Raw genomic sequence first — 57,671 nt, 5'->3', positions numbered from 1 at the left:
AGAGGCCGCAGCTCTCGGCGGGCTGACCACGGTGCCTCCGGCCTCCGATGATCTGCCGGTAAATATTTCGTTGCTGATGATGGAGGAGCGTCCTGGCTACATCCGCATGAACGTCGCACTAGTTAATGCCAGCACCGATGGCCGCTTCAAAGATTTCTTCCTAGAGAACGGCAGATTAGTTGTGTCGGCGGACAAGGTATTCAACTTCTCCTTCGGTACCGCAGCCCGCTCCCTAGCCTGGCAACAACAATACCGGCTCAAGAGTGAGCCACCATCCTTTCGCTCGCCGACCTATGCGCCAATTCGCTCGGTGCTGGTCAAAACCGGATTCGTCGAGAAGTACTTCGCCAACTACCTAGTTTCGGAAAGCACCTTGCGTGAAGGCTTCAAGGCGCAGTTGCTGGGTAACGGTCGCAAAATGCTGCTGACCAGCGTTGACCGTAAGGTGCCGAACCAGGTCGGGATTCAGGTATCCGGCCAGGTTTCGAATACCACCATCACCCGTGAGGTACCATTGGCAAGCGCCTTGAGTGACCTGATCAACCAGAATGCTGATATCGCTAGCTTCCAGACTATCGGCCTGGAGGGGTTTCGACAGAACGGTTACCACCCGGACCGTGACGGGCTTTTCGTTAATATCCATGAGCTGGAACGTTCAGTCGGTTTTGCCAGTCGTCAGTACTTGTTGGAAATGCCCCAGGGCAACGGTTACCTATCCGCGACGCCCTTTGGGGTGATGAACGTTGACGACAACAAGGTCAGCAGCAGCCACTTGAGCAAGGCGCAGACCGACACACTGTATCAATACAACGCCGCATTTTTCGAGAAGCTGGAACAACTGCGTGACGGTGGTACGAAGGCCAGTCGTCTGTTCAAAGGCAGCGAAGATCGCAAGGCGTTCGAGCAGCAGCTGGTGCGTTTGCTCGAACGTAACCACATCACCCCCGCAGGGGTGTTGGCACCGGAGTACTTCCGTAACAACATGCGCGATATCAAGGGTAATAACCTAAACAAAGCACTGTGGGAACAGGCGTTCGCCGCTTCGGTCTGGCGAAGCAGCGATAATGACCCGCTGCTGTTCGGGCTGGCGACGAGACTGGTGAAGAACCCGGCTGTGGTTAAGGTCTTGCAAAATGGCTATGTGCAAAGTGACATTGCCCAGGCTAGGGGGCTATTGGCACCGTTGTACGAACAATGGCGCATTCGGGCCATCGAAGTGGAAATCCAGCGGGTTGCCAGCGCCAATGCGGCACAGCATCCAAGCAATCCGAAAGTACAGGTTTTCGATCAGGCTGCGGTTGATCGATCGCTGGACGACAAACTGCTCACTCTGTTACTGACTGGTTCCCAGGGACTTGAGAGCGCCGATGCGCAACTGCGTCCGGCGGTTGAGGCGGTGCTGTTGAGCAATGAGGGCAGGAGCTTACGCAAACAGGTCTTGTTCCATGCTTTGCGTCCAGTAGCCGATAGCTTTTCCAAGGCCGCGGTCCCGGTCAATCCTCACGCTGCGCTGGGTGACGGCAAGGTCATGATTAATAACCGGCTGAATCAGCCCGATCCGTATCTGATCCTCAATACCAGCTCTGAGGAGCAGACGTATCACGAGGATTCGTACCTGATCAAGGACGATAAATACCGCAGCTACAACCAGTTCCGTCCGGACCCGAAGAATGACGCTACACGCTACATGAATGACCTGGACACCCCGTTCGTGGGGGGAATTTCCGGGACCACCCAGACCGTCAGTAATGCCTTACCGGAATTATTCGGTGGCGCGTTGAGCGTCAAGCAATATTGGCAATTCCAGATGGCCAATGCGGCCTTCATGATCCGTAACGGCTATCACTCGTTCTTCGAAACCCTCTATGTCGCTGCGCGTTACGAACCAGAGGGTGCGGACAGTATCGGCAAGGACATGTTGCAGATGTTCGACAAGTACCGCGCCGAAGGCAGCAAGAGAGAGTTATGGGGTGAACTGTATGACGGAGTGATGGCGCGGGTCTTACCGATCATTAATCAGGGCTTGCCAGCGGCTGACGAATTCCATCCACCGCGTTTTACCTACATGGGTCCAAAACCGGCGCTGCTGGGGCAGGCGGTGAAGGATCTCGAACTCAAGGCCGGGCTGGTGTCTGTAGGTGATGGATTTGAGCCCCGACAAGGCAGTGCTGACATCCATCAGTTTGCCACTGATCCTGCACTGTTCGCCAAAACCCACACCATCAGTGCTGAGGTGCTGGTCAGGTCGGGGCACCTCCCGGCAAAGGGGAGTGCCCAGTTGGTGAAGGTCAGGTCAGGCTTATACGAGATCGAGTACACTAAACAAAATGCTAATAGCATATCTTCAAGTAGCGTGTCGGCGTACTTCCTCGGCTACAATGGCCTGAACCAGGCCAATGCGGTACCCGCTTATGTGGACATTCCTAAGCATGTGGCCGCAGGGAGCTTTCTGTTCACCGGGACACTATCGGGCGGCTCGCTAGTGGTGACCAGCCTCGATGACAATACCTACCGGGTCTACCACGATGGCCGGTTCAACAGCTCGCTGCTGTATGACAACGTGGTGATGGCGGTCGACTACAAAGATTACCAGATATCCGATACCGCTGGGGGTTTTGCCGCAGCGTACATGCAGTACGTCAATGGTGAGTGGCAACTGGTGTTCCAGCGACAGGAATATCAACGAGATGGACAGATGGTTTGGCCGAAACTGCGCGGTGATGTGGAGCCGCTCTCAATCCAAATCGCCGGCAGTCAGGTGGTGGAGCGTAACCAAGCCGAATTCGCCACTTACCGCGAGCAGGTTCACCAACAACTGAAGACGGTGGCGACGCAGTTTGGGGTGTCGGTCGAAGGAGTTACCGATGGCATCTACACCGAGGGGGAGTTTTCTCCTGAGCATCCGGCGATTGCCGCATGGACCCGGTTGCGTGAAGCGGTTCAGGCCAAGGTCAAAGCCAACATGGACCCGGTGGCAGATAAACTCTACCAGCTCCAGCAAGCACGACGTACCTCAAGTGATACGGCCTTGATCGACCAGCAGATCAAGCAACTCAATCTTACACAGGACTACTACAGGGCGCAGTATGATCCAATATTGCGTGAAGCCAGTTCTGTCGAAAAGACCTGGCTCTGGCAGCAGATCAAGGCCAAAGATGGCAGCGTTGCGGTGGTACAGATTGATGATACGGCCATTCAAGGCGAGGAGCGTACCAGCAGCGTGGGAGAACGTTACGCGGCCTCCGAGGTCTATCAGCGCGGGGCACAGGGTACCGGGTTCAATGATGGTTTGCGTAACTTCCGTGAGATCAAGCTCCCCGGGGTGGATGACAAAATGTCGGTCTTGGAGATGAAGCGACGGTTTCTTGAGGGAAAACTCACCTACGAGCAACGGGAAGCCTTGAGCGCTCGCATCGCCGAAATCAGCCAAGCCGAGTACATTGACAAGGTACTGCGACAGACCGCAATGTTCAGTGAGGACTTCCATGATGCCGGCAGTGTCTTCAACCGCTTAGTACCACAGGACTTTTATCTGTCGCTGGTCGGTGACCGAACCGGTGGCCGTTGCTACCCTTTGGTCAGGACCATGGCTGTGGCATTGGCGGGTGGTGGGGAGGCCGGCATCAACAGCTTAGTACAAAAGCTGTTCTTCGCTTCCGCCGACCCGCAGGCGGGCAGCTCCACGCTGCTCAAGAACAGCCTGATCAGTCTGCACTACAATGTCGAAGCCGTTCAGGCTTCCACGGAGCTGGGCCAGTTCAATTTGTCCGAGGTGGTGTCGCGACTGGCCGCAACAACCGGCACTTCGATGTTTGCACTCAATACCCAGAATCACTCGATGATGGTAGGGAGCACTGTTACGGCCGAAGGCCGTCGCTACTACTTCTATGACCCGAATGTTGGGATCTTTGCTTTCGACAACACCAAGAGTCTGTCCAGAGCTATGGAGCAGCACTTGGTAGTGCGCGGGCTGGCCGCGCACTATGGCTCGTTCGGCAGCAAGTCAGTGCCGGCCTTCAACTTGATTGAGATCGATACCCGCAAGATGGCAGAGGTACCTGTAGGCAATGGCCTGAACGTGGCCGACCTGACCCGGTTCGAGGAATTGGCTAGTGTTATCGGGCAACGGCGGCAGGTCGAACAGGTGGTGAGTGTACAAGAGTGGGTCATGGAAGACTTGCGACTGAGCCCTGCACTGAAGACCTTTGATGCCGAGCAATGGGGTGCACGGTTCGAAGTCGCCAGTGCCCGGCTGGCGCAAGAGCACCAACTGGACAGCCGCTGGCTACCGATTATCGCTACGACGGAAGACCAGGGGGAAGGTCGCTACCGGGTCCAGTTCATTAACCGTGACCAACCCGAGCAGACCCGTTGGTTGATCACCAGCGATAGCACCTTTGTCGAATTCCGGCGCTTCATTGATGAGCACATGGCTGTACTGAACGAGCACTTTACCCTAGAGCATGGCCGGATGCGGCTCCGCGGTGGAGTTGGCGAGGCTGCTCCGGTGGATGGGTTGAACGCTGGGTTTGCGGTTCAGACGCTGATCCAGTGGTTTGCCGACAAGAACCGCCACGATGCGGCAAGCGGAGTGATTTCGCCTGATCTGGCCACCGCGCTCAAGGTCCATAGCTACCTCAACTTGGTCCAGATGGCTCACGGTGGCGTACAGGATATAGCTAAGGTTACCGCGTTGGTGCGTACGGCGCTGCGCGGTGAAGTGGTGGCCGCCGAAACCTCGTTAAAGGACTTTGCTTCGAATCTGGGCCACACTGTCAATGAAGGTGCCGGTGTGTTGTTTGGAGGAGCTATGGTCGGTTTGGATGCTTATGAACTGGCCCACGCTGAGAACGATGTGCAGAAGGCGGTGTTCGGTACCCAGTTAGCGTTCGACTCGGCGAGCTTCGTCACTGGCGCAGCCGGGGTGGGGGCTGGGTTGGTCGGTGCTTCAACGGTCGGGGCGGTACTCGGTGGGGCCAGCGTAATCCTTGGTGGGCTCGCGGTGGGCTTTACGGCACTGGCTCAAGCCTTTGGTGCGGTCGCTGAGGATGCCAAGGCGGTAGGCCGTTACTTTGATACGGTCGACAAGGCGTACAAAGGCAACGGCTATCGTTATGACAACAAGAACAAGGTGCTGGTGCCTCTTGCCGGGGCGGTGATCAAGAGCCTTGACTTGCGCAAGCACCAGATCAGCTTCGACAGCCAGTACATCTACCGCACCCATTCGGGTTCTACCGGTTCGGGGGAAATCAATTACTTCTTCTGGGTCGGTGACTTTCCGCGAATGGTCCATGACCGTGGTCAGGCGATTGAAGTGCGTAGCGGTATTGGTTACAAGGATATCTCCCGGCCTCTTGAACACAGCGACAGCAATGTCGTGATCCTGCCGGGTACACCTAAGTCCTACATCAGCTACGAATACATGTTACTTCCCGGTGCTACCACACGCCATGATGCTGGCTTCGACGTGATCCGCAGGCTTGAGGAAGACAAACGATTCGACTACGACTTCTATATCTTTCCGGGTGAGGAGACAATCCGCAGGATTCATCATGAGTACGTCGACACCCCAATCGAGGTGGTGCTCGATCAGCGCAACCGGCAGCTGGTGGTGCCCGAGCTACCCAAAGAGCTGCACAGCTTTTTACGCTACGAGATCAAGGGAGCGGGTGGCGAGTACCTGATTGGCCTTAACGAAGGCACCCAAGTTAAGCTCACGAGCGATAGCGCCAGTGCATTGTCGCGCTGGATCATTGATAGCAGTCAACTCGCCAGTGACAGCATCAGCGTGTCGAAGAACCAACTGGTGGTTGGCGGGGTGGTAGTCGAACTTGACCCGACCCAGAACGGGCAGGTATTGGTGGTCAACGGCAAGGGCGAGGTACGAGAAGTTGACTTTGCCGGCCTGACAACTCAGGTGGTAAGCGAAGATGCGGGCAAGTGGCAGGTGCCCGGCCAGCAAATCGAGCAGCACCTGAGTGATCTGGCCAAAGCGCATCAGTTGCACGGGCAGTACGTAGTGGTGGAGAACTACAGCCACAACGGACGAGATGTTGGTCGAGCGTTCTATGATGTGGGCAAGGAGCGGATGTTGTTCACCAACACCACCCACGAGCAGACCAGACATGCCCAACTGGGTGCGGTGATGGGTGACCATGCCTATTTCTACGACGCCGACAATGCGGCAGCGTGGCGGGTAGACATCGCCACCGGACAGGTCGACGCGCAATTTGAGCCTTGGTTTAATCAAAATGCGGGCCAGATCAGTCGGCTATGGCAGGAGGGAGATGCGGTCTACCTGGCACGCCGTTATCGACTAAAAGAGAAGGAGGCTGAATTAGAGAAGGAAGCTGAACTGTGCTATAGGATCCTCAATGATCGAATGGAGTTGGTCAGTGCGGTGGGTGATGATGCGCTGATCCAGCTTTTAGCACGTACCAGCCAGCATAGTGATGTGCTTAAGGCTATACTCCAGGGCTACGAGAGCAAAAGTATACAGCGTGAGACGCCGATGTATACGTTGGGCACACGGCTGCTCCAGCCGACCAGTGCGGCGCTGGTCACGGTGTTCGGCGTGGATGCGGCTGGCGTGGCGCACCGTTACTGGATACGTACCGGCGATGGGACGCTAATCAAGCCGAATCTGGCACCACCGGCAGATCAGACCCCGCACTTTAAAGAGAACGAACAAACCCGCAGTGCCTGGCCGATCCCGGCCGACTTGGTGTTAGCGGGGAGCATGCCGCAGCCCGGCGGTAAAGAGGTGTTTTTCTTCTACAGTAAAGAGCAAAAGGTTCTGTTCCGACAGGAAGGTCCCGGGCAGGCTGTTCTCGACGCTAGCCATCCCACTGCATTGCGCATCAGTACTCCAGCGTTAGCCAACTTGGTCAACCTGAACGGTAGCCTGCTTGCCATCACCGAGGATGGGCGTGTGGCTCGGCTCGATGCACTGGGGCAGCTTAACTACGAAGCGGTTAATGAGCATTGGCTCAAGGGACGTACCCACTGGTGGCAGGACCTGGCTAGCGTCGCCGACGGCAGAGCTACTTTGGCGGTGTTCGGAATCAAGGGTACCGACGGCAAGAGCCTGCTGCCAGTGTGGTACCACAAGGGTCAGGTAATAGTGGCCTCGGCTCCTCTGCAAGACAAACGTTTGCAGTTCTTGGGTTTTGAAGTGGATGGCTCCGGTGCGCGGCTGTTCGAACCCGCCAGCGGCAAGTTGTATCGTCAGCCGCCTATGACTGCCGATGCGCTGGCTGCCGCGTTTGGTACCGACGAGGTGCTTGAAGTCTCGTCACAGCTTCCCGCCGCCGGTGAGCTGGCGTCTGGACTGCACCTCAAGGCGGTGGAGCAAGTCGATGTCGGGCTACGACTGACCACCGTCAAAGGTGAGATCCTATTGCAAACCAATGACGGCAAATTGCAGCTAGTTGCCGTCGACAAAGGCTGGCAGCAGGACAACTTCGCTCGTCTGCCACAGGCACTTGCTGAGGTTGCTGATAAGTGGCGAACCAAAGGTGTGCTGACCTTGCAAGGCGATGACACACAAGGTTGGTTCGATGTCGGCAGTGGTCAAGTGTTCTTCTACGGTAGCATCCAGGCTAAAGACAATCTGCGTTTCATCGGAATTGCTGCCGGGAAGAAGGGCGCGTATGTGTACAGCCCAACGGACCAGGCACTGTACCGGGTCAAGGATGATAGTGTGCAGAAGCTGAATCATTACACTAGTGTCGAGCGTATTGGTTCGTCGCTGTTGATTCGGGGCGGGGGTACGGGTGGTCGCCGGGACGACTTGACCCCACCGCTGATCACCGGTGTCGACAGTGTGGTGTTGCATGGCGGTGCTGATAACGATACCTACCGCCTCAGCCAAGAGATGTGGTCGCATTACCGCACGGTTATCATTGACAACGATGACCCGGGCCAGGCTCTGGACCGCTTGATCATGCCGATGGTTGATGCGGAAAAAATCCTCGTTAGTCGCCATGAGGATAACTTGATGCTGACTGACTCGGCCAATGGCACGACCTTGGTGGTGCGTAAGGTGTTCGGTAGCCAGGCGGTGACGCACCAGCATTTGCAAATCGAACTGGAAGGTTCTTCGTCGGTGATGGGAGTGGACCATCTGGTCAAGAACTTTATCCAGAAGAGTTACATTAATGGGGAGCTGGTAGAACTGTCTTGGGCCAGTAGACAGCCCGTCATCGAGCCTCATGTGATTCATTCCGTTGCCGCAGTCCCGGACACGGGAGGGCCGAGCCTAGCGAAGCTGAGCGGGGCTATGGCTTCGTTCCCTGATATCGGCGGTGCCCGCGAGCACCTGCCGCAAAACCGTCAGTCCGCGCCGGCGGCGCTGGTGCCACCGCTGTCTTGAGTTAGCCGGAGAAACTACAGGAGGGGCGCAAAGCCCTTCCTGTCTCCGGGCTCTGGTCGAATCATTCCTCTTGTAGTAGAAGCAGATCATGATCAAATCCACCAAAGGCTTACGGTCAAGTTATTGCAAGGTGGTGAATACATTCCTGATGTTTTCGGGTGTGAACAATCGGCCTGCTTAAGTGATCCTCCGGCAGGTATTGGCATTGCGTGGATATGTGTTGCATCAGGTCGGGCTGAAAGGTGTTACAAACGTGTTACTTGGAATAGTAAGATTGCGCATTTGCTGGAGTGTGAATTGATGTTGAGCTACAGAGAGAAGAATGTTAATAGGATAAAACAGAATATTCTCGCTGCTGGCTGAACCTGTCTTTTCTACATAAATTCCTTGTTACAAGATGAGGAATTTTTTTGAACTGAGGCAATCTCTTATAACTAACCCTATTCTGATTAATAATAAGAAAGCCGAGCAACCAATAAACAATATTGTGTTAATTGATTGATTTTAGTTTGGATGGGTTGACAGTTGCAATAGAACTTGTAAATATTTCGTTCTAACGAAAATAGAACATCTGATTTCTCAGATATCCTGAATCTAGAACCCCTTTAATTAACATCAAAATATTGCATGATTGAATAATGCCACGCGATGCATTTTTAGGTTCCATTATCGAACGTCCGTTGAGCGTTTTTATCTCTCAACCAACGCACTTTGAATGGTGCCCGGAGGCGGAATCGAACCACCGACACGAGGATTTTCAATCCTCTGCTCTACCGACTGAGCTATCCGGGCAACGGGGCGCATTAAACCGTATTCAGCCTAAGTCGTCAATGCCTTTCTGATAAAAAATGATAAAAGCGGATTGACTGCCTTCTTTTTGCTCGGAATTTGTGTGGTTGTTCATCTTAGGCTGATTTTTGTTAACTTAACGCACCATTTTTGCGACATAAGGCAATAGCTAAAACATCTTCTGCTAGCAGTTTTGCCGTAGTGATATCACCAATATCCCGTTTGAGTAGTAGCTTACTCAGGCAGCCTTCCAGAATCAGCTCCATCTGTTTAGCAACGAGTTCGCAATCTTCAATATCCAGTTGATGTAATAGCTCAGTAGTGTAACGAGAAGAACTCTGTTTTTGTAATTCAGCTAATTGATGGATAGGGTGGTCAGGTTCAGGGAATGCGCTACAGGCTGCGATAAATAGGCAGCCTGGGTAGCGTTTCTCTTTTACTTTTTCATCAAGGGCTGTGTAACGAGCTAGTAGCTTCTGTTCTGGTGTTATATTTTCATCCAGTAATATCTGTCGCTGCCAGACTTCAATCTGTTGGCCGTGATAACGTAGACAGTCATAAAGTAGAGCTTCCCGATCGGGCCAGAATTGCTTGAGATATTCGATATCCATGTTAAGCGAGCCAAAAAGTACCTCAGTTGTGATGGATAAGCCATGTTGCTCCAGTAAGTTTAAGGCATGACTAAGAACTTGTTCTCGTTGCATGGTGTTCTCCTTCTGAGTCATTTTGGCAGATGTTGCAAATGTTCATTAAAGCGGGTGGCATCCATAAAGCCATTTACCCGTGAATCGGGGATCTCTTTCCCCTGAGAATCAAAAAACAAAATAGTCGGCAATCCCCGAACGCTAAGTTTTTCTAAAAGCTGCTTCTGCTGCGGGCTGTTGTTCGTGACATTGGCCTGTAACAGTAAGGTATCACCCAGTTGTGACTGAACTTGTGGATCGCTGAAAGTATATTTTTCAAATTCTTTGCAAGCGGTACACCAGTCAGCATAGAAATCAAGCATAACGGTTTTATGGCTGTTTTGTGTCATTATCTGTTCTAATTCCTGCCAGTTATTTATCTGGCGGAAATTTAGGCTGTGTTGCGACTGTTGTGTGACCGTTGTACCCCAAAACCAATCCTGCAATGGGCGAGTAGCTATCAGCATCAGAATTAACAATATCAGTTGTATGACTCGTACCCAACCGTTTTGGCTTCTAATCGTCAGAACAAATCCCCATCCTAGAAAACTGACTGCCAGCAGGCTCCATAATCGTATTCCCCATGCATCACCGATAACCCTTTCCAGCAGGAAAACGGGTAGTGCAAGAATAATGAAGCCAAAAGCTTCTTTAACATACTGCATCCAAGGCCCACTGCGTGGCAGGAGTTTGTGGCCAAATAGGGTGACAGCAATGAGCGGTAATCCCATTCCTAAAGCGTAAAGATAAAGGGTTAGGCCACCTGCCACGGTATTACCACTTTGAGCAATGTAAAGCAGAATCGCACTTAAAGGGGCAGTAGTACAAGGTGAGCAAATTAATCCCGCTAACGCCCCCATAGCGAATACGCCGAAAAGTGAACCGTTTTTTTGCTGGTTACTCCAGTTGACTAAGCGTGTCTGAACAGCGGAAGGCAGTTGCAGAGAATAGAGGCCGAACATCGACAGTGCCAGCAGTATAAACAATACTGATAAGCCGATCAGTACATACGGATGTTGCAGTGCGGCCTGAAATTGTAGACCCGCCGCTGCTACAATCAATCCAAGTAGTGTATAGGTGACTGCCATGCCTTGAACATAGCTTAGCGCTAACCAAAATATCTGTTTTAGGCTTTTAGGGCGTTGGCTGCCAAGAATAATGCTGGAAATCAATGGATACATCGGTAGTACACAAGGTGTAAAGGCGATACCGATGCCAATCAAAATTGCCCAGAGTGGTGAGAAAGGCAAATGTTGTTGATCATTCGATGCACTTTCTGGCGTTTTGTGAACAGGTTCAGCAGATATGGCGTCAGTTGTTTTTGATGGAATAACTGCACTCAATGGGACAAGGCGGGTTTCAGGTGGATAGCAATATCCTGCGGCGGCACAGCCTTGATAAGTGACAACGATATTGGAATTGTTGTTCGCCTTTGTAACAGGAACATTGACGATGAGTTGTTGGAAATAAACTTCAGTTTCACCAAAGAACTCATCTCGATGAGCTGTACCTTGTGGCAACGTGATTTTACCCAGTGTGGCCTGTTGCGGCTCAATATGAAGTTGTTTGCGATAAAGGTAATAACCCGGTTTGATCTGCCAGTCTAACGTCAATTTGTCGCCTTTTTGCTGAAAATCAAACATGAATGCCTGATCTACTGGCAAATATGGGTTTTGCCCCGGCTGTTCAAACAGTGCGTTTGCTGCCGCCGGGGTAAGAAGGGGGCTGCAAAGCAGCAAAAATAGCATCAGAGTACGTTTAATCATAAAGATAATGATCGCTAATCGAATGAAACAGACTCAGCACTATAACCGAAGGCGGCCAGACCAGAAAGTGTTCTGGTTAAGATTAAAACAGTTATCGAAGGTTTTCAGAGAAAATATATCGTTTGGGAGAGGGGAGTCAGGGGCGGTATACGCCCCTGGATTAAGTGGTTATTGGCAGCCAGAATTAGAGGATCATACTGCCGAATAGGAAACCGAAGGCAACAGCTAGAGCAACCCCAATGGTGCCAGGGATAAAGAATGGATGATTAAATACAAAACGGCCGATACGGGTCGTGCCGGTGTCATCCATCTGAACTGCGGCAACCAAGGTTGGATAGGTAGGCAGAATAAACAACCCAGAAACCGCTGAGAAAGAGGCAATGGCGGTCAATGGTGTGACGTTAAGAGCCAAAGCCATCGGCATCAACGCTTTTGCGGTGGCTGCCTGAGAATAGAGTAGGGCGGAGCAGAAGAAGAAAATGATCGCTAGCAACCAAGGTTGAGAGTGGATTAAGTCTCCAGCGGTGCCTTTAATCCAATCCATGTTTGCCTGAACAAAAGTATCTCCTAGCCATGCAACACCTAGAATACAGATACATGCGCTCATACCCGCTTTAAAGGTACTGGAGTTCAGAATGGCGTCAGTATCAACTGAACAGAACATCGTCGTGATAGTCGCGACACTCAACATAATGATCAGGATGGCGTGAGTGGTGTTCATCAGGGGTTCTTCAACCAGACCGATGCTTGGGCTATTGACGATAGCATAAATAACAACACTGATAACACCGGACAGGAATAACAGAACGGAAGCTTTAGCCCTTGGTTTAATCTCAATTTGTTTGCTGCCACGCAGAGTTACCAGGTTGTCTTCCAGGCGCTTTAAGTAAACTGGGTCATCAGACAACTTGGAATTAAACGCCCAGGAGATGATGAAAGACATCAGAACGATAGCGGCGAAAGTGGATGGTAATAGCACCATTAACAGATGGATATAGCTAACACCGTGGCCTTCCATCAGAGAAGACATATAAACGACCGCCGCGGAAATTGGTGAGGCGGTGATGCCAATTTGGGCCGCTACAACCGCAGTGGAAAGTGGACGGCATGGCTTAATGCCTTGCTCTTTCGCAACTTCAGTAATAACAGGCAGTGCTGACAGAGAGATGTTACCTGTACCTGCAAACAGTGTCAGGAAATAGGTAACGATAGGTGCGAGTATCGTGATGTATTTTGGATTTTTACGCAGCAGTTTTTCAGTTTGCTGAACCAGATAATCCAGACCACCGGCAACTTGCATTGCAGAGATAGCGGCGATAACTGCCATAATGATGGAAATAACATCAAATGGGATATGCCCTGGTTTAACGCCAATTGCAGCCAGCACCAGAACGCCAAGACCACCGGCAAATCCAATGCCAATTCCCCCTAATCTTGCACCCAGGAAGATGGCCAGCAGAACGATAATCAATTCTACGGCTAACATAATAGTGACTCCTTGAAATAATTAAAAATTTGAAAATTTTAGGTTAATACTTTGTGCATGTAGGGAAGTAAAAAGGCACGCTATCCAGTTGGAGTTGCGTGCCTTGTTGCTAAGAGCTATTTTTTATTATATTCAACAACTTAATCGTCAAAACGTTTTGCCTTGTAAGATGGGCATTTTAGGTTCTCTACAGAGAAGATGTCATCCAATTGAGTTTCGGTCAGTAAGCCTCGTTCCAGCACGACTTCACGAACACTTTTACCGGTTTCAGCACAAATTTTACCAACAATGTCACCATTATGGTGACCGATGAATGGGTTCAGATATGTCACGATACCGATCGAGTTGAATACGAAATTTTCGCAAACTTCTTTGTTAGCCGTGATGCCATTAACGCATTTTTCTACCAGGTTGCGGCAAGCGTTGCTTAGCAGGGAGATAGATTCAAACATGGCCTGACCGATAGCAGGTTCCATTACATTGAGCTGTAACTGGCCTGCTTCGGACGCCATAGTAACACAAATATCGTTACCAATAACTTTGAAGCAAACCTGATTCACAACTTCTGGAATAACCGGGTTCACTTTTGCTGGCATAATAGAAGAGCCTGCCTGTAATTCTGGTAGGTTGATTTCATTCAGGCCAGCACGAGGGCCAGAAGAAAGCAAACGCAGGTCATTACAAATTTTAGACAGTTTGACAGCCAGGCGCTTCAGAGCACCGTGGACCATAACGTAAGCCCCACAGTCAGAAGTGGCTTCAATCAGGTCTTCGGCTGGTACGCAAGGTAAACCTGAAACTTCCGCCAGTTTTTCAACCGCCAATTTCTGATAACCTGGTGCTGTATTCAAGCGGGTACCGATAGCAGTAGCGCCAAGGTTAACTTCCAGCAGTAATTCAGAGGTTCGGTTGAGGTTTTTAACTTCTTCTTTCAACAGGATAGAGAATGCGTTGAATTCCTGCCCCAGTGTCATGGGAACAGCATCCTGTAATTGGGTACGACCCATTTTTAGAATGTCATTAAATTCTCTGGATTTTTTATCGAAACCCACAATTAACAGCTCAATAGACTCGATCAGTTTCAGGATGGAGTTATAAACCGCGATGCGGAAGCCAGTTGGGTAGGCGTCGTTAGTTGACTGGCTTTTATTCAGATGGTCATTGGGATTCAGGTACTCATATTCGCCTTTTTTATGGCCTAACAGTTCCAGACCAATGTTTGCCAGAACCTCATTGGTATTCATGTTGAGTGAAGTACCGGCACCGCCTTGAAACACATCGACCGGAAACTGATCCATGCATCTGCCGGTATAGAGCACTTCGTCACATGCTTTGATGATGATGTCAGCAATTTTTTTAGGAATAGTTTGTAGCTCTTTGTTAGCTAAGGCTGCGGCTTTTTTTACCATCACCATGCCACGGATGAATTCGGGTACATCATTAATGGTGTTGTTACTGATATGGAAGTTTTCAATCGCACGTAAGGTGTGAATACCATAATAGGCTTCAGCAGGGACTTCTCGTTTACCTAACAGGTCTTCTTCGATACGAATGTTGTTTGACATGAGAACCTTCTTATTAGATGACGTTTTTACTGTCTAATTATGCGTTCATTAAATCATTATGTTGCCAACTGCAATAGTTGTGATATGAACTTTTTATCACTGGATTGCCGGCGTGATCATATGCTGGTTAGCAATAAATGCCTTGAATCTGGATCACTTTATAGTGGTATTTGTTTAGTCTGATTTGATATATGTGATATTTATCACAATTTTGTGTCTAATTAGAAAGATTTTCAGTGGATTGAAAACGATAACTGTGACCCCAATTATATCTTTAATAAACTGAAAAAATATTAATTTGGTTGTCCCTTGGATTTTGTTGATATGATTTATTCAGGATACAACCTGTTCATCCAAATCAATTGAAGGAGCACCAAGTGCGTTGGTTGCCATTTATCCTGATATTTTTGCTTGTCTATATCGAGTCAGCCTTATTTGTGCGTGTTGCCTCTGAACTAGGTGTACTGTTAACTCTGTTACTGGTGTTGTTTACTTCTTGTATCGGTATCTCTCTGGTACGCAGTCAGGGCATAAAGAATTTTATCCAGATCCAGCAGAAGCTGATTAATGGGGAGAGTCCGGCTGCGGAAATGATAAAGAGCGTCTCTCTTTTACTGGCGGGTTTCCTGTTACTCCTCCCCGGTTTTTTTACGGATTTTCTTGGATTGCTGTTGTTATTGCCACCGGTTCAAAAAACATTAGTGATGAAACTGATGCCACATATCAATTTCTATCGTCCTCATAATAGCGGTGGGTTTAGACGGGATAGTAATACTTTTGAGGGGGAATACGAGCGTAAGCAGGATGACCCTTCCCGAACGTTGAAAGACCATAAACCCGATGACGACGAGCATAAGCCTCATTGATAAGCGGCCATTTTCTGAATGTTTGGTTTAATCATCGGTTTTTTTCTGTGGGCAAGAAAAAAGTAAAATATTTTTTTGCCTGCCCTTGAAGTATCATAAATAGGCCCCCATTTAATTTATTATGATACTGGTTTAATGAAAGCGTACTGGTATCAATCCTCTTACCTGATATGGACTTTCTTATAGGAGAGCTATCAATGAATATTCGTCCATTGCATGATCGTGTAATCGTCAAGCGTAAAGAAGTTGAATCAAAATCTGCTGGCGGTATTGTGCTGACTGGCACTGCTGCGGGTAAATCCACTCGTGGCGAAGTTTTGGCTGTGGGCAATGGCCGCATCCTTGAAAGCGGTGATGTAAAAGCACTGTGTGTGAAAGTTGGAGATATCGTTATTTTTAACGATGGTTACGGTGTTAAATCAGAGAAGATCGACAACGAAGAAGTGTTGATCATGTCTGAAAGCGACATTCTGGCAATTGTTGAAGCGTAATTGTTGCGCTTAGATCTTCTTAACTGAACGAATTTAAAGGAAAGAAACAATGGCAGCTAAAGACGTAAAATTTGGTAGCGATGCTCGCGTTAAGATGCTACGTGGTGTAAATATTCTTGCTGATGCAGTAAAAGTAACCTTGGGCCCTAAAGGCCGTAATGTTGTGCTGGATAAATCTTTCGGTGCTCCTGCAATCACTAAAGACGGCGTTTCCGTCGCTCGTGAAATTGAACTGGAAGACAAGTTCGAAAACATGGGTGCTCAGATGGTGAAAGAAGTTGCCTCTAAAGCGAATGATGCTGCGGGCGACGGCACAACAACAGCAACTGTATTGGCTCAGTCTATTGTTACTGAAGGTCTGAAAGCCGTAGCCGCTGGTATGAATCCAATGGATCTGAAACGCGGTATTGACAAAGCCGTGGTTGCAGCAGTGGCAGAACTGAAAAAACTGTCCGTACCTTGCTCAGATTCCATCTCTATTGCTCAGGTAGGTACTATCTCCGCGAATTCCGACGAAACTGTGGGTAAATTGATCGCAGAAGCGATGGATAAAGTCGGTAAAGAAGGTGTAATCACCGTTGAAGAAGGTACTGGCCTGGAAGACGAGCTGGATGTCGTTGAAGGTATGCAGTTTGACCGTGGTTACCTCTCTCCTTATTTCATCAACAAACCAGAAAACGGTTCTGTTGAATTAGAAAACCCATATATTCTTCTGGTAGATAAAAAAATCTCCAACATCCGTGAACTGTTGCCAGTTCTGGAAGGTGTAGCTAAGGCAAGCAAGCCTTTGCTGATTGTTGCGGAAGATGTTGAAGGTGAAGCACTGGCAACTCTGGTTGTTAATACCATGCGTGGCATCGTCAAAGTTGCTGCGGTCAAAGCGCCTGGCTTCGGTGATCGCCGTAAAGCAATGCTGCATGACATCGCTGTCTTGACTAACGGTAATGTTATTTCTGAAGAGATCGGCCTAGAGTTGGAAAAAGCAACGTTGGAAGATCTGGGTCAGGCAAAACGTATCGTTATCAACAAAGATACCACAACCATCATTGATGGCGTTGGTGAAGAAGATGCAATTAAAGGCCGTGTTTCTCAGATCAATCAGCAGATCAAAGAGTCCACTTCTGATTACGACCGTGAAAAACTGCAAGAGCGCGTAGCTAAACTGGCTGGTGGTGTTGCTGTTATCAAAGTTGGTGCTGCAACAGAAGTTGAAATGAAAGAAAAACGCGCTCGCGTTGACGATGCTCTGCATGCAACTCGCGCAGCAGTAGAAGAAGGCGTGGTAGCTGGTGGTGGTGTTGCACTGGTTCGCGTTGCAGCGGCTATTGTTGGTCTGAAAGGCGATAACGAAGATCAAAACGTAGGTATCCGTGTTGCAATGCGCGCGATGGAAGCTCCTCTACGTCAGATCGTTGACAACTCAGGTGAAGAGCCATCTGTTATCGCAAACAACGTGAAAGCAGGTGAAGGCAACTACGGTTATAACGCAACGACTGAACAGTATGGCGATATGATCGCAATGGGTATTTTGGATCCAACCAAAGTGACCCGTTCTGCACTGCAATTTGCAGCATCTATCGCTGGTCTGATGATCACCACTGAATGTATGATCACTGACCTGCCTAAAGATGATAAAGCTGATTTAGGTGCAGCAGGCGGTATGGGTGGCATGGGCGGTATGGGCGGTATGATGTAATAGCCGCATAGGTCGCTAGCCGAGCGGGTTACGTCCATCGTGGTCACCGATTAATATCATGGTGAATATTCCCACCCCGCTAAAATAGCATTTAAAAAAATCCGATATCCGGGCTGAGGTTCAAGCTTGGATATCGGTCTCCGGGTCTGATTTCAGATAGGGGTGAAAGCCTCCTGTATTTCCGTAATATTTATGAAAAACGTACGTTGAAGTGGTGTTGCTCCCAGTGATGTTGCCCCCAATATTGTGATGAAACGGCATCGTGTTTACCAAGTAATAAGTCCACTAGGATAGCTAAAGTACTTTCCCGTCAACTTTATTTTTGCTGATGTTTCAATGAACGATACAAGAGTCTGCTCTTGTTATAACGTTCTCTTCTCCTATTTCCTTCTGTAGTGCTGCTATACTCGTGATTAAAGTTTGTGCAATGCTGCACCTAAACCTGAACCATGTGAAACTGTGGTTTTACAAAGTGATTGCCCTCTTCATTAGCTTAAAAAGCGATTCAAGGTGTTAAGTAATTAAAGATGATTTGGCATAGGGGAAATTCTTAAGGAAAAAAATATTTCCTTAAACTTAGAAAAAATGAGCTTATTAGACTAAAATTCATTTATCCATAGGACTTTGGAAAATAATTCAAATATCTATGCACAAATTTAATCGATCCACCGAAATGGCTGTATTCGTTCAAGTAATTGAGTCGGAAGGTCTCTCTGCTGCTGCTCGTAAGCTCGATATGACGCCATCAGCAGTCAGTAAGCTTATTAATCGACTTGAGATGCGACTTGGTGTACGGCTGCTGAATAGAACGACACGTAAACTTCAGTTAACGGCTGAAGGCTCTGTTTTCTATGAACGTAGTGTCAGAATTTTGGAGGACATCATAGCCGCAGAACAAGAAGCAAATCAGGGAATCGCGTTACGTGGACGGATACGTGTGAATTGTCATGTTGCGTTTGGAAAACATTGCTTGATGCCTTTACTACCGGATTTCCTGCAACGTTATCCAGAGATCACACTCGACATCTCATTATGTGACTTGATAGTGGATTTACTTGATGATCGTAGTGATGTGGCGATTCGTACCGGTCCTCTGGACGATTCATGTTTCATGGTACGCAAGTTGGGGGCAAGTCGAATGGTTGTGGTAGGATCTCCTTCATACCTTGAAAGGATGGGGATACCCTCTATGCCTAGCGATCTAGGGCGCTACAATCGACTTGGTTTTGGCTTTACCCGTCATATGAAAGCTTGGCCTTTCATCGATTCGGAAGAGTGGGGGCAACAATTGCCTTCAGGGAACTTGCTACTTGGTGATGGAGAAACCATGCGTAAAGCTGCAATAGCAGGACTTGGCTTAGCACGATTAGCTCGTTTCCATGTGGATGCTGATATTCGGAGCGGTTTGTTGCTACCTGTACTTGAGAACTATAATCCTGGCGATAAGGAAGAAATATATGCAGTTTTTGTCGGCCAAGGTAGGCAACTCCCATCACGGGTACGGGTATTTCTGGACTATCTGACAGAGCGTATCCACATTGGTGATGGATGGTGATAGTCGGAAAATATGATGCCACGAAAGTGTTTGATGGCCCATTATCGTGGTGTCAATGGAGGTATTTCTATCCAAATGGGGCACGGTTTCTTGAATCCATGTTAAAAAAGTATCATTATTTACATACAACAAAATCCACATGAAATTTAACCCTATTAATATGTGGCGTTTTTATGGGATATAACGTCAAATAATTGCTCAATAAAAAATTGTCGTGAGATATTATCGAATCACAACTGTTGATAGATGTTCTAATAGTGTTTTGAGCGAGATGGTTTAAATTTAATATCATTCGCAACATGGGAATTGAATTTATCAGATGGAAAAATAAACATAAATATGCCAACAGGAAATATACCCTATGGATTTCAAGATGGATCGCGACGGTAAGGGAGTGAATCCCCGGGAGCATAGAGAACTATGTGACCGGGGTGAGAGAGTGCAGCCAACAAAGAGGCAACTTGAAAGATGACGGGTATAATAATATTTTTAGTGTTCTATCTGTTAGTCAATATCATGGATAAAAGGCTTTTTTGATAGATAATTTATGTATTGATTAATGAGTGATGTTTTTTTGAAGATAAAGCATTTATCAAACTTATTCATGTTATTTATTCGATTATTTTTCTCTATTTTCTTACTGCATTCACCTTGGCATAAAATATTTTTGACCTAAACACTTTATTGAAGGATGACTTTATAAATTATTTTTTGCGATATTGGTGTACAACAAGGTATATTGATGATTAATTGTCGAATTTCCAACAATGGGTGAGGAAAAACATGCGAATTAAAGTTTTGCTCAGTGCTTCAGTATTGTTACTATTGGCAGGGTGTACAACGACTAACCAATTAACTTCTGGTGGTTCACAGGTTCGATTTGTTGATACTAAGCCAGGCAGCGAGTGCCAGTTATTAGGTGAAGTAACCGGTACTCAAAGCAATTGGATGACTGGTGTAAGTAATGAAAGCAGCTCAATGCGTGGGGCAGCCAATGATTTACGCAATAAAGCCGCAGTCATGGGGGGAAATGTGATTTATGGAGTCACCAGTCCGAGTGAAAGTCTGTTATCGAGCTTTGCGCCACTGGACAGTAAGATGATCGGTCAAGTCTATAAATGCCAGTAATGGCATTCAGAATTTGAATGGTATGCCCGGCTGAAAAGTATCCGGGCATGAATTTTTTGTTAGTTTTGCCTTAATCCCAGATCAAGAGGTGTCTTACTCGGTTCTCCGCCGATTTCCCTTGCGAGACGTGGTACTAAATAACCTGAAATTTTTGTCAGCAATTCCCGGATAAGCCCCTTGGCTTCTTCATCATTGACCATAAAATGAGCGGCTCCTTGTACTTTATCCAGCACGTGAATGTAGTAAGGTAGAATACCTGCATCAAACAGAGCATTGCTCAGGTCAGCCAGAGTATCAGAATGATTATTGATACCGCGTAACAGCACACTTTGATTGAGTAACGTAATACCTGCTTGTTTCAGCAATATCATACTGTTCCGTAAGGATTGGTCGATCTCATTAGCATGATTGATATGTGTCACCATGATCACCTGTAATCTCGATTGTGCCAGTCGATCGCAAAGCGTTGTTGTGATCCGGGCAGGAATAACTACAGGCAGACGAGTGTGAATACGCAGTCGTTTAATATGAGAAATCTTTTCCAGATTGCTGATCAGCCAGTCAAGTTCATGATCTTTTGCCATTAAAGGATCGCCACCGGAGAAGATAATCTCATCAAGTTCAGGATGTTGCTGAATATAATCTAACGCTTGTTGCCAATTGCGTTTATTACCTTTGTTATCTTCGTATGGGAAATGACGTCGGAAGCAATAACGGCAGTTAATCGCGCATCCTCCTTTAACCAGCAACAGTGCGCGATTACGGTATTTATGTAATAGGCCGGGGACAGCACTGCGCTGTTCATCCAGAGGATCGGTAGAAAAACCCGGTGTAAGCGTGAATTCTTCTGGTGTCGTTATGACCTGAAGTAGCAGCGGATCATTAGGATCGCTTACTTGCATACGCGTAACAAAAGCTCTGGGTACCCGTAGTGGAAACAGGCGACGTGCGCCGCTCCCCTTGGTCAAGGTCGGGTGTTTATCTAAAGATAATAATTGTAATAATTCATCAGGATCGGTAATAACATCTGTAAGTTGTTTCAACCAGTCTTCTCTGATGATGATCTTTGGGGTTATAATGTGCGCCATTTTTTGGCTAAGCCATTTTGTTTAAAAGAGGATCTCCATGGCTACTTATAGTACCAATGAATTCCGTTCAGGTCTTAAAATCATGTTAGATGGCGAGCCGTGCGCTATTCTTGAAAGTGAATTCGTGAAGCCGGGTAAAGGTCAGGCGTTTGCCCGTGTCCGTATTCGTAAGCTGATTTCCGGTAAGCTGCTGGAAAAGACCTTCAAATCTACTGACTCTGTAGAATCTGCTGACGTGATGGATATGAACCTGGCTTACCTGTATAACGATGGTGAGTTTTGGCACTTTATGAATAACGAAACTTTCGAGCAGTTAGCGGCTGATGAAAAAGCAGTTGGCGATAATGCGAAATGGTTAGTAGAACAAGCTGAGTGTATCCTGACACTGTGGAATGGTCAGCCTATCTCTGTGACTCCACCAAACTTTGTTGAATTAGAAATTACTGATACTGATCCAGGTCTAAAAGGTGATACCGCAGGTACGGGTGGTAAACCAGCAACCTTGAACACTGGTGCTGTAGTTAAAGTACCTCTGTTTGTTCAAATTGGTGAAGTGATTAAAGTAGATACCCGTTCTGGTGAATACGTTTCTCGCGTAAAATAATTACCGACGGTATTTGATAAAAGCCGCAGTTCTGGAAGCAGGCTGTGGTTTTTCTTATACAGAGGGCATGGCTATTCATGTCTTTTGAGCTCACGATATTGTGTTATTGATACTGCCATTTTACACGACTATAATTTATCACTGTTTCTAATGGTTATCCGGGACGACCTGGATATACTGCCGTTTTCTGGGGACGACTCCACAACACTATTATGGGGCGTTGATATGTCCTGGTTTGTTCTTGTTATTGCTGGTTTATTCGAAGTCGTCTGGGCGGTTGGCCTGAAATATACTCATGGTTTCACCCGGTTGATACCGAGCCTTATTACAGCCAGTGCTGTGGCGCTCAGTATGGGATTGCTTGCTTATGCAATGAAAGGTTTACCAATAGGTACAGCTTATGCGGTCTGGACTGGAATAGGTGCAGTGGGTACCGCTATTTTTGGCATTATAGTGTTTGGTGAATCTGCAAGCTTTGCCAGGATTTTAAGTTTTGCTCTGATTATCGCCGGTATTATCGGTCTGAAATTGTCCAGTTAATATTGAACTGCACTCCAAAGGTTTCACATTTTGGCAGTGCAGCTTCTATACCTGTCATCTTTCAAGTTGCCTCTTTGTTGGCTGCACTCACTCACCCCGGTCACATAGTTCTCTATGCTCCCGGGGATTCGCTCCCTTGCCGTCGCGATGCACCTTGAAATCCATAGGGTAATATAGGATATTCTTTATCAAGAAATACCGACTTTTTGTAGTCGTTTCATGCCTCTTCTCCAGATGCCGCTGCATTGCAGAAATAGTGTTCAGCTCGTTGTTGTTCGACTACAGAGTAAAAACGCCGATGATAGCGACAAAACTCAGAATCGCTGCCAAGCCGTAGAAAATCCATTTACTCGCAGGGATATGAATTTTCAGGTCATGCATACCGTGGTGGATACGGTGTAAACCGCACCATAGTGGTAGAATAATCATCAGCAATAGGAACGCACGACCAATAAGGCTCTGACAGAAAGCCAGAATTCGTGCGTAGCTTAACGCTTCCGGCGCGACTTCCAATGGCAAAAGGATGGCGACGAGTAAAATAATGGCTGGAGCCACAATTGCGCCCCACATACCACCGGCACCAAATAATCCCCAAAAAATCGGCTCATCGGAACGTTTAGGTATTTGATTCATTAGATCCTCCTTGAGGTTAAAGTAAGGCTATACCTAAGATAATCATGGTGACGATAATAGTGACGGCCCATAGCAGTTTGATTACTGGCCCAGAACCCATCTTTTCGCCTTTTATCACGATGTTAGCTGCTTTCGGCGCTAGCTCAAACCAGGTTTTAGTATGCAGCAGAGCACCTAGCAGAGTGATGATATTAACCAGCAGGATGACGGGATTTTGCAGGAACGTGACAAATTCATGCCAGCTTTGGGTACCACCTTTTAGAGCGAATAGACCGTATATCAGTAAGATACTGAACCACATAGTCGTCACTGCGGTACTTTCACGCAGGATATAGAAGCGGTAAAAGCCCAGTTTCTGCCACCAGTTGGGAGCCATGCTGCGGATATAAGGTTTGCGTTTAGTCGTCATTACTTTCTTTCTCCCCTTATTGTGGTTTTAGTATGGCGATCATGAAGTCTTTCGCGCTTTCGATCTTGCCTTGTTGGATAGCTGCGGCTGGATCGACATGTTTCGGACAGACCTCAGAACAGTAACCAACGAATGTACAGCTCCATACCCCATTCTGGCTATTAAGTTGGGGCATACGCTTCTTCTTACCGTGGTCTCGGTTGTCGAGGTTGTAACGGTGAGCCAGCGTGATCGCCGCCGGGCCGATAAATTCAGGGTTCAGACCAAACTGAGGGCAAGCGGCATAACATAAGCCACAGTTGATACAGCCGGAAAATTGATGATATTTTGCCATCTGTGCTGGAGTTTGAATATTTGGGCCGTCAGAAGGTCTACGGTCATTCCCAATGATGTATGGTTTGATCGCTTCCAGGCTTTCAATGAAGTGGGTCATATCAACGACCAGGTCACGTTCAATCGGAAAGTTAGCCAGCGCTTCAACTTTCATTCCTTGAGGATAATCACGCAGGAAGGTTTTACAGGCCAGTTTCGGCACACGGTTAACCATCATGCCGCAAGAACCACAGATAGCCATACGGCAAGACCAGCGGTAAGAGAGATCGGGAGCGAGATTGTCTTTAATGTAACCTAGGGCATCAAGTAGAGAAGTCTGCTCATCATAAGGAATCTCATAGGTTATAAAATGGGGTTTATGGTCACTTTCCGGGTTATAGCGCATGACCTCCATTCTCAGGGTGTTCATATCAACCATTCTCCTGCTCCTTATACTTTTTCTCTTGTGCCGCGGCTTCACCGCCATATACACGTTTTGCGGGGATGGATTTGGTGATTTTCACATCACTGTATTCTAGGTGAGGAACATTTTCAGGGTCATAGAAAGCGAGCGTATGTTTTAGGCATTTTTCATCATCACGTTCGGTACAACCTTCATCCAGACGTTGATGAGCGCCACGGGACTCTTTACGGTTTATCGCAGAGTGAATCATACATTCAGCTACATCCAGGCTAAAGCCAAGCTCAATGGTATACAGTAGATCAGTGTTGAACACATTGCTGTTATCGGTGATTTTCACCCGTTTGAAGCGATCTTTTAGTTCAGCAATCTTATCGATCGTTTTTAGCATGAGTTCAGGGGTGCGATAGATACCGCAGCCTTCTTCCATCGAGATACCCATTTCATCACGGATCTTCGACCAACTTTCCGTCCCTTTTTGTTTCAGCAAGTTGTTCAAACGTGCGACTACATCACATGCCTGAGCATCCAATGTGCGGTCATTAACGGGTTTGGTTTGTTGAACATGTTTTACTGCTTCTTCACCCGCCAGACGGCCAAAGACCACCAATTCAGCCAGAGAATTGGAACCAAGGCGGTTTGCACCATGCAGGCCAATGGAAGAACATTCACCAACAGCGAACAGCCCTTTAATGCGAGTTTCACATTTCTGGTCAGTTTCGATACCACCCATAGTGTAATGTGCAGTAGGCCGGACCGGAATGGGCTCTTTAACGGGATCAACACCAACATATGCCTTTGCCAGTTCACAGATGAAGGGTAGGCGTTCAAGTAATTTCTTCTCCCCCAAATGGCGTAGATCGAGATAAACCACATTGCCACGTGGAGTTGAAATAGTACGACCGGCACGCCATTCATGCCAAAAAGCCTGAGAAACTTTGTCGCGGGGACCCAGTTCCATATATTTGTTTTCAGGTTTGCCTAATGGTGTCTCGGGGCCGAGGCCATAATCTTGTAAATAGCGGTAGCCATCTTTGTTGACCAGAATTCCGCCTTCACCACGACAACCTTCTGTCATTAGGATACCGGAACCCGGCAGTCCGGTTGGATGATACTGAACAAACTCCATATCACGCAGTGGTACGCCGTGACGGAATGCCATGCCCATACCATCACCGGTCACGATACCGCCGTTGGTATTGTAACGGTATACACGGCCTGCGCCACCAGTTGCCATAATAACGGCATTAGCCCTGATCTGAATTTTGGTGCCTTCCATCATATTCAGCGCAACTAGGCCGCGCGCTTGTCCTTCATCTACCAGAATATCGAGGACAAAATGCTCATCAAAGCGTTGAATTTGAGGATACTTAAGGGAGGTTTGGAATAGCGTGTGTAACATGTGGAAGCCAGTTTTATCCGCAGCGAACCAAGTGCGCTCTATCTTCATACCACCAAAACGACGCACGTTGACGGAACCATCTTCCTTACGGCTCCACGGACAGCCCCACTGTTCTAGTTGGATCATTTCTGTCGGGCAATGTTCGACGAAATATTCAACAACATCTTGCTCGCATAACCAGTCACCACCGGATACGGTATCGTTGAAATGGAAGTCATAGGAGTCGTGAGCTTGGGTGACTGCTGCTGATCCACCTTCCGCTGCCACAGTGTGGCTACGCATTGGGTAAACTTTTGAGATCAGAGCAATCTTCATCTGAGGATTAGCCTCAGCGGCGGCAATTGCGGCTCGTAGGCCTGCGCCTCCGGCTCCGATAATCGCGAGATCGGCATTAAAGATTTGCACTGTGCTTCTCCATTATTTGAGTGAAATTAATTAGTAAGCAAAATTGTCGTAACTTTCCTAAATGTTGTTGTTATTTTTCATATGCAAAATTCTGTAGGTAAAATCTGGTGATTTAACGGTCAAGGGAAGCTGTTTATTACTGTTTACATTGAATTAAGTATAGCGGGTTCTAAGTGAGGTAAATTTGATATGAAAGGGTATTTTGTCGGATTTGATCACTAAAACTTGATCTAAGACAGGAATTAGTGACTTTAATTTATCATTGACCGACAGAGCTATTACCTAGGGGGGAAATTGAGAGGATCACTTGTAGAGCTGACTATCAAGGCAATACAATATGAATTTGGCTTGAATGGTATTTTTTTATCGATATTAGAAATTATTTAAATGCAGCGAGATTTAAAAGTTTTATTTTAATTTGATAATGTTGTAGTTAATAATTTTAAATTATTTTTTTATTTTCTATGATTGTTTTTTAAATTAAATATAGAAATGACTTCTGTTTGTTTTATGAATATTATAATTGAAAATAAAATAATCATGATAAAATTAATTTAGACGCGTATTGCCGTTTTAAAGTGACCACATTAATTGCATAAATAATGATTTTTACTTGAGTTTTTTATGGTGGCCAAGTAAGACTGGCCACTATTATTTTTTCTTATTTTCACACTAATAATATCAGCTATTTAATATATCAGATAAAAACCTGTTACTTATTTCAAGATAATTAGGTAATAATGGAATTTAAGGCTATTTATAATGTTGAAGTTAATGATTTTAAATAATTTTTTATTTTATTTATAGTTTGTGGTTTTATAGTTTAAATGTGGGAGTTATTCATGCTTAATGAATATTATAATTAAACATTAAATAATTATATTATTCAAAACAGGTACCAAAATATATTTTGATATTTAATAATTATATCGGTTGTATATATTCATTGAAAATGCTTTATATTTACAGGAATAGTAAAATGTGGTGTTTAAATTGATGATCTATTAATAACATAGTTGACCAAAATGAATTATATATATACCCAATGGATTTCAAGATGCATCGCGATGGCAAGGGAGCGAATCCCCGGGAGCATAGATAACGATGTGACCGGGGTGAGTGAGCGCAGCCAACAAAGAGGCAACTTGAAGGATAACGGGTATATTTAAATAGGAGAATATTATGGGATTATCAAGTAGTCCTATTGCATTACAGGCAGATAATGGGTTCTATTTAAGTCGAATTGTTCGAGGAGGAGGTTTTGATTTTATTGAAGTTAATAAATCTATTATTGATATTTACACAAAATATTCTGCAACACAACTTAGCTCTAATAAGATAGCACTTCGTGCAAGCAATGGCCTCTATTTAAGTCGGATATCTCTGGCTGGTAGCGATTATATAGTAGCGACAAAATCAGATATTGATGTTTATTCTATTTTTACTTTAGAATATATCGATGATAATGTGATAGCTTTGTGTGCAGATAATGGAAAATATCTGAGTCGAATCAATATCGGGGGTATTTTTAACTATATTAAACCGGATAAATATGACTTGGATATATATTGCCAGTTTAAAGTTATAAAATTGTAATTGGACAATTGTGATCTTTGATGACATCTTATTATGGTGGTCAGTTTTACCTGACCACTATTTTTTTACTATTAAAATAGGATTAGTTACTTAATGCACCAGATAAAATGTTAATTATATTTCATAATAATTTTATTAATAATGTATTTTTAGTGTTACTGGTTATATTATAATTATCATCTGAAATTATTTTTCAGTTTACTTATAATATTTTACTTTTAATTTAAATATGATAATTGATTCAGGTTGTTTAATAATTATGAGTGATAATTGTCTATATCGCCCATAATAAAAAGAGAATATATTTTATTGTTTAACAGTAGTCGTATATATTCAGCAAGGGAGTGAATCCCCGGGAGCATAAATAACGATGTGACTGGGGTGAGTGAGTGCAACCAACAAAGAGGCAACTTGAAAGATAACGGGTATAAGACAAGCTAAGTTGTTCCGGGATGATCAGACGGTAATAATTTGTCTGATATGTGTGATGCAGGTAGACTGCACGTTTGGTTTTATTTTGGAGTCATTTACATGAGCGAAACAGCAAACTGGCAGCCAAGTGCAGCTATCGCCAACTTGTTGAAACGAGCGACTATTTTAGCAGAAATACGGCGCTTTTTCGCAGATCGTGGGGTATTGGAAGTTGAAACACCTGCGATGGGTCAGTTTACAGTGACTGATATCCAATTGTTTTCTTTTCAGACGGAGTTTGTTGGCCCAGGTGCCGCAGATGGTATGACTCTTTATCTGATGACAAGTCCGGAATATCACATGAAACGCTTGCTGGCAGCAGGAAGTGGCCCTATTTATCAACTTGGCCGCTGTTTCCGTAATGAAGAGGCGGGTCGTTATCATAATCCTGAATTTACCATGCTGGAATGGTATCGGCCTCACTATGATATGTATCGTTTGATGAATGAAGTTGATGATTTACTTCAGCAAATCCTCGACTGTGAAAGTGCAGAATCACTCTCTTATCAACAAGCTTTCTTGCGTTATTTGGATATTGATCCGCTATCAGCAGAGAAAGAAAAGCTGCGTGAAATCGCCGCCAAGTTGGATCTGAGTAATATTGCTGATATAGAAGAGGATCGGGATACTTTATTACAACTTTTATTTGCTGTTGGTGTTGAACCGCACATTGGTACTGAAAAACCAACTTTTATCTACCATTTTCCGGCTTCTCAGGCTTCTTTGGCGGAAATCAGCAAAGAAGATCATCGAGTTGCAGAGCGTTTTGAAGTCTATTTTAAAGGCGTCGAATTGGCAAATGGCTTCCGTGAGCTGACTGATAGTCATGAGCAGTGCCAGCGTTTTGAACGGGATAACCGTAAACGTGCAGCGTTGGGTTTACCTGTTCGACCGATTGATGAAAACCTGATTGGTGCCCTGAAACAAGGAATGCCTGAATGTGCCGGTGTGGCGCTTGGTGTCGATCGTTTGGTGATGTTGGCTTTAGGGGCTGAAAAACTCAGTGATGTTATGGCCTTTTCGATAACTAAGGCGTAATTATTAAGCAACAGGAACAGGGCGCTGATTGAGGCGCCCTGTTTGCATCTTATTTCTGTTGATGCTGTTTTTGCAGGAATTTCACACCCAAGTCAGGAAAATCGGTGAATACACCGTCTACGCCCGCTTGGTTATATATGATATCGAAAAGTTGATCGCCGCTGGTGGCGTATTTAGGCAGTTGATCAACTCGAATCGTGTATGGATGGACTTCCAGATTGTTGGTGTGAGCCTCTTTTACCAGATTAGTTAACTTAATATTGGTTGGTGTGGAATACTTCTCCACAAGCATATGGTAATCAGGGCCGATACCATCAGCGTATTGTGCCACTTCTTTCATAGCACCGGGTTTGAACATCCAGTCATAGCTGTAATTTGTCCATTTGCCGTCTGATTGTTTTTCATAAGTTTCATTCCAGTCGGTGTAGGCAATAAGTTGAACCAGTTTCAGATCCATGCCTAACTTAGGTTCCAGCTCGTTTTTGATGCGTTTAAGTTCGTTGGTATCAAAACATTGCAGATAAATTTTGTCGCTTTTCTTGGTGTAACCATACGCTTTTAGCACGGCTAGTACCTTAGTAGAAATATCTTTTCCTTCCTTCTGGTGGAACCACGGTGCTTTGATTTCAGGATAAATACCGATGTTTTTGCCGGTAGATTTATTTAATCCTTGCACAAATTCAATCTCTTCCTGAAAAGTATGGATTCGGAAATCAGATTTCCATATTGGGAAACGATTGGAGAAATTTTGTATTTGTCGATCGTTTTTAATATCGAAACCTTCTGTGAATTTTAATGACTTGATTTCGGACAAAGTAAAGTCGATGGCATAGTAGCGTCCATCTTGGCGAGCACGGTTAGGGAATTTATTGGCAACGTCAGTTACACGATCAAGGTAATGGTCATGTAAGACTATCAGTTCATCATCTTTAGTCATGACCAGATCTTGTTCCAGATAATCAGCACCTTCGGCATAAGCCATCGCTTTAGCCGGCAGAGTGTGTTCAGGTAAGTATCCACTTGCGCCCCGATGGGCGATAACAATTTTATCTGCTGCTTGCGCGATGCCTGACATCGATGAAGTTAAAATGATACCAATTATCATTGTCTTAATTGGAGTTTGCATGTGTGTTTCTCCGTTTTAGCGATGATATAAACTCTATCTCATTAAACTGTGAGTTTGGTTGTGTTAATAACACTTACTGACATAATCTCTTAGCTTAGAGATTAAAAAAAGCCGCAACGTATATAATGCTGCGGCTTAATTAATATTATCAGTGATATATCACAGTTTAATGACAGAGGTTAGCCATATTGGTGGGCTATTTCCTGTTTATGTTTTTTTTCGGTAATCATAACGATTAGCAATAGAATAACGGACAAGATACTACCACCAATCATTACCATAAAGCCGCTGTCCCAACCGAAAAAGTCAACGGTGTAGCCGATGATAGCACTTGCAGCAACAGAGCCACCTAAGTAACCAAATAAGCCGGTAAAGCCGGCGGCTGTACCCGCGGCTTTCTTTGGAGCTAGCTCAAGGGCATGTAAACCAGTCAGCATCACTGGGCCGTAGATAAGGAAGCCAATAATCAACATACAAGCCATATCTACAGTAGGGTTACCTGGTGGGTTCAACCAGAATACGATAGTTGCGATAGTAACCAGCGTCATAAAGAACACACCGGTTGCACCACGGTTACCTTTAAATATTTTGTCTGACATCCAACCACATAGTAGCGTGCCTGGGATACCGGCATATTCGTACAGGAAATAAGCCCATGAAGATTTATCTAGTGCGAAATGCTTGGCTTCACGCAGATAGGTTGGTGACCAGTCAAGAATACCGTAACGTAACAGATAAATGAATACGTTAGCCATAGCAACCATCCACAGCAGTTTGTTCGGTAACACGTATTGCATGAAAATCTGTTTAGCGGTTAACTCATTTTCATCTTTCTCTGTATAATCAGAAGGATAGTCATTTTTATACTCTTCGATTGGTGGCAAGCCACAGGATTGCGGTGTGTCACGTATCAGGGCAAAGACAATCAATGCAACGAGAATGGCGGCGAAAGCCGGCATGTAAAGTGCGGCTTTCCAGTCATTGAACCACGCCATGCCCAACAGAAATAGCAATGGTGGTAAACCACCACCCACATTATGTGAGCAGTTCCAGATAGAAACGATACCGCCGCGTTCTTTCTGTGACCACCAGTGCACCATGGTACGACCACAAGGAGGCCAACCCATCCCCTGGAACCAACCACATAAGAACAGCAGAACAAACATGATAGTGATACTGGACGTTGCCCAGGGTACGAAACCCATAAACAGCATAACAAGAGCCGCGAGGATCAGACCCGCAGGTAAGAAGACTCGTGGGTTAGAACGGTCGGATACGGAGCCCATGATGAATTTGGAGAAGCCGTATGCGATAGAGATCCCTGATAGTGCGAAACCGAGCTCACCTTTGGAAAAACCTTGCTCAACCAGATAAGGCATTGCAAGTGCAAAGTTTTTTCTTACCAGATAGTAAGCTGCATAACCAAAGAAGATCCCCATAAAAATTTGCCAACGTAAGCGACGATAGACTGGATCTACCTGTTCTGTTGACAGCCGGGACCTATGAGGTGCCGGCTTGAAAATACTTAACATATTTTGCCTCCGATGGCATTTTTGGTGTTATAAACAGCTTGCCGGTTGACTAATGCCACCGGATGGGAAAATGAAAGGTTTTGTAAGTGGTTATTTTCCATAACGAAAATTATGATAGTCGAAATCACTCAACCTATCTGTGAAACAACACTCAGTTGTTAAAGTTGTTTTGCCCTGGCGATAATTCTGAGTGATTTGTTAACTTTTTGAAATGTGCTTTACCAATGAAATTGTGACCATTGTCACAATAACGATCTTTACTTAATTATTGGTGAGCGTTTTTGGTTCGTTTCTGTTCTTTATCAAACAAAAACCACAGTTTTCATACATCTTCTATTTGTTATTCTATATGTATCCGTCCAGATGAAAGGCTCTTCTCAATTTATGGCGAATGGGCTGCTAATCGATTTTAACGATAAACATACTGTTTTGACGGTGTGCTAATAATCTGCCAGACTCATAATTTATACAGTTGTATAGCTGATATACCCAGTGGAGGAACCATGACGACCCGTTATAACAGTGATTTTTATGGTTGGACTCAGGAGCAAGCCAGTTTGCTTCGTTCCGGTGATTTGAGCCAGTTGGATAGGGAAAACCTTTCGGAGGAAATAGAAAGTATGGGAAATAGCCAAAGAAACGAGCTGGAATCTCGTCTTGAGGTACTGTTTCTTCACCTCCTAAAATGGCAATTCCAATCTGAACGGCAAGGTCGGAGCTGGAAGCTTACGATTGAAGAGCAGAGAAGAAAAATAGCCCGTCGTCTTAAAAAAAATCCTAGCCTAAAGTCAGAACTTAGCGAAATTTCCTCTGATGCTTATGGTGATGCCATTATTGCAGCAGAGAGGGAAACTAATATTAGGCGTAGTGTATTTCCTGAAACTTGTCCTTGGACATTTGAGCAAATAATGGATGAAAATTTTTGGCCTGAATAGACTCGATAAATTTACTCTTCTAAATGGAAGGGTAAACCACCGGTTTTAAGCTGCAATACTGTGTTGTACCTTTATGGTGAATGGGGTGCTAATCGATTTTGATGATAAATATACCCGTTATCTTTCAAGTTGCCTCTTTGTTGGCTGCACACGCTCACCCCGGTCACATCGTTATCTATGCTCCCAGGGATTCTCTCCCTTGCCGCCGCGACGCACCTTGAAATCCATAGGGTATGTACTGTTTTGACGGTATGCCAATAATCTGTCAGACTCATAATTTATACAGTTGCATAGCTGATATACAAGTGGAGGAACCATGACGACCCGTTATGACAGCGACTTTTATGGTTGGATTCAGGAGCAGGCAGGTTTGCTTCGTTCTGGTGATTTGAGCCAGTTGGATACGGAAAATCTTCTTGAGGAAATTGAGGCTATGGGGCGAAGCGAGCGCAGAGAATTACGATCCCGGTTGGAAATTTTACTCGCACATTTACTGAAATGGAGATATCAGGCAGATCGCAGAGGGCGGAGTTGGGAACTGACCATTGAAGAACAGCGTGATAAGGCAATTGACTGTTTGCAAGAATCTCCCAGTTTGAAAAATAAGTTGAATGAGCATTTGGAAAAAGCTTACATCGCTGCTCGTCGATTGGCAGAAAAAGAGACGCTAATTAATCGGAATATATTTCCTGAAACTTGTCCTTGGACATTTGAGCAAATAATGGATGAAAATTTTTGGCCTGAATAGACTCGATAAATTTATTTCCTAACGCACTGATTTTGAACAGTGCGTTTTCTCGGTTGCTTAACAACGTGGTTGATTGATTTTCACTTCACAGCAAGCAGTATTAACAGAAATTATTTTTTTCGGTGGATACTCATTGGATTAGCTAAGATTATCCTTTTTCATTTTCATGACCTTTGCCGTATCAATAATTACAGAAAAATTCATTGTGATCGCTGTGGCTATACTCAAGGCAATAGTCGGAGCCAAAATAGTAACGGAAGGAAAATGCTAACAGTTTTAATTTATTATCGAAAAATATAATAATAAAGATAAAATATTAGAAAATTATTAATTTGATTTTTTTATATAAATTTATAAAATTTCCGTAGTGATGTTGATAATTATTTCTATTTGCAGTGAATTTTATTTTATTTATCAAAGATAATCATGGAAGTTTTCAATAAGGAAATAACTATGCCAAGTAAAGACTATGGGTTAGTTGATAAAGTTTTTAACGAAAATTTTAAAGGAATGCATGTAGAAACAATAACAGTAAAAATAGCATCTTCAGGTACTAAATATACTAATGCGGCAGGAGACGTTAGCAAATCTACTTTTGGACATGTATGGGTTGAATTTCAGGGTGAATCAATCGGATGGGGCTTGGGTGATAATAAGCAAGTAGGAGGAGTTGAGAACATAACTTTTAGAGATTCAATCGCATACGATAAATCAAAAATTTCCAGTGTTACATATCCAATATATTCAGAAAGTGTGGTTAATAATATGAGAAATTACATTTCTGATTTAAAAAATGGAAATTTCTATGATTTTAAGCCGAATTATAACCTCCTTACTAATAACTGTATAGATTTTGTAAACTCAATTCTTCGAGTTTCACATTATGATAATGATAAAAATGGTATAGATTTCATTCAGGAATTACGGGGAATGAGTCCAAATGCCGTATTAGATAATTTTGAAGAAATTGTTGAAGATCAGAAGAGTACAGAGACACCACTTATTATTGATTTAACTGGCGATGGTATTATTACCATAGCGGAAAATGGTTCTATATATTTTGATCATGATCATGATAATGATGGTATTGTTGAAAGTTCAGGATGGATAGAAGCCAATAATGCATTTCTGGTATGGGATAAAAATGGAGATGGAAAAATAAATAACGGAAATGAGTTGTTCGGGAATAATTCTATATTAAAAAATGGAGTCAAATCAGTAAATGGGTTTGCTGCATTAGCAGATCTTGACGATAATTTTGATGGTATTTTTGATCAAAATGATAGTCTATGGAATTCATTAGAGTTATGGATTGATGCCAATAAAGATGGTATCACTGATGATGGAGAGTTGTATAAATTAAGTGAATCAGGAATCTCTGCTATAAATCTTACCTATAAAGAAAATGGATTCAAGGATATAAATGGTAATATTCATGGGTTTGAAAGCTCAGTACTCTGGAATAATGGGGATACGACTAAGATAGTGGATGTGTTTTTTGCTGTGGATAAAAACATACAGATGGAGTCACTAAATTCAAATATTGACATAATAGGGATAAATAATACTTTTAGCGAGATTATATTATGAGTCATTTTTTTGTAAAAAATAAGAAATATTTTCTCTACTCAATGTTCTTTTTTTCTTTTATTGTTCAGAGTTCAGACATGAACATACAAGATACCCCATCGATTGTCTTCAATCATTCAGATGATTTTTTATCAGAATTCTCTATTCCAATGCCTAAAAATGAAGATGAATATCATGCATTAGTAAAGAAAGCAAATAGTGGTAATGTAGATGCAAACTGGATGCTTGCTGTAATACAACAAACAGAAGGTTATCGTCAAGAAGCCAGTGAAAAATATAAGTTATCTATATCAAGAAATGATAAATATAAGTTAAGATCTATGGTTAATTTGGGATTTATTTTAGAGGATGAAAATAAATACTCAGATGCGAGAGCACTTTTCGAATTGGCTGGAAAAAGTGGATATTTTGAGGGCTATCGCACTATTGGAACAAATTATTTAAATGGGATTGGTGTAAATCAAGATTTTAATAAGGCAAAAGAGTATTTTAATAAAGGAAGTCAAATTGGGTGTCATGAATGCACATTTCTTATTAATAATTGGAGTGATGTTATTAAATTGAAAAAATCAGAATAGTGAATTTATATTTTGGGATGCTAGTACTTAAGCAAGATCTTTTCAGGAAGAAAAATTAGGGGAAGTGGGGTTCTTAAATATGGCGGCAGGCTCCGTTTGATAAACGAGGCTTCATTAAAACAAATGATTAAATAAAAAATCAGTGTTTTGTCAACAAATTGAGCGGGCAATTTGCCCGCTCTTGTTAAATTTAATACAACCAGTCGCGTCCCATCCGGTCAGCAGCCATAATAGCGGCGTACACTTTTTCCGGTGTCACTTCAAAAGGCATGTTGTGAATGGTTTCGTCCTCGGCACAACTTGCTGTTGCCACTGCCATCACTTTTTCTTTCAGTTTTTCACCATCCTTCACGCCAAGTTGATCCAGAGTAACCGGTAGTCCCATCTGTACACAGAAATCAAGTAAAGTATCTAATTCTTCATTTGGGCTATTTTCCAGTATTAGTTGAACTAATATCCCGAAGGCGACTTTTTCGCCGTGGTACATGTGGTGGCATTCTTCTAATACGGTAAAGCCATTGTGTACGGAATGAGCGGCGGCTACACCCGTATTTTCAAAGCCTAGGCCGCTTAAGTAAGTAATAGCTTCGATGACATTTTCCACCGCAGGTGTACTGACGTCGGTTTCAACAGCCAGTTTTGCTTTATAGCCCTCTTCTAACAAAGTTTCGTAACAGAGATGAGCGAGGGCGACTGCGGTACGGGATATCCCACCCTCTGTCATTCGAGGTTTATAGCCGGCTCCACAAATGCGGGCTTCGAAGTAAGTTGCCAGCGCGTCGCCAATTCCGGCAATCAGAAAACGGGTTGGGGCTTTAGCGATAATGCTGGTATCGATTAGGACAATATCTGGGTTTGTTGGGAGAAACAGATAGTCTTCATATTTGCCATCATCGCTGTAAATAACAGAGAGAGCACTGGTTGGGGCATTAGTGGAAGCGATAGTGGGGGCAATCAGAACAGGTAATCTGGATTCGTAAGCGACCGCTTTTGCCGTATCTTGTACTTTGCCGCCACCGATACCAATAACGGCTTGGCATTCATGTTTTTTAAGAATGTCAGACAGGCGTTTAATCTCATTCCGACTACATTCACCGCCAAACACTTCAAAATGACGAGTAATTTCGTATTGTTCCAGGCTGCTATGAACCGTATCTCCCACCAATTTCATCGCGGAATTACCGATGATAACCAAAACGTGATCGGCGATGGTTTTGGTATATTGACCAATATGGAGCAGGGCATCAGGTCCTTGAATATATTTGGATGGGGATTGAATAATTTTCAGCATAAAAATATTCCTTTTGTGGAAACTCAATATTTGTATCTGTTTGTTGTATAAATTTTCTTAACAAACAGGGAGCAAAATGTGACAGCCCAGTAAACTGTCTTCGGATGAAAAAAGTACTTAAGTTACTTAGCAGACTAATACCACCTATAAAAATTAATGGTTGGCTGTGGATAAATAAAGTTGTTATATCCATTTTATGGTGGGAAATGTGTGTTTTTTTGATCTATGCCCGGATCTCTGTATTGGAACAAGCCCTTCTTCTCCATTAGGCTTGGGGAATCTGGCTTCTGGAGTGCTTGAGTGGATCAGACAGCTTTTCTGGCAAGGTATTCCCCCTTCGGAGGCTTATCTTAAAATGATCCATGAAGCTTTATCCGTTCCTCCCGGCGCTAATAACTTAAGAATGAATTGTCGTTTGTTAACCTCCGAGGCAGGATGGTGTGGAATAACGTTGAATACTGAACGACGTCATTTTTATCGTGCTGCATTAGAAGCGTTGGGGTATCAATTAAAACAAAACCTATCCCTTTTAGAAAAAATAAGCGGATTTCATGCTCAAGAATTGGTGTTAGTGGGAAGGAGGTAGCCGAAATTATCTTTGGAACCAAATAAAAGCAGATATTTTAAACCTACCCATAAAAGTACTTAATGAAGCAGAGACGACGGTATTAGGCGCTTCTTTCTTTGCTTGGTTTGGCGTCGGTTGCTATGAGTCGTCTGAAAAAGCCCGTGAACAGTTTTCTTATCACTATGAACCTTATACACCAGGTGAACACCAAGAAGCTTATGATTCATTAGTTCAAGATTTTATACAGCAGTAGGTAATCCTATGCTGAAAACGATTTCTTCATTCATTTCTCCTCTCTGTCTCTTTTAAACATGCTAGCTGAAATAGTAACGCTTTTGCTATCGTCGTCACAGAGAAAACGGTTAACTATAGAAATATATTGCTAAAAAAGGCGTGATTTTTTAATTCTGATATTGGTTAGAATAATCCTATTCTGTCCCAATATAAAAGGGATTCCTTTATGAGAAATGAACGTCATCAAAAAATCATGGATCTTCTTCACCACCATGAATCATTAACAACTGCTGAACTTGCCGTAGTTTTACAAGTGAGTAAAGAAACAATACGCCGAGATCTGTGATTTCTTCAACAGCATGGTCGCCTTCTTCGTTTGCATGGAAGAGCGAAAAGTTTAAACAGGGAAACGCAGGGTAATGGTGACTCTTTTAACATGCGGGTTAAGAGCCATTTTTCGAGTAAATCGCTTATCGCTCAGCAAGCCGTGACTTGGATAAGCGAAGGAATGATAATCGCACTTGATGCAAGTTCAACATGTTGGTATCTGGCAAAGCAACTTCCTGATATTAATATTACTATTTTTACCAATAGCATTCGTATTTGCCATCAATTATCAAAGAAGAAAAATATTCAATTAATCAGTTCAGGGGGAGTTTTACATCGTAAATATGCTTGTTATATTAATTCATCACTTATTACACAATTAAAAAATTTAGAGATCGATCTATTTATTTTTTCCTGTGACGGCATTGATGCAAATGGCGATTTATGGGATTCGAATATTGATAATGCACAATTTAAAGAAATTCTTATAAAACGATCATTACAATCAATTTTGCTAATTGATAAGAGTAAAATTAACCGAAAAAGCGAAATTAAAATAGAAAATTGTAGTAATATCACTGATGTAATATCGAATGATTAGAGCCAGGTGGAAGGCTAATTGCCTTGCCAATCTCTTAATCAGGCAATCTGATTAAGAGACCGGTAGTTGCCGGACATATAAAAATCAGCGAACTTGAATGTGGCTATTGTTAGTTTGATAGGCAAAGAAGTACTTTAAAATTAGGTTCAATAAAATGCCGTAAGCGGGTAGGAAAAAGAGTAAGCAGATTAATAGCTTAAAGCAGTAATCGACTAACCCAATCTCGATCCAATTCGCCGCCATGAAAGCATCGGTGCTACGGTAGAAAGCGATAGAGAAAAAGGCTAGGCTATCAAGTAAGTTGCCGAAGAACATCGCTGCTGCGGGAGCGACCCACCAATTGCGTCTCCGGCGTAGACGATTGAAGACGTATACATCCAGTATCTGCCCAAGGAAATAAGCCATAAAGCTGGCACAGGCAATACGGGCAACAAAGAGATTGAATTCAAGCAGCGCGGTAAACTCTTGCCACTCGCCTTGGAAAAATAGGGCAGAAATAATATAAGAAGTCAGTAATGCGGGGATCATAACGGTAGTAATGATCCGTCTTGCCAGTGGTGCGCCGTAGATACGAACCGTTAAATCTGTTGCAAGGAAAATAAATGGAAAAGTAAAGGCTCCCCACGTGGTATGAAAACCGAAAATAGAGACGGGTAGTTGCACCAGATAATTACTGGAAATAATAATCAGAATGTGAAATAGCGAAAGCCAAATTAAAGCGGTAGCGCGCTGTTGTGTAATTGTAGTTGATAAAAACATTCTTGTACCTTTTTGGAAAATGGGGTGAGGGAACCCAATAAAAGATCTACCGTTTTAACTGACGGTGCCTCACATGATACGTCGGTTGTGCACGAATTCAAAATGCCTGTATGTAAAGTTAATTTTTGCTAGCTTTTTTATAATATAATTCGGTCTAATAGACTGACTGAAGTAGAGATAAGTTATGCCCGATGTGTTTACTCATCCAGACAAAACCCTTGATACACAAGGGCTTCGCTGTCCTGAACCGGTGATGATGGTACGGAAAACTGTGCGTCATATGGAAGCAGGGCAGATGTTATTAATTCTTGCTGACGATCCGGCAACTACGCGTGATATTCCCAGTTTCTGCCGTTTTATGGAGCATCAACTGGTTGCTCAAGAAACAGAACAAATGCCTTATCGCTATCTGGTTCGGAAAAAAGAGAGTCAACTCTGAATATAACAGCTAAGTTGAGAAATGAACGTTTTTGCTTTTTACCATGTCTTCGAACGTTAATGGGCTTTCACCACTGAATTTATCTTACTATGGCACAGGATATGAGCCGCGAATAAGACTCATATCCTTAAATAGCTAGACGATTTTCATTATTTCAGTTTAATCCTCAATAACCTTACCGCGTTTGCCGTCACAAGAGCGGTTGCGCCAGAATCTGCCAGTACTGCCATCCACAAGCCTGTGATACCCAATAGGCTGGTAACAAGGAAGATCCCTTTTAGCCCCAATGCAATAGCAATGTTTTGGCGGATATTATTGTGCGTTGCGCGGGAAAGGGTGATGATTTCCGACAAACCGGTCAGACGGTTGTGAGTCAATGCTGCATCTGCGGTTTCCAGAGCGACATCGGTACCGCTTCCCATTGCGACACCGATACTGGAAGCTTTCATTGCGGGTGCGTCGTTGATGCCGTCACCAACCATCATTGTGCTGTGATCTTTATTCAATGCAATGACCGCTTTGACTTTATCTTCCGGCATTAACCCGGCGCGGAAATCTATTCCTAACTGACCGGCAATTGCAGTTGCTGCACGTGGGTTATCCCCCGTCAACATCACTGATTTAATACCTTGATCTTTCAGTAAACGGATAGCATCAATGGCATCTTGACGTAACGTATCTTGCATCGCGATAAGGCCGGCAAATTGTTCATCATGCATCACGGCAACAACGGTTTTACCGCAATCTTCTAACTGAACAATTTTTTGTTTCCAACGATCAGATAACGTGTTTGCTGGCAGTTTTCCGGGCGCGCTGACAAGAATACGTTTATCGTTTAACTGACCTTCAACACCAACCCCTGCCAGCGCTTTACGGTGTTCGGCTTCGGTAATATTAACGTTTTTACTTTCTGCGCATTGCAAAATGGCTTTAGCCAGTGGGTGGTGGGAGCCGCTTTCTACTGCGGAAGCCAAAGCTAATAACTGAGATTCGCTGATATTTTCTGCTGGTTGTATATCTGTGACTTGTGGTTTACCGGCGGTCAGCGTACCGGTTTTATCAAAAGCGATAGTGGTGATGAGTCCCAATTGTTCCAGCGCCGCACCACCTTTAATCAATGCACCTCGGCGGGTTGCTGTTGCAAGGGCAGAGGTAATGGCGGCGGGTGTGGAAATCACCAAAGCACAAGGGCAACCGATCAGTAGCAAAGTAAGACCACGGTAGATCCATGTTTCCCAAGGTTGGCTGAATACAGTCGGTGGAATGATGATAACCAACGCAGAGAACAGCATAATCAGTGGCGTGTAAATTCGGCTAAAGCGGTCAATGAAGCGTTCAATCGGCGCACGGCGTTCTTCGGCTTCTTCAATCAGTTGCAGAATACGGTCAATGGCATTGTTGCCCTGTTCGGACAGCACTTTCATTTGGATTGCACGATCCACGGATAAACAACCTGCCGGAACTTTTTCTCCCTGCATTCGTTCAACCGGAATAGATTCGCCTGTCAGCGCACTTTCATCAAAGCTGGCGAATGAATTGAGTAATTCGGCATCAGTGGGTAAACGTCCGCCTGGAGCAATTTCGATAATATCGCCAGGGCGAAGGTCTGAAACTGGAACAATTTTTTTCTCACCGCTTTTTACCAGTAGTGCCTCTTCCGGCACCAATGCCATTAATGCACTCACCCCTCGACGAGCACGGCCGGCAGCATAAGATTCCAGCATTTCACCAAGCATAAACAGCAGTAGTACCATTGCTGCTTCAGCGGTGGCATCAATAAACAGTGCACCTATGGCAGCAACACTCATTAATGTTTCAATGGCGAATGGCGTGCCTGATCGTATGAGCTGCCAGGCTTTGGTAACAATAGGTACCAATCCAATCACGGTGGTGATGATAAAGGCAATACGGCCAAATGAGGGATTGATGTGAGAGATTCCCCAACTTATCAGCATCATCAGTGAAAGAGTGATGATTGGTGCAAATTCTTTCCAGCGGCTGCTTTTTTCTGCTTTCTGACTTGAATCGGAATTGCGTAGAGTAAATCCAGCCTGATTAACGGCTTGAATAACCGCTGAACGTATATCTGTATCTGCATCCACAACTAGTTTTTCTGTTGCGAATAGAACCTTGGCTTGTTTCACTTCTGCAATTTTGCTGACCGCGGTTTCAATTTTGCGGGCACAACTTGGACAATCCATACCATTAACCACCCAACTGAAACGTTGGTTTGCCAAAAGCTCAGGTGCTTGTGTCTCCTGTGTATCATGGGAAGGGTGATGCTTATGTGAGCAAGCCTTACCATGTTCATGTTCATGATGATGTAAATGTTCACTAACTTGTTTAGCCTGATCTGAACAAGTCGTCGTCGCGCAGCAGCTTCCATGCTGGTGGTTATGTTGATGAGCACTATTTTTGTTTGAATTTGAGTACATGGACTCCCCCTGAATAGAGTTAACTCAAAGATAATGATTAAACTCTACACTTTGGAGCCTACTCCAGAGTCAATAAAAAGAAAAAATAAAGTTGTTAAATTGTACGATTGAGTGCTGATATCCATTTTCAACTTAGTCTTTTTATTAAAGATAAATAGAACGAATAATCAAAAAATGGCCGATAAAATAACAGGTTGCCACAATCGCTTTAGAAGATTTGAACTGGAAACGGTAATGGTTAATCAACCAGACACTATGTGACAGTAACAACAAGACAGTGCCAGCTAACAGGGAGAAACCATACGCTGTATTAAGGGAGAAGTATTGTTCACCTGCCATCCACACCATTATCAGGAGCATGACAACTGAGGCAACGACCAGCCAGCGCCTTTCTTCCAGTTTATTCCAAATAACCAGCAGAATAATGGAGCCAAGAACCAGTAAAATTAATGGCAGCGGGAAGAAGAAACTGAAATTCATCTGCATGACAAAGCTTATCGTGTAGAGCAGATAACAGAGGAATAATGTGCTTAGAGAGAATAGTGAATACTTACTGGGGAGCATGCGCAGAGCATCTGATATTAAAGCAGTAAATAACCCAAAACAGATTAGATAACCTGAAATATGCAGCTCAGGCGCTTGCCATGCCCACAATAACAACAATAGCAGAGTGACTGGCCTGAATAGCCATCTTTGCCAGTTTGGGCCACGGTAAGCTGCATCAACATACAACCAACCAGAAAGAAATACTGCAATAAATGGCCAGCTCATCTTTGTTCCTTAAATAAGTGATGGATAAGGGGTCTACTCTTTTACTATCAAAATATAGACTTAAATAATAGAGATTGGTTTAAGTATCTGTGCGGAAATAGGCAGTGAATTAAGAAATGTTGATCCGGTTATTGATCTGTTCAACAAAGAAAGGAGTACGAAGCCATGCTCAGATAAACGTGACAGCTTTTGAATACGAGGAATGAAATGAATCATTCCTCACATAATTGTATGTATTTTTCGGGTGCTTATGTGCGCTGCCCATGCCCACTATTTTGGGTGATGACTTTTCTCTTTCCGTTGTTTTTTCTGCATTGACAGTAGTTCAAAGACACCAAAAAAGAAGATCTTGGTTTGTATCAGGCTAGAGAGTTTTTGGTCTTTGGGCTGACTGGCTTTTAGAAGCAGCATTTGAAATGCATGCATGACCACCATGAAAATCATGGCGATATCCATAAAATACTTCAATGGTTTTGGAAATGGATGGATCAGGTTAAAGATCAGAAATCCCCAAACGCAGATCATTAACAGTTTGCCCAATTGAATAAGCATTAGTGTGTACTCCAAAGTAATCGTTATGCAGGTAAGTAACGGATATAGAGCCGGTATGCGACTTGTCCGGCGACTTTTTCACGATGAAGTTGCCAGTTAACAGGGACATCAATCGCCGTTGATTCGGATTCAGCCTCAACATAAATCCAGCTTTCATCTGCCAGCCAATTTTGTTCTTCCAACAATTTTATGGTTTCGCTAAGCATTCCTTTACGAAAAGGAGGATCAAGGAAAACGACCTCGTAGGATGTTCCTGGTTGAGATAAATAGGTTAATGCACTGTCGTTAATGACTTTGGCATTTTGGGCATTGAGCAGATCCAAATTAGCGGAAAGTTGTTTAGCTATATTATGTTCATATTCAATCAGGGTAACCTGTGCTGCATAACGGGAAAGTGCCTCTAATCCAAGCGCTCCGCTTCCTGCATAGCAATCCAGGCAGTGTGCTTCTTGGATAATCGGGGCTAGCCAGTTAAATAGCGTCTCTCTGACGCGATCTGTCGTTGGACGTAATCCTGGACTATCCGGTACAGGTAATTTTCGACCTCGCCATTTTCCGCCAATAATGCGGATTTGTCCCATCGATTGCCGTTGTGGTTTCTTTGCCATAATTTGCGTAATAGTTGTTAAGACTTACAGGCACTAATTTACCATGAAATTTATGATTGATATGTGTTGAGCTATTACGAAAATGTTAGAATGCTTCTAAATTTCGTTATTATTCCCTGTTGTAACGCCATGATTTAACCTTGAGGAGTGTAGTGGCTAATGGCAAAAGAGAAAAAAAGAGGCTTTTTCTCCTGGTTCGGGCGTGGCCGTCAGGAAGAACAGCAAAAAGAAGAGCAATTAGCAGTGGAGCAGGCAGAACAGCAGCGTGTTGCTGAGGAAGCTGCAAGATTGGCGGCAGAGCAGGCAGAACAGCAGCGTGTTGCTGAGGAAGCTGCAAGATTGGCGGCAGAGCAGGCAGAACAGCAGCGTGTTGCTGAGGAAGCTGCAAGATTGGCGGCAGAGCAGGCAGAACAGCAACGTGTTGCAGAGGAAGCTGCAAGATTGGCAGCGGAGCAGGCAGAACAACAGCGTGTTGCAGAGGAAGCCGCAAGATTGGCGGCAGAGCAGGCAGAACAACAGCGTGTTGCTGAGGAAGCTTCAAGGTTGGCGGCAGAGCAGGCAGAACAAGTACAAACCGAACAGCCAGTTATATCAAAAGAGCAAGAGCGTCCGACTAAAGAGGGCTTTTTCTCCCGCTTGAAACGCAGTTTGGTTAAAACTCGTCAGAATTTAGGGTCCGGTTTTCTTAGTCTATTCAGTGGTAAAAAGATCGATGATGACCTGTTTGATGAATTGGAAGAGCAGTTATTGATTGCTGATGTTGGTGTCGATACTACTCGTAAAATCATTAGCAGTTTGACAGAACATGCCAGTCGTAAAGAGCTAAAAGATGCAGAAGCGTTATATGCCAAACTGAAAGAAGAGATGTCTGGTATTCTGACTAAAGTGAATAAGCCTCTGGACATTGAAGGAAAAACGCCGTATGTCATTCTGATGGTTGGTGTAAATGGTGTGGGAAAAACCACGACAATTGGTAAATTGGCTCGTCAATTTCAGGCACAAGGTAAATCTGTCATGCTGGCAGCCGGGGATACTTTCCGTGCAGCCGCCGTTGAACAGCTACAGGTGTGGGGGGAACGTAACCATATTCCGGTAGTGGCGCAACATACTGGCGCAGATCCTGCTTCCGTGATTTTCGATGCTATTCAGTCAGCTAAAGCCAAAAGTGTCGATGTCCTGATTGCAGATACCGCGGGTCGTTTGCAAAATAAATCTCATCTGATGGAAGAATTGAAGAAGATTGTCCGAGTGATGAAAAAACTGGACGAAAATGCTCCACATGAAATTATGCTGATATTGGATGCGAGTACCGGTCAGAATGCGATAAGTCAGGCTAAACTGTTCCATGAAGCCGTTGGGTTGACAGGCATCTCATTGACAAAATTGGATGGTACTGCCAAAGGTGGGGTAATTTTCGCCATTGCTGATCAGTTTGAAATTCCTATTCGTTATATTGGGGTTGGTGAAGGAATTGAAGATCTACGGCCATTTAAGGCAGACGACTTTATAGAGGCACTTTTTGCCCGAGAGGATTAATTACCTATGATTCGCTTTGAACAGGTCAGTAAAGCTTATCTGGGGGGACGGCAAGCCCTGCAAGGGGTGGATTTTCATTTGCGCCCTGCGGAAATGGCATTTCTAATGGGTCACTCAGGGGCAGGTAAAAGTACCTTGCTGAAACTCATCTGTGGCATTGAGCGGCCTAGCGCCGGACATATCTGGTTTGCCGGTCATGATATCAGTCGGTTAAAAAGCCGTGAGGTACCTTTTCTACGTCGTCAGATTGGTATGATTTTCCAAGATCATCATCTGCTGCTGGATCGGACCGTATACGATAATGTGGCAATGCCGCTGATTATTTCAGGTGCAAGTTCTGAAGATATCCGTCGTCGGACTTCCGCGGCTCTGGATAAGGTTGGTCTGCTGGACAAAGCGAAAAATTTCCCAATTCAGCTTTCAGGGGGAGAACAACAACGAGTTGGTATTGCTCGTGCGGTTGTGAATAAGCCGACTGTTTTATTGGCGGATGAACCTACCGGTAATCTGGATGGTGAGTTGTCAGAAGGTATTTTACGACTGTTTGAAGAATTTAATCGGGTAGGGGTGACAGTGCTGATGGCGACCCATGATATGGCACTGATTGAAAGACGGAAATATCGTATCCTGACTCTGAGCCAGGGCCGTATGGCGGGAGAGTATCATGGTTAAAAATGTGCGTAAGGCAGCGGGGAAAGTAACACGATCGAGAAGTAAAGTTTTACAAGGAGGATGGCGTGAGCAGTGGCGCTATGCTTGGATGAATACGTTGACAGATATGTCACGTCAGCCGTTGGCAACTTTGTTGACCGTGATGGTGATTGCTATCTCCCTGACATTACCAAGTGTTTGTTACATTGTGTGGAAGAATGTCAGCCAAGCTGCGGAAAAATGGTATCCCACCCCTCAACTGACGGTATATCTCGATAAATCACTGGATGATAGCAGTGCGCAGAAATTAATAAGTGAGTTGAAAGCGCTTGATGGTGTGGACAATGTCAACTATCTCTCACGTCAGGAAGCAATGACAGAATTCCGCGCTTGGTCTGGCTTTGGTGGCGCGTTGGATATGTTGGAAGAGAATCCGTTGCCCGCGGTGGCTATTATCACACCGAAAATCGATTTTCAGAGTTCACAGACGCTGACCACGCTGCGTGATAGAGTTTCTCAGGTTAAAGGTATTGAAGAAGTTCGGATGGATGATAGCTGGTTTGCCCGTCTGGCGGCGCTGACTGGTCTTATCGGTCAGATTGTGACAGTAATCGGTATTTTGATGATCGTTGCGCTGTTTTTGGTCATCGGTAATAGTGTGCGTCTCAGTATTTTCAGTCATCGTGATACGATTAACGTGATGAAGCTTATTGGTGCAACGGATGGCTTTATTTTGCGCCCATTCCTCAATGGTGGTGTGTTGCTAGGGGCTTTGGGGGCAATTTTATCGTTAATTTTATCTGCACTATTGGTGTGGAAACTTTCTGATGTTGTAACAGAGGTTGCCAGCGTGTTTGGTACGACATTTAATTTACATGGGCTTTCATGGGATGAGTCCCTGCTATTAGTTTTGCTCTCTGCAATGATTGGTTGGGTCGCTGCTTGGTTGGCGACAACTCAGCATTTGCGTCATTTTACGCCAGAATAAAACGGTAATTTTCTCAACAGGCTGAGCGAAATCAGCCTGACAACGCGATAACCATCTCTTTTTTTCCTAAGGTAAAAGTTTCTTATTCATTGACTTAAATCCAAAATCACGATTTTCTGCTATATAGAATTAATTAAAAAGGTGCTTGTACTTTCCCAGTGAACCTAGCGGATACTTTTGTGGGATGGAGTTAATATTTATCGGGGATAGTACAAATAAAGTTAATTGCATAAATATAAAACTATCTGTTATTTTTTGTTCTGCGATCCCATTATAGGGATGGTCGGTGCTAAAATTATTACTTTTCCACGGATCTGTAGCTTGAATATGCACATTCTGGTGATAGACTGTACCGCTGTATGTTGAACGTTGGTTCATATACACAGATGTAATCTAATCCATACTAACGATTTGAGCCTTATTTGAGAGGATTTGAATGGCCAAAGAAATGCAAACCTTAGCGTTAGTTCCTCAAGGAAGCCTAGAGGGCTATGTCCGTGCCTCTAATACCTATCCAATGCTGACAGCAGAGGAAGAGAAGGAACTGGCTGAAAGGCTGCATTACCAGGGAGATCTGGATGCAGCTAAGAAGCTGATTCTGTCTCATCTGCGCTTCGTTGTTCATGTCGCTCGTAGCTATGCTGGTTATGGGCTACCTCAGGCGGATTTAATTCAGGAAGGGAATATTGGCCTGATGAAAGCAGTACGTCGTTTTAACCCGGAAGTAGGGGTGCGTCTGGTTTCTTTTGCCGTTCACTGGATTAAAGCTGAAATCCATGAATATGTACTGCGTAACTGGCGTATTGTTAAAGTTGCAACAACTAAAGCGCAGCGTAAGCTGTTCTTTAATTTGCGTAAAACTAAACAGCGCTTAGGGTGGTTCAATCAGGACGAAGTAGAAATGGTCGCCAAAGAACTTGGTGTGACCAGTAAAGATGTGCGTGAGATGGAATCTCGTATGTCAGCGCAAGATATGGCGTTTGATATGTCTGCCGATGATGATAGCCAGGAAGGTCAACCGGTTGCGCCAGTGCTGTATCTTCAAGATAAAGCTTCTGATTTTGCAGACGGCATTGAAGAGGACAATTGGGAAAACCATGCGGCTGATAAATTATCGGTAGCGATAGAAAGCTTAGACGAGCGCAGTCAGGATATTATCCGTTGCCGCTGGTTAGATGATGATAATAAATCTACCCTGCAAGAGTTGGCGGATAAGTATGGTGTTTCTGCGGAGCGTGTACGTCAGCTTGAAAAGAATGCCATGAAAAAATTGCGTGTGGCAATTGAGGCATAAATAGAGTGATTTTGCGTTAACGCATTCATAATTAAAAAAGGCGATAATGGTTTATCGCCTTTTTTGTTTCATTTTTCATTGTTGTCATCTAATCCTATGAAAATTGTTATTGCGCCTGATTCATTTAAAGAAAGTCTCAGCGCCTTACAGGCCGCTGAAGCGATAGAACAAGGATTTCGTGAAATCTATCCACAAGCTGAATACATTAAATTGCCGATGGCAGATGGAGGAGAAGGGACAGTTGAATCGATGGTAGCAGCTACTGGAGGAAAGATTGTACGTCTGTCGGTCACCGGTCCGTTAAATCAGCCGGTGGATAGTTTTTTTGGCGTGCTAGGTGATGGAGAAACCGCTGTTATTGAAATGGCTGCGGCTTCTGGCTTACATTTGGTGCCGATGGAAAAGCGTAATCCGTTGATAACTACGACTTATGGTACCGGTGAGCTGATGTTGGCTGCTTTGGATCAAGGTGTCAGAAAGATAATTTTAGGTATTGGCGGTAGTGCGACTAATGATGGCGGTGCCGGTATGATGCAGGCGTTGGGGGCCTGTTTGCTTGATTCTGATGGTAAAGCGTTGGGGCTTGGCGGGGCTGCGTTAAGTCGGCTTGCTAAAATTGATCTTTCCGGTTTGGACGCGCGTTTGAATCGAACTGAAATTATCGTTGCCTGTGATGTAATTAACCCGTTATGTGGTGAGTTTGGTGCATCTGCCATTTTCGGGCCACAGAAAGGGGCGACACCAGAGATGGTGAAAGAATTAGATGCAGCTCTGCGCCATTATGGTGAAAAAATTGAATTACTGACCGGCATTAAGGTTATTGACGTACCCGGTGCAGGAGCCGCTGGGGGAATGGGTGTTCCTTTACTTGGTTGGCTGGACGCTAAATTGCAACCGGGAATTGATATTGTTATCTCCACACTGGAATTGGCAAAGGTAGTACAAGGCGCTGATCTGGTTATTACGGGTGAAGGCCGAATAGACAGCCAGACTATTTACGGTAAAACGCCGATTGGTGTTGCTCGTATCGCCAAAAAGTATGCTATTTCAACCATTGCATTGGTTGGCAGTATAAGTCAGGACTATAGCATCGTTCATGAGCATGGATTGGATGCCGTTTTCTCAATTATGCCCGGCATCTGTTCTCTTTCTGACGCTCTTGTTTGCGGGCATGAGAATTTGAGGGTAACTGCCCGCAATGTGGCTGCGGTCTGGAAAATGGGTCAGCTAGAATAAGAATTTGACTTGGTATCGTAGTAAAAACTACAGGCGCTCATAAAACCTTTTAATGCCGGTTCGTTAGCATCTGAGAACCCTTCAAGGCTTAACTTCCATTGATTAACAGTGGGATGCTGAGCTTTTATTTCATTTATCAAATATAAACCCACTCCCCGGCGGCGTGTTATTTCACGGACACATAAATCTTTAAGCAGGCCGGATTGATCACTGAAAGTCACTTTTATTGCGGCCAGTAATCTATCATTAAAACGAGCAGCGAACAGTTTATTTTCATTTTTTAACCAACTTTGCCATTGCTCTGGAGCCTGTTGAGGCCAGATTTTCTTTAGATCAATAATATCTTGTGCTGACAAAACAGTAAGTTGTTCAATAGTTAGCTTCATGGTTTTCCCATATCAATTTTCAATGGAGTGTTATGTAACCGCTTTTATACGTTACTGGAAAAATGTTTTTAACATGGTCGATCTTTCGAGTTAAAGATTGCTTTACTAATATTTAACCAGAACATCACACTATGTTTTGTCTAAATTCCAATCAACTTTGGCGGTATTTTATTCTGTAATTAATGCTTTTAGCTACCTTGTTAATTTGATTTTAAGCATGAAATGCTATTTTAATAACATGAAAAATAAAATTTTATTAATAAAAATTACTTTATCTAATCAGTGATCACAAAAGATCACGGTTATCCCATTAGATAATCGGAGATCTAAAAGGTAAACACAATAAATTAGACCAATCACAACAGGGGATAAATAAAATGAAAATCATAGCAGGTAAAACGCTATTAGCAGGCTGTATTGCCATGATGATGAGTCACTCACTGTGGGCACAAGAGATCAAAGTGGCGATTGTAGGAGCAATGTCTGGTCCAGTTGCTCAATATGGTGATATGGAATTTACTGGCGCACGTCAGGCGATTGCAGATATCAATGCTCATGGTGGTATTAATGGTAATAAGCTGGTGGGGGTTGAATATGATGATGCGTGTGACCCGAAACAGGCGGTGGCCGTCGCTAATAAAGTGATTAATGATAACATTCGTTATGTTATCGGCCACTTATGCTCTTCATCCACTCAACCGGCATCTGATATCTACGAAGATGAAGGCGTCATTATGATTACACCCGCGGCAACCAATGCCAATTTGACAACTCGTGGCTACCAGATGATTCTGCGTACGACCGGGTTGGATTCTGATCAGGGGCCAACGGCAGCAAAATATATTGCTGAAAAGATTAAACCTCAGCATATAGCGATTGTTCACGATAAACAGCAATACGGTGAAGGGTTGGCTCGATCTGTTCTTGATAAATTGAAAAAAGCGGGAGCCAATATTGTCTTGTTTGAAGGCGTTACTGCTGGTGACAAAGACTTTTCGGCTCTGGTTGCCCGCCTGAAAAAAGAGAATGTGGATTTTGTCTATTTTGGTGGTTATTACCCTGAAATGGGGCAAATTCTGCGTCAGGCTAAACAGGCTGGTCTGAATATTCGCTTTATGGGACCGGAAGGTGTAGGTAACTCCTCGCTATCCAATATCGCCGGAGTCGCTTCTGAAGGCATGCTAGTCACATTACCTAAGCGTTACGATCAGGTACCGGTGAATAAAGCTATTGTTGAAGCGATCAAAGGAAAGAAAGGCGATCCGACAGGTCCGTTTGTCTGGACCACCTATGCTGCTCTGCAATCTCTGGCTGCGGCAATGAACCGTACCGGTAGTATGGAACCGACTGATTTGGTGCAAGACCTGAAAGCGAATCCAGTGGATACCGTAATGGGGAGACTAAGCTGGAATGCCGTTGGCGATCTAAAAGGGTTCGAATTCGGTATTTTTGAATGGCATGCAGATGGTTCTTCTACTTCTGTGAAGTAAGGTCATCAGAACGGTCGTCAGCTCCTGTTTGTCAGGAGCTGCTATTCCGGAGGTACAACGTATGTCGGAGCAATTTCTCTATTTTTTACAACAGATGTTAAATGGAGTGACTCTGGGTAGTACTTATGCATTGATTGCCATTGGCTATACGATGGTTTACGGCATTATCGGGATGATTAATTTCGCTCATGGTGAAATTTACATGATTGGTAGCTATGTCTCCTTTATGGTCATTGCGGCTCTGATCATGATGGGAATTGATTTGGGTTGGTTGCTGATTACTGCTGCTTTTTTAACATCAATTGTCATTGCCGCTGCTTATGGTTGGAGTATTGAGCGAGTAGCTTACAGGCCAGTTCGCCATTCCAAACGCCTGATTGCCCTGATTTCAGCGATTGGGATGTCTATTTTCTTGCAAAACTATGTCAGTCTGTCACAAAGTTCTCGCGATCTGGCATTGCCTGGCCTGATTACCGGGCAGTGGGTATTAGGCGAAAGTGATGGATTTTCTGCCAGTATTAGCGCAATGCAACTGACCATCTGGATAGTGACATTTCTTGCCATGCTGATACTGACAATGTTTATCCGCTACTCCCGCATGGGACGTGCCTGCCGTGCTTGTGCGGAAGATGTGAAAATGGCGAGTTTGTTGGGAATCAATACTAACCGAGTGATTTCCTTAACCTTTGTTATCGGTGCAGTAATGGCTGCAATAGCCGGTGTTTTGTTGGGGCAGTTCTACGGTGTAATAAATCCGTATATCGGTTTTATGGCAGGCATGAAAGCTTTCACCGCAGCAGTATTGGGAGGAATTGGCAGTATCCCGGGGGCGATGATTGGTGGTTTGATCTTGGGAGTTTCTGAAGCCCTAACTTCTGCTTATCTGAGTACAGAATATAAAGATGCCGTTTCCTTTGCTCTGCTCATTGTTGTGCTGTTGTTTATGCCGACTGGGATTTTAGGCCGTCCAGAGGTGGAAAAGGTATGAAACATGCTAATTGGGTGAATGCCATTATCGCCTCAGCCGCTTTATTTGTGTTGTCTGTCTTTATGATGGGGATGCAGTTATCGCTGGATGGTACGCAGTTGGTCGTCCATCATGCCGATGAAGTGCGATGGTTATGGATTGGTATTGGCTGTGCGGTTGTGTTTCTGTTCCAATTATTGCGTCCGGCTGTTCAGCAGATAATGAAGAAAGTACCGATTAAAAGCTGGTCATTGCCGGATTTCGATGGCTCAACCAAAGGACAAAAGTTACTGGCAATATTGGTCATTATTGCTGCAATTATCTGGCCGTTTATTGTCTCCCGTGGTAGTGTTGATATCGCTACGCTGACATTAATTTATGTCATGCTAGGGCTGGGTTTGAATGTTGTGGTTGGTTTATCGGGGTTGCTGGTACTTGGGTATGCAGGTTTTTATGCTATCGGTGCTTATACCTACGCTTTGCTAAGTCACTATTATGGATTAGGATTTTGGCAGAGTTTGCCGCTGGCGGGGTTAACGGCTGCTTTATCGGGGTTGTTGTTGGGTTTTCCAGTATTGCGATTGCGAGGTGATTATCTGGCAATTGTTACGCTTGGTTTTGGTGAAATTGTTCGCATTCTACTGTTGAATAATACTGAAATAACCGGTGGTCCGAATGGTATCAGTCAGATCCCAAAACCCACTTTCTTCGGACTGGAATTTAATCGTAGTGTGAAAGAGGGGGGTTGGGATACTTTCCACAACTTCTTTGGTTTGAAATACGATCCAAGTGATCGGGTCATTTTTCTCTATCTGGTGGTGTTACTGTTGGTAATACTGACAGTATTGATTATTAATCGGCTACTGCGTATGCCATTAGGTCGTGCATGGGAAGCGCTGCGTGAAGATGAGATTGCTTGTCGCTCTCTTGGTTTAAGTCCAACCCGAATTAAACTGGCTGCGTTTACTATCAGTGCGGCATTTGCCGGTTTCGCGGGTACTTTATTTGCTGCCCGGCAGGGTTTTGTTAGCCCAGAGTCCTTCACTTTTGCTGAATCTGCTTTTGTGTTGGCAATTGTAGTACTCGGAGGGATGGGCTCACAGACTGCGGTGATTCTAGCGGCCATTTTGTTGGTGGTTTCCCGTGAGATGATGCGTGATCTGAATGCCTACAGTATGTTGCTGCTAGGGGCAATGATGGTATTGATGATGATTTGGCGCCCGCAAGGGTTGCTACCGACAAAACGCCGTCATGTTAAATTGGAACGACAGGTACAGGGAGGAAAGCAAGCATGAGTACAACACCATTATTGCAAGTTTCCGATCTGACCATGCGCTTCGGTGGCTTGCTGGCGGTTAACAACGTTGCCCTGAGGTTAAATCAGAGGGAAATTGTTTCTCTTATTGGCCCTAATGGTGCAGGGAAAACCACGATCTTTAATTGTCTGACAGGATTTTACTGTCCGACTAGCGGTACGATAAAGCTGCGGGAAAAACATCTGGAAGGGTTATCTGGGCAGGCTATTGCTCGTATGGGCGTTATCAGAACATTCCAGCATGTGCGGTTGTTCCGGGAGATGACAGTGATAGAGAATCTATTAGTGGCGCAGCATCAGCATCTGAAAAGAGGTCTTTTTGCCGGTCTTTTTAAAACGCCGGCATTCCGCCAGGCAGAATCTAAGGCCGTAGATTGGGCGATAACTTGGTTAGAACGGATTGGCTTGTTACCACTGGCAAACAGACAGGCAGGTAATCTGGCATATGGTCAGCAACGGCGTTTGGAGATTGCCCGCTGTATGGTAGCTCGTCCGGAAATTTTGATGCTGGATGAACCTGCTGCGGGGCTGAATCCGAAAGAGACAGAGGAGCTTAATGCTTTAATTGCTGAACTGAGGGAACATCATCAAGTTTCTGTATTGTTAATCGAACATGATATGAAATTGGTGATGGGAATTTCAGATCGTATCTATGTTGTTAATCAGGGAATGTCTTTGGCGCAAGGACGGCCAGAAGAGATTCGTAACAATCCGGATGTTATCCGGGCATATCTGGGCGAGGTGTATTAATTATGTTGGAATTTAAGCGGGTATCTGCCCACTATGGGGAAGTTCAGGTGTTGCATCAGGTTAGCCTGAATATTCAGCAGGGAGAAATTGTCACTCTGATTGGTGCAAATGGCGCAGGAAAAACAACATTGCTTAGTACCTTATGTAGTGAACCCAGAGCAACCGAAGGTTCTATTATTTTTCGTGGTAAGGACATCACCCAATGGCCGACATCTCGTATTATACGTGAGGACATTGCGATTGTTCCTGAGGGGCGCAGAGTGTTTGCTCGTATGACAGTGGAAGAGAATTTGGCAATGGGCGGTTTTTTTGCTGATAAGACTCAGTATCAGCAGCGCATTGAGCGGGTTTATGATCTATTTCCGCGTTTACAGGAAAGACGTCACCAGCGGGCTGGAACGATGTCCGGTGGTGAACAGCAAATGTTGGCAATTGGCCGTGCTTTAATGAGTCAGCCACAGTTATTGTTGTTGGATGAGCCTTCATTGGGATTGGCGCCGATAGTTATCATTCAGATTTTCGATACTATCCAGCAGTTGAGGGAAGAGGGGATGACAATCTTTTTAGTTGAACAGAATGCAAATCAGGCGTTGAAATTGGCTGACCGAGGATATGTATTGGAAAACGGTCAGATCGTACTAGAAGACAGCGGGTCTGCATTATTGGTTAATGAAGCTGTGAGAAATGCGTATTTGGGGGGATAGAGAGATATTCTTTTTCACAGGAAGGGAATTCAGATGGTTGATTATCCTCGTCGTACTGGGAAGGTGGTTTTTCCCAAGGTGAGGACGCCATTACGCCATTAATAGTGCTTTAAGTTTGGTATTATCTGAGATTGGGGCAACGAGTGTGGTTTCAAATACTTTGAAATCTGCCCTTATTTTTTCTGTGTTTTCTCGTCATATTTTAAGCAATATATACCCTATGGATTTCAAGATGCATCGCGACGGCAAGGGAGTGAATCCCCGGGAGCATAGGTAATTATGTGACCGGGGTGAGTGAAGTACAGCCAACAAAGAGGCAACTTGAAAGATAACGGGTATAGTTTATTGGTGGAGTAATGAAAGGTAAATGAATTGTATTCAGTATAATTTTAGTGGCTAAAATCTACAGTTAAAATTATTTTGCTATTAATTTAATTTTCTTTCATTAGAAAGAGAATGTTTTTAAGAATATTCATCCGTTATCTTGTAGAAGATATAACCAATTAGTAATGAAAAATATTATTGATGCGGATATAACGGAAATATATTCTTGGGATACCAGACTATTTTATTTATTGTCATTTTAACGTTGTGAATGAATTTGGTGAATTATTATAGTCCACTGGATAAAGTTAAATTTATAAAATAAAGAATAGAATTATATAGCGCTACAGTAACTAATATTAATATTATAAATCCAGGTTAATAACGTAATGGAAATAATTTCTATTTAAATTTTTTATATATGTTTTTATATGTGTTTTTTATATATCATATAATTCCATCAACTCTTAAATAATAGTAATTTCATTGAAGCAGAGCGTTGGCATGAACTATATATCTGCTATAGTTTTGTATTATTGTGACTTGCTTTAGATATGTTTCATTAATGACATTACTTATAGTGTGTATATCTTAATATTCTTGTGAGTTATTGTGGTATGTAAAGTCCATGTAATATATTGGGGAATTAAATTTCAAAGGAAATAGTGGTTCTATAATGGTTAAAGAGCATCTTTAATTAAGTGGTAATACTGTGTTTTGAAAATATTTATATGTAAGTTGAGTGAATTTTATTTAAATTTTAATGAGGAAAATAAATATGTCTAGAATAACCATTGTTGTTGATTCAAATGAGCAGAAAGCAGAGTTTTATTCTAATTCCCCTGTTCCAGTACATAAAGACTTAAATGCAGTTGGTCCTTTGAGTGATGTGACTATATCACCTCATGCTAGTGTGGAAGTATTTAGAATAGATACACCAATAATTCCAGAATCCAGAAGATCTCTGAGAGTTGTAAATACCGGGCTATCAAATAGTGTCACGGCTAAATTTTACTGGTCTCATAGTTTTACCTCTGAATGGTTTGAGTCTGGTTCTATAGATGTAGGATTAGGAGAAGAGAAGGTGTTAAACGTGCCTAATAACTCTTTTTATTATAGTAAATTTGTTATCTATAATAATACGGATAAAGTTGCTTATGTGACGGCAAATTTGGTTTAAACATCTCATTTTAATTAAAGGGTTCCATTATGCATACAGAAAATGTTTTAGACATAAGAACCATTGTGGCTAATGAATATGCCGTAAAAACGAGTGCAGTAGAGTGGGATGTTACTGATATTGTAAAAAATGCAATCATCGGGGGAATATCTTTTATACCTTCAGTTGGCCCTGCTATATCTTTTTTAGTCGGTTTATTCTGGCCTCAATCGAAAGAAAATATATGGGAAGGGATTGTCAAACAAATTGAGAGGATGATAGAGGAGTCTGCGTTAAAGACGATTAAAGGTATCCTTGCTGGTGATATTGCATATACCCGTAATCATTGAAGATGCTTGATTTTATCCGAAATGGAGATCATTATCCTCGCTATGAAAATATTCATTACCGATGAACAAAAAGCCGAACTTGAACATCTCCATCACACCTGCCGTGATA

The 57,671-nt window shown here is 44.1% G+C and carries 49 protein-coding genes, 1 tRNA gene and 1 pseudogene (1 of these 51 running past the window's edge); 31 read left to right on the top strand and 20 right to left on the bottom strand.

The window, feature by feature from the left end; all coding sequences use genetic code 11:
* Positions 1–8,374 carry the 3' portion of an insecticidal toxin MCF gene (gene mcf, locus AACQ38_RS00250; RefSeq protein WP_165577128.1) on the top strand. It extends 620 nt beyond the left edge of the window, so 8,374 of the gene's 8,994 nt are visible here — the last part of the coding sequence; its start codon lies off the left edge, out of view; it ends in the stop codon at positions 8,372–8,374.
* A 716-nt stretch (positions 8,375–9,090) separates the two neighbouring features.
* Here the strand turns inward: mcf and AACQ38_RS00245 are convergent.
* The 5 genes from AACQ38_RS00245 to aspA all read right to left on the bottom strand — a co-directional run bounded on the left by AACQ38_RS00245 (position 9,091) and on the right by aspA (position 14,663).
* Positions 9,091–9,166 (bottom strand) — tRNA-Phe (locus AACQ38_RS00245).
* Between the two features lie 128 nt (positions 9,167–9,294).
* The gene (dicD, locus tag AACQ38_RS00240; protein WP_165577127.1) at positions 9,295–9,867 is read right to left on the bottom strand and encodes a division control transcriptional repressor DicD; all 573 of its coding nucleotides are present in this window, start codon (positions 9,865–9,867) and stop codon (positions 9,295–9,297) included.
* A gap of 17 nt (positions 9,868–9,884) precedes the next feature.
* The gene (locus AACQ38_RS00235; protein WP_165577126.1) at positions 9,885–11,612 is read right to left on the bottom strand and encodes a protein-disulfide reductase DsbD; all 1,728 of its coding nucleotides are present in this window, start codon (positions 11,610–11,612) and stop codon (positions 9,885–9,887) included.
* A gap of 184 nt (positions 11,613–11,796) precedes the next feature.
* Entirely contained in the window at positions 11,797–13,098 is a 1,302-nt protein-coding gene (locus AACQ38_RS00230; protein WP_113025816.1) for an anaerobic C4-dicarboxylate transporter, read from the bottom strand.
* Positions 13,099–13,238: 140 nt separating this feature from the next.
* Positions 13,239–14,663 carry an aspartate ammonia-lyase gene (gene aspA, locus AACQ38_RS00225; protein ID WP_165577125.1) on the bottom strand — a complete coding sequence of 475 codons (1,425 nt, stop codon included), beginning with the start codon at positions 14,661–14,663 and terminating at the stop codon, positions 13,239–13,241.
* Positions 14,664–15,040: 377 nt separating this feature from the next.
* Here aspA and AACQ38_RS00220 point away from each other — a divergent pair, with 377 nt between their 5' ends.
* The 5 genes from AACQ38_RS00220 to AACQ38_RS00200 all read left to right on the top strand — a co-directional run bounded on the left by AACQ38_RS00220 (position 15,041) and on the right by AACQ38_RS00200 (position 20,399).
* Positions 15,041–15,529, top strand: a complete 489-nt coding sequence (locus tag AACQ38_RS00220) for an FxsA family protein (protein ID WP_011148252.1) — start codon at positions 15,041–15,043, stop codon at positions 15,527–15,529.
* Positions 15,530–15,726: 197 nt separating this feature from the next.
* Positions 15,727–16,020: a co-chaperone GroES gene (locus AACQ38_RS00215; protein WP_011148251.1), complete on the top strand. Its 294-nt coding sequence runs from the start codon at positions 15,727–15,729 to the stop codon at positions 16,018–16,020.
* Positions 16,021–16,069: 49 nt separating this feature from the next.
* Positions 16,070–17,716, top strand: coding sequence for a chaperonin GroEL (groL, locus tag AACQ38_RS00210; RefSeq protein ID WP_165577124.1), 1,647 nt, complete (start codon positions 16,070–16,072; stop codon positions 17,714–17,716).
* 673 nt (positions 17,717–18,389) lie between these two features.
* Entirely contained in the window at positions 18,390–19,271 is an 882-nt protein-coding gene (locus tag AACQ38_RS00205; RefSeq protein ID WP_242685491.1) for a LysR family transcriptional regulator, read from the top strand.
* Positions 19,272–20,054: 783 nt separating this feature from the next.
* Positions 20,055–20,399 (top strand): DUF4156 domain-containing protein, encoded by a 345-nt coding sequence (locus tag AACQ38_RS00200; protein ID WP_011148248.1) that lies wholly within the window; start codon positions 20,055–20,057, stop codon positions 20,397–20,399.
* 59 nt (positions 20,400–20,458) lie between these two features.
* On the opposite strand, the gene epmB is transcribed toward AACQ38_RS00200, so the two are convergent.
* Positions 20,459–21,487, bottom strand: coding sequence for an EF-P beta-lysylation protein EpmB (epmB, locus tag AACQ38_RS00195; RefSeq protein ID WP_011148247.1), 1,029 nt, complete (start codon positions 21,485–21,487; stop codon positions 20,459–20,461).
* 37 nt (positions 21,488–21,524) lie between these two features.
* On the opposite strand from epmB, the gene efp reads away from it, so the two are divergent.
* On the top strand, positions 21,525–22,091 hold the full coding sequence (gene efp / locus AACQ38_RS00190; RefSeq protein ID WP_113025820.1) for an elongation factor P: 567 nt from the start codon (positions 21,525–21,527) through the stop codon (positions 22,089–22,091).
* 225 nt (positions 22,092–22,316) lie between these two features.
* On the top strand, positions 22,317–22,631 hold the full coding sequence (gene sugE, locus AACQ38_RS00185) for a quaternary ammonium compound efflux SMR transporter SugE (RefSeq protein WP_011148245.1): 315 nt from the start codon (positions 22,317–22,319) through the stop codon (positions 22,629–22,631).
* Positions 22,632–22,910: 279 nt separating this feature from the next.
* Here the strand turns inward: sugE and frdD are convergent, their stop codons facing one another.
* Genes frdD through frdA form a run of 4 tightly spaced genes read right to left on the bottom strand, consistent with a single transcriptional unit; the run spans position 22,911 to position 26,213 of the window.
* The gene (gene frdD / locus AACQ38_RS00180) at positions 22,911–23,264 is read right to left on the bottom strand and encodes a fumarate reductase subunit FrdD (RefSeq protein ID WP_165577122.1); all 354 of its coding nucleotides are present in this window, start codon (positions 23,262–23,264) and stop codon (positions 22,911–22,913) included.
* Between the two features lie 16 nt (positions 23,265–23,280).
* Positions 23,281–23,673, bottom strand: coding sequence for a fumarate reductase subunit FrdC (frdC, locus tag AACQ38_RS00175; RefSeq protein WP_011148243.1), 393 nt, complete (start codon positions 23,671–23,673; stop codon positions 23,281–23,283).
* 16 nt (positions 23,674–23,689) lie between these two features.
* The gene (locus tag AACQ38_RS00170) at positions 23,690–24,424 is read right to left on the bottom strand and encodes a succinate dehydrogenase/fumarate reductase iron-sulfur subunit (protein WP_165577121.1); all 735 of its coding nucleotides are present in this window, start codon (positions 24,422–24,424) and stop codon (positions 23,690–23,692) included.
* Positions 24,417–26,213 carry a fumarate reductase (quinol) flavoprotein subunit gene (frdA, locus tag AACQ38_RS00165; RefSeq protein WP_165577120.1) on the bottom strand — a complete coding sequence of 599 codons (1,797 nt, stop codon included), beginning with the start codon at positions 26,211–26,213 and terminating at the stop codon, positions 24,417–24,419. The genes AACQ38_RS00170 and frdA overlap by 8 nt, the downstream gene beginning before the upstream one ends.
* Before the next feature lie 1,025 nt (positions 26,214–27,238).
* On the opposite strand from frdA, the gene AACQ38_RS00160 reads away from it, so the two are divergent.
* From AACQ38_RS00160 to epmA, 3 genes are all read left to right on the top strand, one after another.
* A complete protein-coding gene (locus AACQ38_RS00160; RefSeq protein WP_158536443.1) occupies positions 27,239–27,382 on the top strand; it encodes a hypothetical protein in 144 nt (47 codons plus the stop codon).
* Positions 27,383–27,395: 13 nt separating this feature from the next.
* Entirely contained in the window at positions 27,396–27,809 is a 414-nt protein-coding gene (locus AACQ38_RS00155) for a fascin domain-containing protein (protein WP_011148240.1), read from the top strand.
* A 531-nt stretch (positions 27,810–28,340) separates the two neighbouring features.
* Positions 28,341–29,318 carry an elongation factor P--(R)-beta-lysine ligase gene (gene epmA, locus AACQ38_RS00150; RefSeq protein WP_011148239.1) on the top strand — a complete coding sequence of 326 codons (978 nt, stop codon included), beginning with the start codon at positions 28,341–28,343 and terminating at the stop codon, positions 29,316–29,318.
* Between the two features lie 49 nt (positions 29,319–29,367).
* Here the strand turns inward: epmA and glpQ are convergent, their stop codons facing one another.
* Positions 29,368–30,444: a glycerophosphodiester phosphodiesterase gene (gene glpQ, locus AACQ38_RS00145; RefSeq protein WP_011148238.1), complete on the bottom strand. Its 1,077-nt coding sequence runs from the start codon at positions 30,442–30,444 to the stop codon at positions 29,368–29,370.
* Positions 30,445–30,623: 179 nt separating this feature from the next.
* Positions 30,624–31,976 (bottom strand): glycerol-3-phosphate transporter, encoded by a 1,353-nt coding sequence (gene glpT / locus AACQ38_RS00140; RefSeq protein ID WP_011148237.1) that lies wholly within the window; start codon positions 31,974–31,976, stop codon positions 30,624–30,626.
* A gap of 503 nt (positions 31,977–32,479) precedes the next feature.
* Between glpT and AACQ38_RS00135 the strand changes: the two genes are divergently transcribed.
* The gene (locus tag AACQ38_RS00135) at positions 32,480–32,911 is read left to right on the top strand and encodes a DUF29 domain-containing protein (RefSeq protein WP_011148236.1); all 432 of its coding nucleotides are present in this window, start codon (positions 32,480–32,482) and stop codon (positions 32,909–32,911) included.
* A 71-nt stretch (positions 32,912–32,982) separates the two neighbouring features.
* Here the strand turns inward: AACQ38_RS00135 and AACQ38_RS00130 are convergent, their stop codons facing one another.
* On the bottom strand, positions 32,983–33,186 hold the full coding sequence (locus tag AACQ38_RS00130; RefSeq protein WP_165577119.1) for a hypothetical protein: 204 nt from the start codon (positions 33,184–33,186) through the stop codon (positions 32,983–32,985).
* A gap of 41 nt (positions 33,187–33,227) precedes the next feature.
* On the opposite strand from AACQ38_RS00130, the gene AACQ38_RS00125 reads away from it, so the two are divergent.
* From AACQ38_RS00125 to AACQ38_RS00115, 3 genes are all read left to right on the top strand, one after another.
* Positions 33,228–33,659, top strand: a complete 432-nt coding sequence (locus AACQ38_RS00125) for a DUF29 domain-containing protein (protein ID WP_058588616.1) — start codon at positions 33,228–33,230, stop codon at positions 33,657–33,659.
* A 453-nt stretch (positions 33,660–34,112) separates the two neighbouring features.
* Positions 34,113–35,249 (top strand): hypothetical protein, encoded by a 1,137-nt coding sequence (locus tag AACQ38_RS00120; protein WP_242685490.1) that lies wholly within the window; start codon positions 34,113–34,115, stop codon positions 35,247–35,249.
* A gap of 77 nt (positions 35,250–35,326) precedes the next feature.
* The gene (locus tag AACQ38_RS00115; protein WP_228957274.1) at positions 35,327–35,827 is read left to right on the top strand and encodes a tetratricopeptide repeat protein; all 501 of its coding nucleotides are present in this window, start codon (positions 35,327–35,329) and stop codon (positions 35,825–35,827) included.
* Positions 35,828–36,017: 190 nt separating this feature from the next.
* Here AACQ38_RS00115 and AACQ38_RS00110 read toward each other — a convergent pair whose 3' ends face one another.
* A complete protein-coding gene (locus AACQ38_RS00110) occupies positions 36,018–37,118 on the bottom strand; it encodes a glycerol dehydrogenase (RefSeq protein ID WP_011148233.1) in 1,101 nt (366 codons plus the stop codon).
* Positions 37,119–37,326: 208 nt separating this feature from the next.
* On the opposite strand from AACQ38_RS00110, the gene AACQ38_RS00105 reads away from it, so the two are divergent.
* The 3 genes and pseudogenes from AACQ38_RS00105 (at position 37,327) to fucR (ending at position 38,848) form a co-directional block, all read left to right on the top strand.
* The gene (locus AACQ38_RS00105; protein WP_339367012.1) at positions 37,327–37,704 is read left to right on the top strand and encodes a hypothetical protein; all 378 of its coding nucleotides are present in this window, start codon (positions 37,327–37,329) and stop codon (positions 37,702–37,704) included.
* A gap of 22 nt (positions 37,705–37,726) precedes the next feature.
* Entirely contained in the window at positions 37,727–37,939 is a 213-nt protein-coding gene (locus tag AACQ38_RS23950) for a hypothetical protein (protein ID WP_350404754.1), read from the top strand.
* 207 nt (positions 37,940–38,146) lie between these two features.
* A pseudogene (fucR, locus tag AACQ38_RS00100) lies at positions 38,147–38,848 on the top strand (L-fucose operon activator).
* 84 nt (positions 38,849–38,932) lie between these two features.
* Here fucR and AACQ38_RS00095 read toward each other — a convergent pair.
* Positions 38,933–39,607, bottom strand: coding sequence for a 7-cyano-7-deazaguanine/7-aminomethyl-7-deazaguanine transporter (locus AACQ38_RS00095; protein WP_011148231.1), 675 nt, complete (start codon positions 39,605–39,607; stop codon positions 38,933–38,935).
* A 184-nt stretch (positions 39,608–39,791) separates the two neighbouring features.
* On the opposite strand from AACQ38_RS00095, the gene tusA reads away from it, so the two are divergent.
* Positions 39,792–40,046 (top strand): sulfurtransferase TusA, encoded by a 255-nt coding sequence (gene tusA / locus AACQ38_RS00090; protein ID WP_011148230.1) that lies wholly within the window; start codon positions 39,792–39,794, stop codon positions 40,044–40,046.
* A 149-nt stretch (positions 40,047–40,195) separates the two neighbouring features.
* Here tusA and AACQ38_RS00085 read toward each other — a convergent pair whose 3' ends face one another.
* The 4 genes from AACQ38_RS00085 to rsmD all read right to left on the bottom strand — a co-directional run bounded on the left by AACQ38_RS00085 (position 40,196) and on the right by rsmD (position 44,412).
* On the bottom strand, positions 40,196–42,481 hold the full coding sequence (locus tag AACQ38_RS00085) for a zinc/cadmium/mercury/lead-transporting ATPase (RefSeq protein ID WP_165577117.1): 2,286 nt from the start codon (positions 42,479–42,481) through the stop codon (positions 40,196–40,198).
* Between the two features lie 144 nt (positions 42,482–42,625).
* Positions 42,626–43,252 (bottom strand): lysoplasmalogenase, encoded by a 627-nt coding sequence (locus AACQ38_RS00080; protein WP_058589136.1) that lies wholly within the window; start codon positions 43,250–43,252, stop codon positions 42,626–42,628.
* Positions 43,253–43,522: 270 nt separating this feature from the next.
* Positions 43,523–43,804 carry a DUF1145 family protein gene (locus tag AACQ38_RS00075; protein WP_011148227.1) on the bottom strand — a complete coding sequence of 94 codons (282 nt, stop codon included), beginning with the start codon at positions 43,802–43,804 and terminating at the stop codon, positions 43,523–43,525.
* A 23-nt stretch (positions 43,805–43,827) separates the two neighbouring features.
* A complete protein-coding gene (rsmD, locus tag AACQ38_RS00070) occupies positions 43,828–44,412 on the bottom strand; it encodes a 16S rRNA (guanine(966)-N(2))-methyltransferase (protein WP_165577116.1) in 585 nt (194 codons plus the stop codon).
* A gap of 159 nt (positions 44,413–44,571) precedes the next feature.
* Here rsmD and ftsY point away from each other — a divergent pair, with 159 nt between their 5' ends.
* The 5 genes from ftsY to AACQ38_RS00045 all read left to right on the top strand — a co-directional run bounded on the left by ftsY (position 44,572) and on the right by AACQ38_RS00045 (position 50,117).
* Positions 44,572–45,948, top strand: coding sequence for a signal recognition particle-docking protein FtsY (gene ftsY, locus AACQ38_RS00065; protein ID WP_165577115.1), 1,377 nt, complete (start codon positions 44,572–44,574; stop codon positions 45,946–45,948).
* Positions 45,949–45,954: 6 nt separating this feature from the next.
* Positions 45,955–46,620 (top strand): cell division ATP-binding protein FtsE, encoded by a 666-nt coding sequence (gene ftsE, locus AACQ38_RS00060; protein WP_058589814.1) that lies wholly within the window; start codon positions 45,955–45,957, stop codon positions 46,618–46,620.
* Positions 46,613–47,587, top strand: coding sequence for a permease-like cell division protein FtsX (ftsX, locus tag AACQ38_RS00055; protein ID WP_011148223.1), 975 nt, complete (start codon positions 46,613–46,615; stop codon positions 47,585–47,587). Before ftsE ends, ftsX begins: the two co-directional genes overlap by 8 nt.
* 436 nt (positions 47,588–48,023) lie before the next feature.
* Positions 48,024–48,881, top strand: a complete 858-nt coding sequence (gene rpoH, locus AACQ38_RS00050; protein ID WP_011148222.1) for an RNA polymerase sigma factor RpoH — start codon at positions 48,024–48,026, stop codon at positions 48,879–48,881.
* Positions 48,882–48,977: 96 nt separating this feature from the next.
* The gene (locus AACQ38_RS00045; protein WP_165577258.1) at positions 48,978–50,117 is read left to right on the top strand and encodes a glycerate kinase; all 1,140 of its coding nucleotides are present in this window, start codon (positions 48,978–48,980) and stop codon (positions 50,115–50,117) included.
* Here the strand turns inward: AACQ38_RS00045 and panM are convergent.
* Positions 50,105–50,503, bottom strand: a complete 399-nt coding sequence (panM, locus tag AACQ38_RS00040) for an aspartate 1-decarboxylase autocleavage activator PanM (protein WP_165577114.1) — start codon at positions 50,501–50,503, stop codon at positions 50,105–50,107. The genes AACQ38_RS00045 and panM overlap by 13 nt on opposite strands.
* 377 nt (positions 50,504–50,880) lie before the next feature.
* On the opposite strand from panM, the gene AACQ38_RS00035 reads away from it, so the two are divergent.
* From AACQ38_RS00035 to AACQ38_RS00005, 7 genes are all read left to right on the top strand, one after another.
* Complete coding sequence (locus AACQ38_RS00035; protein ID WP_011148219.1) at positions 50,881–51,993, top strand: branched-chain amino acid ABC transporter substrate-binding protein; 1,113 nt, start codon at positions 50,881–50,883, stop codon at positions 51,991–51,993.
* A gap of 61 nt (positions 51,994–52,054) precedes the next feature.
* The gene (gene livH, locus AACQ38_RS00030; RefSeq protein ID WP_165577113.1) at positions 52,055–52,981 is read left to right on the top strand and encodes a high-affinity branched-chain amino acid ABC transporter permease LivH; all 927 of its coding nucleotides are present in this window, start codon (positions 52,055–52,057) and stop codon (positions 52,979–52,981) included.
* A complete protein-coding gene (locus AACQ38_RS00025) occupies positions 52,978–54,255 on the top strand; it encodes a high-affinity branched-chain amino acid ABC transporter permease LivM (protein ID WP_011148217.1) in 1,278 nt (425 codons plus the stop codon). Before livH ends, AACQ38_RS00025 begins: the two co-directional genes overlap by 4 nt.
* On the top strand, positions 54,252–55,025 hold the full coding sequence (livG, locus tag AACQ38_RS00020; RefSeq protein ID WP_011148216.1) for a high-affinity branched-chain amino acid ABC transporter ATP-binding protein LivG: 774 nt from the start codon (positions 54,252–54,254) through the stop codon (positions 55,023–55,025). The genes AACQ38_RS00025 and livG overlap by 4 nt, the downstream gene beginning before the upstream one ends.
* Before the next feature lie 2 nt (positions 55,026–55,027).
* Positions 55,028–55,729, top strand: a complete 702-nt coding sequence (livF, locus tag AACQ38_RS00015; protein ID WP_165577112.1) for a high-affinity branched-chain amino acid ABC transporter ATP-binding protein LivF — start codon at positions 55,028–55,030, stop codon at positions 55,727–55,729.
* Positions 55,730–56,831: 1,102 nt separating this feature from the next.
* Entirely contained in the window at positions 56,832–57,233 is a 402-nt protein-coding gene (locus AACQ38_RS00010; protein ID WP_165577111.1) for a hypothetical protein, read from the top strand.
* 29 nt (positions 57,234–57,262) lie between these two features.
* On the top strand, positions 57,263–57,562 hold the full coding sequence (locus tag AACQ38_RS00005; protein ID WP_242685489.1) for a hypothetical protein: 300 nt from the start codon (positions 57,263–57,265) through the stop codon (positions 57,560–57,562).
* Positions 57,563–57,671 lie beyond the last annotated feature (109 nt).

This window comes from Photorhabdus sp. RW14-46 (genome assembly GCF_963887965.1).
GTDB lineage: Bacteria > Pseudomonadota > Gammaproteobacteria > Enterobacterales > Enterobacteriaceae > Photorhabdus > Photorhabdus laumondii.
Note: the sequence above shows the minus strand (reverse complement) of the source record. Positions and strands in the feature narration are given on the sequence as shown.

What these genes read in the sequence shown, in the direction of transcription:
- dicD (WP_165577127.1), bottom strand. Translation starts at nt 9,867, where the DNA reads ATGCAACGAGAACAAGTTCTTAGTCATGCCTTAAACTTACTGGAGCAA.
- livF (WP_165577112.1), top strand. Translation starts at nt 55,028, where the DNA reads ATGTTGGAATTTAAGCGGGTATCTGCCCACTATGGGGAAGTTCAGGTG.
- AACQ38_RS00200 (WP_011148248.1), top strand. Translation starts at nt 20,055, where the DNA reads ATGCGAATTAAAGTTTTGCTCAGTGCTTCAGTATTGTTACTATTGGCA.
- rpoH (WP_011148222.1), top strand. Translation starts at nt 48,024, where the DNA reads ATGGCCAAAGAAATGCAAACCTTAGCGTTAGTTCCTCAAGGAAGCCTA.
- groL (WP_165577124.1), top strand. Translation starts at nt 16,070, where the DNA reads ATGGCAGCTAAAGACGTAAAATTTGGTAGCGATGCTCGCGTTAAGATG.
- tusA (WP_011148230.1), top strand. Translation starts at nt 39,792, where the DNA reads ATGCCCGATGTGTTTACTCATCCAGACAAAACCCTTGATACACAAGGG.
- AACQ38_RS00080 (WP_058589136.1), bottom strand. Translation starts at nt 43,252, where the DNA reads ATGAGCTGGCCATTTATTGCAGTATTTCTTTCTGGTTGGTTGTATGTT.
- livH (WP_165577113.1), top strand. Translation starts at nt 52,055, where the DNA reads ATGTCGGAGCAATTTCTCTATTTTTTACAACAGATGTTAAATGGAGTG.
- AACQ38_RS00160 (WP_158536443.1), top strand. Translation starts at nt 27,239, where the DNA reads ATGAATTATATATATACCCAATGGATTTCAAGATGCATCGCGATGGCA.
- AACQ38_RS00230 (WP_113025816.1), bottom strand. Translation starts at nt 13,098, where the DNA reads ATGTTAGCCGTAGAATTGATTATCGTTCTGCTGGCCATCTTCCTGGGT.
- glpQ (WP_011148238.1), bottom strand. Translation starts at nt 30,444, where the DNA reads ATGCAAACTCCAATTAAGACAATGATAATTGGTATCATTTTAACTTCA.
- AACQ38_RS00095 (WP_011148231.1), bottom strand. Translation starts at nt 39,607, where the DNA reads ATGTTTTTATCAACTACAATTACACAACAGCGCGCTACCGCTTTAATT.
- livG (WP_011148216.1), top strand. Translation starts at nt 54,252, where the DNA reads ATGAGTACAACACCATTATTGCAAGTTTCCGATCTGACCATGCGCTTC.
- sugE (WP_011148245.1), top strand. Translation starts at nt 22,317, where the DNA reads ATGTCCTGGTTTGTTCTTGTTATTGCTGGTTTATTCGAAGTCGTCTGG.
- ftsY (WP_165577115.1), top strand. Translation starts at nt 44,572, where the DNA reads ATGGCAAAAGAGAAAAAAAGAGGCTTTTTCTCCTGGTTCGGGCGTGGC.
- rsmD (WP_165577116.1), bottom strand. Translation starts at nt 44,412, where the DNA reads ATGGCAAAGAAACCACAACGGCAATCGATGGGACAAATCCGCATTATT.
- aspA (WP_165577125.1), bottom strand. Translation starts at nt 14,663, where the DNA reads ATGTCAAACAACATTCGTATCGAAGAAGACCTGTTAGGTAAACGAGAA.
- AACQ38_RS00045 (WP_165577258.1), top strand. Translation starts at nt 48,978, where the DNA reads ATGAAAATTGTTATTGCGCCTGATTCATTTAAAGAAAGTCTCAGCGCC.
- AACQ38_RS00205 (WP_242685491.1), top strand. Translation starts at nt 18,390, where the DNA reads ATGGCTGTATTCGTTCAAGTAATTGAGTCGGAAGGTCTCTCTGCTGCT.
- AACQ38_RS00130 (WP_165577119.1), bottom strand. Translation starts at nt 33,186, where the DNA reads ATGAGTCTGACAGATTATTGGCATACCGTCAAAACAGTACATACCCTA.
- ftsX (WP_011148223.1), top strand. Translation starts at nt 46,613, where the DNA reads ATGGTTAAAAATGTGCGTAAGGCAGCGGGGAAAGTAACACGATCGAGA.
- AACQ38_RS00125 (WP_058588616.1), top strand. Translation starts at nt 33,228, where the DNA reads ATGACGACCCGTTATGACAGCGACTTTTATGGTTGGATTCAGGAGCAG.
- AACQ38_RS00120 (WP_242685490.1), top strand. Translation starts at nt 34,113, where the DNA reads ATGCCAAGTAAAGACTATGGGTTAGTTGATAAAGTTTTTAACGAAAAT.
- AACQ38_RS00075 (WP_011148227.1), bottom strand. Translation starts at nt 43,804, where the DNA reads ATGCTTATTCAATTGGGCAAACTGTTAATGATCTGCGTTTGGGGATTT.
- efp (WP_113025820.1), top strand. Translation starts at nt 21,525, where the DNA reads ATGGCTACTTATAGTACCAATGAATTCCGTTCAGGTCTTAAAATCATG.
- AACQ38_RS00005 (WP_242685489.1), top strand. Translation starts at nt 57,263, where the DNA reads ATGCATACAGAAAATGTTTTAGACATAAGAACCATTGTGGCTAATGAA.
- AACQ38_RS00135 (WP_011148236.1), top strand. Translation starts at nt 32,480, where the DNA reads ATGACGACCCGTTATAACAGTGATTTTTATGGTTGGACTCAGGAGCAA.
- epmA (WP_011148239.1), top strand. Translation starts at nt 28,341, where the DNA reads ATGAGCGAAACAGCAAACTGGCAGCCAAGTGCAGCTATCGCCAACTTG.
- AACQ38_RS00010 (WP_165577111.1), top strand. Translation starts at nt 56,832, where the DNA reads ATGTCTAGAATAACCATTGTTGTTGATTCAAATGAGCAGAAAGCAGAG.
- AACQ38_RS00115 (WP_228957274.1), top strand. Translation starts at nt 35,327, where the DNA reads ATGAACATACAAGATACCCCATCGATTGTCTTCAATCATTCAGATGAT.
- AACQ38_RS00025 (WP_011148217.1), top strand. Translation starts at nt 52,978, where the DNA reads ATGAAACATGCTAATTGGGTGAATGCCATTATCGCCTCAGCCGCTTTA.
- AACQ38_RS00170 (WP_165577121.1), bottom strand. Translation starts at nt 24,424, where the DNA reads ATGGTTGATATGAACACCCTGAGAATGGAGGTCATGCGCTATAACCCG.
- AACQ38_RS00110 (WP_011148233.1), bottom strand. Translation starts at nt 37,118, where the DNA reads ATGCTGAAAATTATTCAATCCCCATCCAAATATATTCAAGGACCTGAT.
- AACQ38_RS00155 (WP_011148240.1), top strand. Translation starts at nt 27,396, where the DNA reads ATGGGATTATCAAGTAGTCCTATTGCATTACAGGCAGATAATGGGTTC.
- epmB (WP_011148247.1), bottom strand. Translation starts at nt 21,487, where the DNA reads ATGGCGCACATTATAACCCCAAAGATCATCATCAGAGAAGACTGGTTG.
- AACQ38_RS00085 (WP_165577117.1), bottom strand. Translation starts at nt 42,481, where the DNA reads ATGTACTCAAATTCAAACAAAAATAGTGCTCATCAACATAACCACCAG.
- AACQ38_RS00235 (WP_165577126.1), bottom strand. Translation starts at nt 11,612, where the DNA reads ATGATTAAACGTACTCTGATGCTATTTTTGCTGCTTTGCAGCCCCCTT.
- frdC (WP_011148243.1), bottom strand. Translation starts at nt 23,673, where the DNA reads ATGACGACTAAACGCAAACCTTATATCCGCAGCATGGCTCCCAACTGG.
- glpT (WP_011148237.1), bottom strand. Translation starts at nt 31,976, where the DNA reads ATGTTAAGTATTTTCAAGCCGGCACCTCATAGGTCCCGGCTGTCAACA.
- AACQ38_RS00035 (WP_011148219.1), top strand. Translation starts at nt 50,881, where the DNA reads ATGAAAATCATAGCAGGTAAAACGCTATTAGCAGGCTGTATTGCCATG.
- ftsE (WP_058589814.1), top strand. Translation starts at nt 45,955, where the DNA reads ATGATTCGCTTTGAACAGGTCAGTAAAGCTTATCTGGGGGGACGGCAA.
- panM (WP_165577114.1), bottom strand. Translation starts at nt 50,503, where the DNA reads ATGAAGCTAACTATTGAACAACTTACTGTTTTGTCAGCACAAGATATT.
- frdD (WP_165577122.1), bottom strand. Translation starts at nt 23,264, where the DNA reads ATGAATCAAATACCTAAACGTTCCGATGAGCCGATTTTTTGGGGATTA.
- AACQ38_RS00215 (WP_011148251.1), top strand. Translation starts at nt 15,727, where the DNA reads ATGAATATTCGTCCATTGCATGATCGTGTAATCGTCAAGCGTAAAGAA.